57 protein-coding genes and 1 pseudogene (1 of these 58 only partly in view) are annotated in these 55,239 nt (G+C 61.8%); 25 read left to right on the forward strand and 33 right to left on the reverse strand.

The annotated features are described in order from the left end of the window. Positions 1 to 146: 146 nt before the first annotated feature. A complete protein-coding gene (locus ACR0EZ_RS19245; RefSeq protein ID WP_480616165.1) occupies positions 147 to 419 on the reverse strand; it encodes a hypothetical protein in 273 nt (90 codons plus the stop codon). Positions 420 to 585: 166 nt separating this feature from the next. Continuing rightward, on the reverse strand, positions 586 to 2,385 hold the full coding sequence (gene lepA, locus ACR0EZ_RS19250; protein ID WP_480616167.1) for a translation elongation factor 4: 1,800 nt from the start codon (positions 2,383 to 2,385) through the stop codon (positions 586 to 588). A 119-nt stretch (positions 2,386 to 2,504) separates the two neighbouring features. Between lepA and ACR0EZ_RS19255 the strand changes: the two genes are divergently transcribed. From ACR0EZ_RS19255 to ACR0EZ_RS19270, 4 genes are all read left to right on the forward strand, one after another. Next, the gene (locus ACR0EZ_RS19255; protein ID WP_480616169.1) at positions 2,505 to 3,074 is read left to right on the forward strand and encodes a hypothetical protein; all 570 of its coding nucleotides are present in this window, start codon (positions 2,505 to 2,507) and stop codon (positions 3,072 to 3,074) included. A 9-nt stretch (positions 3,075 to 3,083) separates the two neighbouring features. Beyond that, entirely contained in the window at positions 3,084 to 3,608 is a 525-nt protein-coding gene (locus tag ACR0EZ_RS19260; RefSeq protein ID WP_480616171.1) for a hypothetical protein, read from the forward strand. Positions 3,609 to 3,772: 164 nt separating this feature from the next. Further along, positions 3,773 to 4,081 (forward strand): hypothetical protein, encoded by a 309-nt coding sequence (locus tag ACR0EZ_RS19265; RefSeq protein WP_480616173.1) that lies wholly within the window; start codon positions 3,773 to 3,775, stop codon positions 4,079 to 4,081. A gap of 65 nt (positions 4,082 to 4,146) precedes the next feature. Beyond that, a complete protein-coding gene (locus ACR0EZ_RS19270; protein WP_480616175.1) occupies positions 4,147 to 5,100 on the forward strand; it encodes a LysR family transcriptional regulator in 954 nt (317 codons plus the stop codon). Here the strand turns inward: ACR0EZ_RS19270 and ACR0EZ_RS19275 are convergent. Then, on the reverse strand, positions 5,097 to 5,540 hold the full coding sequence (locus ACR0EZ_RS19275) for a low molecular weight protein-tyrosine-phosphatase (RefSeq protein WP_480616177.1): 444 nt from the start codon (positions 5,538 to 5,540) through the stop codon (positions 5,097 to 5,099). The genes ACR0EZ_RS19270 and ACR0EZ_RS19275 overlap by 4 nt on opposite strands. Before the next feature lie 28 nt (positions 5,541 to 5,568). Between ACR0EZ_RS19275 and ACR0EZ_RS19280 the strand changes: the two genes are divergently transcribed. After that, positions 5,569 to 6,270, forward strand: coding sequence for an NAD-dependent deacylase (locus ACR0EZ_RS19280; protein ID WP_480616178.1), 702 nt, complete (start codon positions 5,569 to 5,571; stop codon positions 6,268 to 6,270). A gap of 60 nt (positions 6,271 to 6,330) precedes the next feature. Then, the gene (locus tag ACR0EZ_RS19285) at positions 6,331 to 6,939 is read left to right on the forward strand and encodes an HdeD family acid-resistance protein (protein WP_480616180.1); all 609 of its coding nucleotides are present in this window, start codon (positions 6,331 to 6,333) and stop codon (positions 6,937 to 6,939) included. Positions 6,940 to 7,032: 93 nt separating this feature from the next. On the opposite strand, the gene ACR0EZ_RS19290 is transcribed toward ACR0EZ_RS19285, so the two are convergent. The 4 genes from ACR0EZ_RS19290 to meaB all read right to left on the reverse strand — a co-directional run bounded on the left by ACR0EZ_RS19290 (position 7,033) and on the right by meaB (position 9,798). Beyond that, positions 7,033 to 7,506 carry a copper chaperone PCu(A)C gene (locus ACR0EZ_RS19290; protein ID WP_480616182.1) on the reverse strand — a complete coding sequence of 158 codons (474 nt, stop codon included), beginning with the start codon at positions 7,504 to 7,506 and terminating at the stop codon, positions 7,033 to 7,035. A gap of 40 nt (positions 7,507 to 7,546) precedes the next feature. Next, entirely contained in the window at positions 7,547 to 7,828 is a 282-nt protein-coding gene (locus ACR0EZ_RS19295; protein ID WP_480616184.1) for a hypothetical protein, read from the reverse strand. Positions 7,829 to 8,305: 477 nt separating this feature from the next. Then, positions 8,306 to 8,593: a 50S ribosomal protein L28 gene (gene rpmB, locus ACR0EZ_RS19300; RefSeq protein WP_480616186.1), complete on the reverse strand. Its 288-nt coding sequence runs from the start codon at positions 8,591 to 8,593 to the stop codon at positions 8,306 to 8,308. A 233-nt stretch (positions 8,594 to 8,826) separates the two neighbouring features. Beyond that, positions 8,827 to 9,798, reverse strand: a complete 972-nt coding sequence (meaB, locus tag ACR0EZ_RS19305; protein WP_480616331.1) for a methylmalonyl Co-A mutase-associated GTPase MeaB — start codon at positions 9,796 to 9,798, stop codon at positions 8,827 to 8,829. 173 nt (positions 9,799 to 9,971) lie between these two features. Between meaB and hrpB the strand changes: the two genes are divergently transcribed. The 3 genes from hrpB to ACR0EZ_RS19320 all read left to right on the forward strand — a co-directional run bounded on the left by hrpB (position 9,972) and on the right by ACR0EZ_RS19320 (position 14,572). Further along, the gene (hrpB, locus tag ACR0EZ_RS19310; protein WP_480616188.1) at positions 9,972 to 12,425 is read left to right on the forward strand and encodes an ATP-dependent helicase HrpB; all 2,454 of its coding nucleotides are present in this window, start codon (positions 9,972 to 9,974) and stop codon (positions 12,423 to 12,425) included. Positions 12,426 to 12,543: 118 nt separating this feature from the next. After that, positions 12,544 to 13,002, forward strand: a complete 459-nt coding sequence (locus tag ACR0EZ_RS19315; RefSeq protein WP_480616190.1) for an NUDIX hydrolase — start codon at positions 12,544 to 12,546, stop codon at positions 13,000 to 13,002. A gap of 91 nt (positions 13,003 to 13,093) precedes the next feature. Next, on the forward strand, positions 13,094 to 14,572 hold the full coding sequence (locus ACR0EZ_RS19320; protein ID WP_480616192.1) for an inorganic phosphate transporter: 1,479 nt from the start codon (positions 13,094 to 13,096) through the stop codon (positions 14,570 to 14,572). 8 nt (positions 14,573 to 14,580) lie between these two features. On the opposite strand, the gene ACR0EZ_RS19325 is transcribed toward ACR0EZ_RS19320, so the two are convergent. The 3 genes from ACR0EZ_RS19325 to ACR0EZ_RS19335 all read right to left on the reverse strand — a co-directional run bounded on the left by ACR0EZ_RS19325 (position 14,581) and on the right by ACR0EZ_RS19335 (position 17,552). Continuing rightward, positions 14,581 to 15,555 (reverse strand): 2-dehydropantoate 2-reductase, encoded by a 975-nt coding sequence (locus ACR0EZ_RS19325; RefSeq protein ID WP_480616194.1) that lies wholly within the window; start codon positions 15,553 to 15,555, stop codon positions 14,581 to 14,583. Positions 15,556 to 15,613: 58 nt separating this feature from the next. After that, a complete protein-coding gene (locus tag ACR0EZ_RS19330) occupies positions 15,614 to 16,597 on the reverse strand; it encodes a pirin family protein (RefSeq protein ID WP_480616196.1) in 984 nt (327 codons plus the stop codon). A 112-nt stretch (positions 16,598 to 16,709) separates the two neighbouring features. Further along, a complete protein-coding gene (locus tag ACR0EZ_RS19335) occupies positions 16,710 to 17,552 on the reverse strand; it encodes a phytanoyl-CoA dioxygenase family protein (protein WP_480616198.1) in 843 nt (280 codons plus the stop codon). Between the two features lie 200 nt (positions 17,553 to 17,752). Here ACR0EZ_RS19335 and ACR0EZ_RS19340 point away from each other — a divergent pair, with 200 nt between their 5' ends. Next, positions 17,753 to 18,232, forward strand: coding sequence for a twin-arginine translocation pathway signal (locus ACR0EZ_RS19340; RefSeq protein WP_480616200.1), 480 nt, complete (start codon positions 17,753 to 17,755; stop codon positions 18,230 to 18,232). Between the two features lie 6 nt (positions 18,233 to 18,238). Continuing rightward, complete coding sequence (locus ACR0EZ_RS19345; protein WP_480616202.1) at positions 18,239 to 18,838, forward strand: ferric reductase-like transmembrane domain-containing protein; 600 nt, start codon at positions 18,239 to 18,241, stop codon at positions 18,836 to 18,838. 170 nt (positions 18,839 to 19,008) lie between these two features. On the opposite strand, the gene ACR0EZ_RS19350 is transcribed toward ACR0EZ_RS19345, so the two are convergent. The 3 genes from ACR0EZ_RS19350 to ACR0EZ_RS19360 all read right to left on the reverse strand — a co-directional run bounded on the left by ACR0EZ_RS19350 (position 19,009) and on the right by ACR0EZ_RS19360 (position 21,413). Continuing rightward, positions 19,009 to 19,212 carry a tautomerase family protein gene (locus ACR0EZ_RS19350; protein WP_480616204.1) on the reverse strand — a complete coding sequence of 68 codons (204 nt, stop codon included), beginning with the start codon at positions 19,210 to 19,212 and terminating at the stop codon, positions 19,009 to 19,011. Positions 19,213 to 19,224: 12 nt separating this feature from the next. Then, a complete protein-coding gene (argF, locus tag ACR0EZ_RS19355) occupies positions 19,225 to 20,151 on the reverse strand; it encodes an ornithine carbamoyltransferase (protein WP_480616206.1) in 927 nt (308 codons plus the stop codon). Between the two features lie 74 nt (positions 20,152 to 20,225). Next, positions 20,226 to 21,413, reverse strand: coding sequence for an acetylornithine transaminase (locus tag ACR0EZ_RS19360; protein ID WP_480616208.1), 1,188 nt, complete (start codon positions 21,411 to 21,413; stop codon positions 20,226 to 20,228). A 292-nt stretch (positions 21,414 to 21,705) separates the two neighbouring features. Between ACR0EZ_RS19360 and ACR0EZ_RS19365 the strand changes: the two genes are divergently transcribed. After that, positions 21,706 to 22,599 carry a DMT family transporter gene (locus ACR0EZ_RS19365; protein ID WP_480616210.1) on the forward strand — a complete coding sequence of 298 codons (894 nt, stop codon included), beginning with the start codon at positions 21,706 to 21,708 and terminating at the stop codon, positions 22,597 to 22,599. Here the strand turns inward: ACR0EZ_RS19365 and ACR0EZ_RS19370 are convergent. After that, positions 22,581 to 23,384 (reverse strand): ABC transporter permease, encoded by an 804-nt coding sequence (locus tag ACR0EZ_RS19370; RefSeq protein ID WP_480616212.1) that lies wholly within the window; start codon positions 23,382 to 23,384, stop codon positions 22,581 to 22,583. The two genes, ACR0EZ_RS19365 and ACR0EZ_RS19370, sit on opposite strands and share 19 nt — an antisense overlap. A gap of 125 nt (positions 23,385 to 23,509) precedes the next feature. Here ACR0EZ_RS19370 and ACR0EZ_RS19375 point away from each other — a divergent pair, with 125 nt between their 5' ends. Together ACR0EZ_RS19375 and ACR0EZ_RS19380 are read left to right on the forward strand one after the other, a co-directional pair. Then, a complete protein-coding gene (locus ACR0EZ_RS19375; protein WP_480616214.1) occupies positions 23,510 to 24,085 on the forward strand; it encodes a GcrA family cell cycle regulator in 576 nt (191 codons plus the stop codon). 5 nt (positions 24,086 to 24,090) lie between these two features. Continuing rightward, positions 24,091 to 24,735: an NUDIX hydrolase gene (locus ACR0EZ_RS19380; RefSeq protein ID WP_480616216.1), complete on the forward strand. Its 645-nt coding sequence runs from the start codon at positions 24,091 to 24,093 to the stop codon at positions 24,733 to 24,735. Between the two features lie 9 nt (positions 24,736 to 24,744). On the opposite strand, the gene ACR0EZ_RS19385 is transcribed toward ACR0EZ_RS19380, so the two are convergent. After that, positions 24,745 to 25,821, reverse strand: a complete 1,077-nt coding sequence (locus ACR0EZ_RS19385; RefSeq protein WP_480616218.1) for a DUF2235 domain-containing protein — start codon at positions 25,819 to 25,821, stop codon at positions 24,745 to 24,747. Beyond that, positions 25,799 to 26,527, reverse strand: a complete 729-nt coding sequence (locus ACR0EZ_RS19390; protein WP_480616220.1) for a molybdopterin cofactor-binding domain-containing protein — start codon at positions 26,525 to 26,527, stop codon at positions 25,799 to 25,801. Before ACR0EZ_RS19390 ends, ACR0EZ_RS19385 begins: the two co-directional genes overlap by 23 nt. A 54-nt stretch (positions 26,528 to 26,581) precedes the next feature. On the opposite strand from ACR0EZ_RS19390, the gene ACR0EZ_RS19395 reads away from it, so the two are divergent. The 3 genes and pseudogenes from ACR0EZ_RS19395 to ACR0EZ_RS19405 all read left to right on the forward strand — a co-directional run bounded on the left by ACR0EZ_RS19395 (position 26,582) and on the right by ACR0EZ_RS19405 (position 31,421). Continuing rightward, positions 26,582 to 29,743 (forward strand): valine--tRNA ligase, encoded by a 3,162-nt coding sequence (locus ACR0EZ_RS19395; protein ID WP_480616222.1) that lies wholly within the window; start codon positions 26,582 to 26,584, stop codon positions 29,741 to 29,743. Between the two features lie 164 nt (positions 29,744 to 29,907). Continuing rightward, positions 29,908 to 31,049 (forward strand): annotated as a pseudogene (locus ACR0EZ_RS19400) (benzoate/H(+) symporter BenE family transporter). 39 nt (positions 31,050 to 31,088) lie between these two features. Further along, a complete protein-coding gene (locus ACR0EZ_RS19405; protein WP_480616224.1) occupies positions 31,089 to 31,421 on the forward strand; it encodes a DnaJ family domain-containing protein in 333 nt (110 codons plus the stop codon). Here the strand turns inward: ACR0EZ_RS19405 and ACR0EZ_RS19410 are convergent, their stop codons facing one another. Beyond that, positions 31,422 to 32,204 (reverse strand): crotonase/enoyl-CoA hydratase family protein, encoded by a 783-nt coding sequence (locus tag ACR0EZ_RS19410; RefSeq protein ID WP_480616226.1) that lies wholly within the window; start codon positions 32,202 to 32,204, stop codon positions 31,422 to 31,424. A gap of 130 nt (positions 32,205 to 32,334) precedes the next feature. Between ACR0EZ_RS19410 and ACR0EZ_RS19415 the strand changes: the two genes are divergently transcribed. Beyond that, a complete protein-coding gene (locus ACR0EZ_RS19415) occupies positions 32,335 to 33,444 on the forward strand; it encodes a pyridoxal phosphate-dependent aminotransferase (protein WP_480616228.1) in 1,110 nt (369 codons plus the stop codon). A 59-nt stretch (positions 33,445 to 33,503) separates the two neighbouring features. On the opposite strand, the gene ACR0EZ_RS19420 is transcribed toward ACR0EZ_RS19415, so the two are convergent. The 6 genes from ACR0EZ_RS19420 to ACR0EZ_RS19445 form a co-directional block, all read right to left on the reverse strand. Continuing rightward, positions 33,504 to 34,715 (reverse strand): pyridoxal-phosphate-dependent aminotransferase family protein, encoded by a 1,212-nt coding sequence (locus ACR0EZ_RS19420; RefSeq protein WP_480616230.1) that lies wholly within the window; start codon positions 34,713 to 34,715, stop codon positions 33,504 to 33,506. A 51-nt stretch (positions 34,716 to 34,766) separates the two neighbouring features. Beyond that, a complete protein-coding gene (locus tag ACR0EZ_RS19425) occupies positions 34,767 to 35,399 on the reverse strand; it encodes a bifunctional 4-hydroxy-2-oxoglutarate aldolase/2-dehydro-3-deoxy-phosphogluconate aldolase (protein WP_480616232.1) in 633 nt (210 codons plus the stop codon). A gap of 4 nt (positions 35,400 to 35,403) precedes the next feature. Beyond that, positions 35,404 to 37,209 (reverse strand): phosphogluconate dehydratase, encoded by a 1,806-nt coding sequence (edd, locus tag ACR0EZ_RS19430; RefSeq protein WP_480616234.1) that lies wholly within the window; start codon positions 37,207 to 37,209, stop codon positions 35,404 to 35,406. A gap of 2 nt (positions 37,210 to 37,211) precedes the next feature. Further along, a complete protein-coding gene (gene zwf / locus ACR0EZ_RS19435) occupies positions 37,212 to 38,657 on the reverse strand; it encodes a glucose-6-phosphate dehydrogenase (RefSeq protein WP_480616236.1) in 1,446 nt (481 codons plus the stop codon). 224 nt (positions 38,658 to 38,881) lie between these two features. Continuing rightward, the gene (gene ptsP, locus ACR0EZ_RS19440) at positions 38,882 to 41,125 is read right to left on the reverse strand and encodes a phosphoenolpyruvate--protein phosphotransferase (protein ID WP_480616238.1); all 2,244 of its coding nucleotides are present in this window, start codon (positions 41,123 to 41,125) and stop codon (positions 38,882 to 38,884) included. Positions 41,126 to 41,172: 47 nt separating this feature from the next. Further along, positions 41,173 to 42,411 carry an aspartate kinase gene (locus ACR0EZ_RS19445; protein ID WP_480616240.1) on the reverse strand — a complete coding sequence of 413 codons (1,239 nt, stop codon included), beginning with the start codon at positions 42,409 to 42,411 and terminating at the stop codon, positions 41,173 to 41,175. Between the two features lie 163 nt (positions 42,412 to 42,574). Here ACR0EZ_RS19445 and ACR0EZ_RS19450 point away from each other — a divergent pair, with 163 nt between their 5' ends. Further along, positions 42,575 to 42,931 carry a hypothetical protein gene (locus tag ACR0EZ_RS19450; RefSeq protein ID WP_480616242.1) on the forward strand — a complete coding sequence of 119 codons (357 nt, stop codon included), beginning with the start codon at positions 42,575 to 42,577 and terminating at the stop codon, positions 42,929 to 42,931. On the opposite strand, the gene ACR0EZ_RS19455 is transcribed toward ACR0EZ_RS19450, so the two are convergent. The 5 genes from ACR0EZ_RS19455 to ACR0EZ_RS19475 form a co-directional block, all read right to left on the reverse strand. After that, positions 42,925 to 43,563 (reverse strand): SDR family NAD(P)-dependent oxidoreductase, encoded by a 639-nt coding sequence (locus tag ACR0EZ_RS19455; protein WP_480616243.1) that lies wholly within the window; start codon positions 43,561 to 43,563, stop codon positions 42,925 to 42,927. The genes ACR0EZ_RS19450 and ACR0EZ_RS19455 overlap by 7 nt on opposite strands. A gap of 3 nt (positions 43,564 to 43,566) precedes the next feature. Next, a complete protein-coding gene (locus tag ACR0EZ_RS19460) occupies positions 43,567 to 44,022 on the reverse strand; it encodes a DUF1178 family protein (protein WP_480616245.1) in 456 nt (151 codons plus the stop codon). Between the two features lie 72 nt (positions 44,023 to 44,094). Then, a complete protein-coding gene (locus tag ACR0EZ_RS19465; RefSeq protein ID WP_480616247.1) occupies positions 44,095 to 44,556 on the reverse strand; it encodes an NUDIX hydrolase in 462 nt (153 codons plus the stop codon). A gap of 140 nt (positions 44,557 to 44,696) precedes the next feature. After that, entirely contained in the window at positions 44,697 to 45,440 is a 744-nt protein-coding gene (locus ACR0EZ_RS19470) for an EcsC family protein (RefSeq protein ID WP_480616249.1), read from the reverse strand. Positions 45,441 to 45,493: 53 nt separating this feature from the next. Then, positions 45,494 to 45,988, reverse strand: a complete 495-nt coding sequence (locus ACR0EZ_RS19475; protein WP_480616251.1) for a GNAT family N-acetyltransferase — start codon at positions 45,986 to 45,988, stop codon at positions 45,494 to 45,496. 72 nt (positions 45,989 to 46,060) lie between these two features. On the opposite strand from ACR0EZ_RS19475, the gene ACR0EZ_RS19480 reads away from it, so the two are divergent. Continuing rightward, positions 46,061 to 46,666, forward strand: a complete 606-nt coding sequence (locus tag ACR0EZ_RS19480) for a flavin reductase family protein (RefSeq protein ID WP_480616253.1) — start codon at positions 46,061 to 46,063, stop codon at positions 46,664 to 46,666. A gap of 142 nt (positions 46,667 to 46,808) precedes the next feature. On the opposite strand, the gene ACR0EZ_RS19485 is transcribed toward ACR0EZ_RS19480, so the two are convergent. Further along, positions 46,809 to 48,473, reverse strand: coding sequence for a SulP family inorganic anion transporter (locus tag ACR0EZ_RS19485; RefSeq protein ID WP_480616255.1), 1,665 nt, complete (start codon positions 48,471 to 48,473; stop codon positions 46,809 to 46,811). A gap of 164 nt (positions 48,474 to 48,637) precedes the next feature. Between ACR0EZ_RS19485 and ACR0EZ_RS19490 the strand changes: the two genes are divergently transcribed. Both ACR0EZ_RS19490 and ACR0EZ_RS19495 read left to right on the forward strand, forming a co-directional pair. Then, positions 48,638 to 49,198: an invasion associated locus B family protein gene (locus ACR0EZ_RS19490; RefSeq protein ID WP_480616257.1), complete on the forward strand. Its 561-nt coding sequence runs from the start codon at positions 48,638 to 48,640 to the stop codon at positions 49,196 to 49,198. A gap of 67 nt (positions 49,199 to 49,265) precedes the next feature. Continuing rightward, positions 49,266 to 50,138, forward strand: a complete 873-nt coding sequence (locus tag ACR0EZ_RS19495; protein ID WP_480616259.1) for an S-methyl-5'-thioadenosine phosphorylase — start codon at positions 49,266 to 49,268, stop codon at positions 50,136 to 50,138. A gap of 6 nt (positions 50,139 to 50,144) precedes the next feature. Here the strand turns inward: ACR0EZ_RS19495 and ACR0EZ_RS19500 are convergent, their stop codons facing one another. Beyond that, a complete protein-coding gene (locus tag ACR0EZ_RS19500; protein WP_480616261.1) occupies positions 50,145 to 51,011 on the reverse strand; it encodes an alpha/beta hydrolase in 867 nt (288 codons plus the stop codon). Positions 51,012 to 51,180: 169 nt separating this feature from the next. Here ACR0EZ_RS19500 and ACR0EZ_RS19505 point away from each other — a divergent pair, with 169 nt between their 5' ends. Further along, positions 51,181 to 51,810 (forward strand): LysE family translocator, encoded by a 630-nt coding sequence (locus tag ACR0EZ_RS19505; RefSeq protein WP_480616263.1) that lies wholly within the window; start codon positions 51,181 to 51,183, stop codon positions 51,808 to 51,810. A 1-nt stretch (position 51,811) separates the two neighbouring features. Here the strand turns inward: ACR0EZ_RS19505 and ACR0EZ_RS19510 are convergent, their stop codons facing one another. After that, entirely contained in the window at positions 51,812 to 52,066 is a 255-nt protein-coding gene (locus ACR0EZ_RS19510; RefSeq protein ID WP_480616265.1) for a single stranded DNA-binding domain-containing protein, read from the reverse strand. A 239-nt stretch (positions 52,067 to 52,305) separates the two neighbouring features. On the opposite strand from ACR0EZ_RS19510, the gene ACR0EZ_RS19515 reads away from it, so the two are divergent. Both ACR0EZ_RS19515 and ACR0EZ_RS19520 read left to right on the forward strand, forming a co-directional pair. Further along, complete coding sequence (locus ACR0EZ_RS19515; protein ID WP_480616267.1) at positions 52,306 to 52,845, forward strand: adenine phosphoribosyltransferase; 540 nt, start codon at positions 52,306 to 52,308, stop codon at positions 52,843 to 52,845. A gap of 170 nt (positions 52,846 to 53,015) precedes the next feature. Continuing rightward, positions 53,016 to 53,498 (forward strand): fasciclin domain-containing protein, encoded by a 483-nt coding sequence (locus tag ACR0EZ_RS19520; protein ID WP_480616269.1) that lies wholly within the window; start codon positions 53,016 to 53,018, stop codon positions 53,496 to 53,498. A gap of 34 nt (positions 53,499 to 53,532) precedes the next feature. On the opposite strand, the gene ACR0EZ_RS19525 is transcribed toward ACR0EZ_RS19520, so the two are convergent. Further along, positions 53,533 to 54,948, reverse strand: a complete 1,416-nt coding sequence (locus ACR0EZ_RS19525) for an FAD-binding oxidoreductase (RefSeq protein ID WP_480616271.1) — start codon at positions 54,946 to 54,948, stop codon at positions 53,533 to 53,535. Between the two features lie 38 nt (positions 54,949 to 54,986). Then, positions 54,987 to 55,239, reverse strand: the 3' portion of a protein-coding gene (locus ACR0EZ_RS19530) for an MBL fold metallo-hydrolase (RefSeq protein ID WP_480616333.1). Its footprint extends 566 nt past the window's final position; 253 of the gene's 819 nt are visible here — the last part of the coding sequence; its start codon lies off the right edge, out of view; it ends in the stop codon at positions 54,987 to 54,989.

The raw sequence follows: 55,239 nt of genomic DNA on the forward strand, positions 1-55,239 counted from the left end.
CGCAACCCGATATGACCGCTCCCCCAAAGTCTTCCTCTCAGCAATCGCCCTCGCCGCAACTGTCATCTATTGGTTATGAGTCCTGAGCCTAGGCAGAACACCAAATTATAACTAAAATCCGACCCAGTGTTGCTGCCGAGTCCGACTTACTTCTTTTCTATCGTACCGTCGCTGGCATTATTGACGATGTTCACCTGCACAGGCTGCTGATTGACACCAAAAGCGGTTATCAGTCCCCAAATCCATGCGCCGATCATCATCGGAATGCCTATGATGGCTCCGATGCCCAGCGTTCCGATTGTGATCAAGAAACCCAATCCGTACAGAATAATCTGAGCTATTCCCTGGCCGACCTGACCTACAAAAAATGAGCCGACACCCGGAATGAAAATGTTACAAACAATTGCTAGTGCTTTCATCGTACCCTCACTTCGCACACAAAAAACTCGATCTATCGTAAGGTAACGAAGCACACATTCATATCTTTTGCAATTTCAAACAAGCGCAGTTTTCATCCGGCCTGTGCAAACACGCCCGGCTTCCGAAGCGCCCCGTGACGAACTGCGTCACGAGGAGCGTACAACCCTAACTGTCCATCTTAAGCGCCGAAATAAACGCCTCCTGCGGGATATCCACCTTCCCGAACTGGCGCATTTTTTTCTTACCGGCCTTCTGCTTGTCCAGCAGTTTGCGTTTCCGCGTGGCGTCACCTCCGTAGCATTTGGCGGTCACGTCCTTGCGCAGCGCCGAGAGGGTCTCGCGGGCGATGACCTTGCCTCCGATGGCGGCCTGGATCGGGATTTTGAACATGTGGCGCGGGATCAGGTCCTTGAGCTTTTCGCACATCGCCCGGCCCCGCATCTCGGCCCGGTCGCGGTGAACCATGGTTGACAGCGCATCCACCGGCTCGTCATTCACAAGGATCGACATCTTGACCAGCGCATCCTCGCGGTAGCCAGTCATCTGATAGTCGAAGGACGCGTAACCTTTTGTTACCGATTTCAGGCGATCATAGAAGTCGAACACAACTTCGCTGAGGGGGAGGTCATAGACAACCATCGCACGTGAGCCCGCATAGGTCAGGTCCATCTGGATGCCACGGCGGTCCTGACACAGTTTCAGCACATCGCCCAGATATTCATCCGGCACCAGAATGGTCGCCTTGATGCGCGGTTCCTCAAGGTGGTCGACCTTGGACAGGTCCGGCATGTCGGCGGGGTTGTGCAGCTCGATCATCTCGCCGTCTTTCATGAAGACGTGGTAGATCACCGACGGCGCGGTGGTGATGAGCTCGATATCGTATTCGCGTTCGATGCGGTCGCGGATGACCTCTAGGTGCAGCAGGCCGAGGAAGCCGCAGCGGAAACCGAAACCCAGCGCCGCCGAGGTTTCCATTTCGAACGAGAACGAGGCGTCGTTCAGCGCAAGTTTGTCGATCGCGTCGCGCAGGTCTTCGAATTCGGCCGAGTCCACCGGAAAGAGGCCACAGAACACCACAGGCTGCGCGGGTTTGAAGCCCGGCAGGGCGTCCTCGGTCCCGTTGCGGTCATTGGTGATGGTGTCGCCGACCCGGGTGTCGCGAACCTGTTTGATCGAGGCGGTGAGAAAGCCGATCTCACCGGGGCCCAAGGAGTCGACCATCTCCATCTCGGGCCGGAAGACACCAACGCGGTCGACATGGTGCAGTGTGCCGTTCGACATGAACTTCACCCGCATGCCCTTTTTCAGCGTGCCGTCCATGATGCGGACCAGAACGATGACGCCGAGATAGGCGTCGTACCACGAATCCACCAGCATCGCCTTGAGCGGCGCGTCCAGATTGCCCTGCGGCGCGGGCAGATGGGTGACGATGGCTTCGAGCGTGTCGTGGATGCCCTGCCCCGTCTTGGCGCTGACCTGAATGGCGTCGGTCGCGTCGATGCCGATCACATCCTCGATCTGTTCGGCCACGCGGTCGCAGTCGGACGCGGGCAGGTCGATCTTGTTCAACACCGGCACGATCTCATGATCGGCGTCGATGGCCTGATAGACATTCGCCAGCGTCTGCGCCTCGACCCCCTGGGTCGAGTCCACGACCAGCAGCGAGCCTTCGACCGCGCGCATGGAGCGGCTGACCTCATAGGCGAAATCCACGTGACCGGGGGTGTCGATCAGGTTCAGCACATATTTCTCGCCATCATCGGCGGTATAGTCGATGCGGACCGTGTTGGCCTTGATAGTGATGCCCCGCTCGCGCTCGATATCCATGCTGTCGAGCAGCTGTTCCTTCATGTCGCGATCCTTGACCGTTCCGGTCTCTTGGATGAGCCGGTCAGCAAGGGTGGATTTGCCATGGTCGATATGCGCGACGATGGAGAAATTGCGGATATGAGCGAGGTCTGTCATGGGTTGGGGATATGTAGAGGAATCGTGGGTTGGTCAATAGAAACGCGACAGAGTTTCGTTGCCTTGTGTGTTGCGCAATGTAATTGCAGATTGGAACGGTCGTATTGCAGGGTTAGAGCGTGGCCGAACTCACCGTTGAAGAATTGTATGAGAGGCTTCGAGCCCTCCCAGCTTTGTCCTTGAAAGCAGTTGCAGCTCGTGCAGCACTGCAAGAACTTCCTTACGCCTTTGAGTTGTCCCATCACAGCTGGCATATTATCGGTGGTCAGCAAATTTTGCTGGTGTACATGCGAGCAGGTATAGTTTCCGGGCTCGCGGCCACAAGGCCGACTCCTGAGATACTTGGTCTCAATGCCGATGTGATCGCCAACCTCAATGCTCCCTCTGTAATAGACAACGTGCTCAGCACTCCCAAAAATGCAGAAAGTACGTTCAGAGCGGCCCTATGTACCACTAGCGACGTCAGCGACATGCTTCAGCAGCTCGTTAACAACCTCACTACTTACTATTGGGATGGCGTCCGCGAACGCAGTACCGACGCCTCCGCCCTTACCATTGCACCTGATGACACCGAGCAAGTGTTCGCTTCCAAACTATGGTATGGCGAGGCACCTGAATATTACGCCAGCTTGTCGCAGCAATTCTTCGACAATGCTCCCGGGACGCCGTGGGAATTTTGGGCTGAGTGATATGAGGGAATGCTCAACGGCGAACCTTTGGACTGGGAACTACAGCGCGGAATTGCGTTGATTAATAACGATATTTGGATGGAAGGCCCAGAAGCAGTCGCAAAAGAAATTGAAAAGGTTCAAACGCGATGGCAGGTCGGATTCACGTTAGCTGGCCTTAAGGACAGCTTCAAAGCACAGAGTTCTGCCCGTCACGGCATAGGTGGCAATAATCCTCCCGAATACATCGAAGACGAACGTTTGTCTGGCCCAATCACTTTGATTTGGGAAGCCGCCCAGGAGCTCTCGACAGCTTTGGAAGAAAAAAGCCCCGCTCGCGAGAGTATTGAATCGATCCTAGACAAGCTGAAATCAGGGTTGGCTGACCTGCTTAAATGGAGCGCTCTAACGGTCAAGTTGGCAGTCGGCACTGTTGTTGTCATAGGCTCCAAGCAATTCACAACCGCAGTTGTTGATGCCTATATTGCGAAACACCCGGAGAAAATCGAAGCGTTGATAGTAGCCTTGGAGCGGTGGTTGCCTTTCCTCTCATGATCGATTCTGGGCGGAAGCCCAGCCTACGGTGAGGGGTGTTTCCGCTTCATGCAATCACTTTTTCGAACCACCCAATTGATCCGTTAAACACTTTGATTCATACTCCCGCGCAGACCGAGAGGGGCACAAGACCCGTCCGGGCAGGCAAAAAACGAGGCTCGAGTATGAAACAGTTCCTCTTAATCGCATTCTGTGCGGCATCGCTGACGGCGGTGGCTCCGGTTGCGGATGCGGCGCAGATCAAGCGGGCGTGTCTGGCGTCGGACCGGGCGGCGGCGACGCGGGCGCGGTGCAGTTGCATTCAGCGCGTGGCCGATCAGGCGTTGACGCGCAGTGATCAGAAGACCGTCTCGAAATGGTTCGAAGACCCGCACAAGGCGCAGGAGTTGAAGATGTCGCAGTCCGCGCGCGATGACGCGCTGTGGGATCGGTATCAGAACTTCGGCCAGATGGCGCAGGCGATCTGCAGCTGACACCTGTCCGTCCTTGACCTGACCCGCCCTGCGCCTCAGAAAAGGCGCAGCGAAAGGTGTGTCTTATGGTGATGAAAGGGCTGACCCTGCGGGGCCTTGAAGTGTTCGAGGCGCTGGCGCGGACGGGATCGGTGGCGCAGGCGGCCGAGATCACGGGGCTCAGCCAGCCGTCGGTCAGCCAGCAGTTGCGCAATCTGGAAAAGGCTCTGGGCACCGATCTGGTGGACCACGGGCGGCGGCCGATGCGGCTGACGCAGGCCGGGCGCAGCTTTCTGACCCGCGCCGAGGCGGTTCTGGCCGAGCTGCAAATGGCCCAGAGCGAGCTTACCGTCATGGACCTTGGCCACCTGACCACCTTGTCCATCGGGTTGATCGACGATTTCGACAATGACCTGACGCCCCGGCTGGCGACCCTGCTGGCCGATAACCTCACCCGCTCGAAGTTCAAGCTGATCACCCTGCCCAGCCTGGACCTGTTCGCCGAGCTTGAGGCGCAGCGCCTGCATCTGATGGTCTCGGCCCATAGCGGCGAGGTGCTTGAAGGCGTTGTTGAATACCCTTTGGTGCGGGACCCGTTCATTCTGGTGGCTCCCAAAGGCGCAGGTGGGGCAGAGGCTGTGATGCAGGAACTGCCGTTCCTGCGCTACGCGCGCGAACAGCTGATCAGCCGCCAGATCGAAAGCCATCTGGCCCGCCAGCAGGTGGTGTTCGAGGAACGGTTCGAAATCGGTTCGCACCTGGCCCTGATGGCGATGGTCGCGCGCGGGCTGGGCTGGTCGATCACCACGCCGCTGGGCTTCATGCGGGCGGCGCGGTTCCATGACGGTCTCGAGGCTTACCCCACCGGGTTCGGTGACTTCTCACGCACGATCTCGCTGTTCACCCGCACCGACTGGTCGGATCAGGTGCCGCAAGAGGTCGCGGGGATGATGCGCCGACTGATGCAAAGCCAGATCGTCGACCCTGCCATTGCAAAGCTGCCGTGGTTGAGCGGGCAGTTGAGGGTTATGGCAGACTAGCCGTCCAGATATGCCCTCAGCCCCTCGACCGCCGTTTCGATCAGGTCCAGCGCCCCGTCGAAATCCCGCGTGTAATAGGGATCGGGCACGTGATCGGCACCGGTTTCAGGCGCGAAGTCGGTCAGCAGACGCACCGGGGTGTCGTTGCCCTTGGGGCGCAGACTTTCGATATCAGCGATGTTGTTGGCGTCCATCCCGATGATCAGGTCGAACCGGTCGAAATCCGCGGCGATGAATTGCCGGGCGCGCAGATCGCTCAGATCATATCCGCGCGCGCGGGCGGCGGATTGCATCGGGCCGTATGGGGGACCGCCGACATGCCAGTCCGAGGTTCCGGCACTGTCTGTGTCAAACTGCGGCGCACGGGCGCGAAAGACGCCTTCGGCGGCTGGTGAGCGGCAGATATTGCCCAGACAGACAAAGAGGATACGGTGTGTCATGCGCCAAGGTGTAACGCGCGGAGGGCAAATGGAAAAGATCGTCATACTCACCGGGGCCGGAATATCCGCCGAAAGCGGGCTCAGCACGTTTCGCGATGAAGATGGGCTGTGGGCGAAACACCGGATCGAGGATGTCGCCACGCCCGAAGCCTTTGCCCGCAACCCGGCGCTGGTGCAGGGGATCTACAATGCCCGCCGCGTGCAGGCCGCCAAGGTGCAGCCCAACGCAGCCCATCAGGCGCTGGCCCGGCTGCAGCGGGAGTGGCCCGGCGAGGTGGTGATCGTCACCCAGAACGTGGACGGGTTGCATGAGGCCGGCGGGGCAACGGACGTGGTCCACATGCATGGCACTCTGGCCGGGGCGCTTTGCGCCAATTGCGGGCATCGCTGGTCGTCACCGCCTGAAATGGAGGTTGGTGAGTCCTGCCCCGCCTGCGCCGCCCCGATGGCGCGGCCCGACGTGGTCTGGTTCGGCGAATTGCCCTATCACATGGACGAGATCTTCGATCATCTGGCCAGCGCGTCCGTTTTCGCCGCAATCGGGACCTCGGGTCAGGTCTATCCGGCGGCCAATTTCGTGCACGAGGCGCGCGCCGCCGGAGCGCATACGGTCGAGATCAATCTGGAACCCTCTTTCGGCGCATCGGGGTTTGCCGAACGGCTTGTGGGCAAGGCCACCGAGACGGTTCCGCGCTGGGTCGATCAATTGCTGAACCAACCCACGCAATGACTGCAGACAGACCGGTTTTTTCCCGGCTATTGTGAACGCATAGCAACTTCAGGGCGACCCATGACAGATCAAGACCCCCGGACCGGCGAAATTCTCGAGGACGGCAGCATGAAAGGCCGCGACCAGTTGAGCGAACAACTGGCCAGCCTCTGGTGGACCTTTCTGTTGCGGGGGCTTGCCGCCGCCGCTGTGGGCGTCGCAGCGCTGTTCTGGCCGAAACAGGGCATCGAATTGCTGGTGCGGCTGGTCGGGGTGCTGCTGGTCCTGGACGGCGGTCTGACGCTGCTGGGCTTCGGACGGCGCGGCCTGATCGGCGGCGTGGGGATTGGTGCGGCTCTTATCGGGCTGGTATTGCTGATCTGGCCCGAAGGCACCGTCAGGATTGCCTTTTTCCTGATCGGGGTCTGGATTTTGATCATTGGGATCGGCGCATTGGCGGCAACCCAGCAGATGCATGAGAGTGATCCGCAACGCGGGTCGATGCGGGTTTCCGGGTTTGTTGCCCTTCTGTTTGGGCTGATGCTGATGGTCTGGCCAACGGTCGTCTTCGTCGCGCTGGGGTGGGTCATTGCCTTTGGCGCGCTGGCCATGGCTGTCGTGATGTTCTGGCTCGCCTCGCGCTTTCGGCAGGCGGGCGACCGGGTCGGGATGAAAAACATCAACAGGTAACGCGCAGCGTCGTCCGGAACGGCAACAGGCCGGGCAAAGCCCGGCCTGACGCGTGGATGACGGTCGTAATGCGACCCGAAGACAGGCGTGGCCTCAGTTCGAATGCGCGCCGTGGCCGCCGTGGTCCTGACGCTCAAGATCGACCGGGATATCCAACTGAACCTCGCCCGCCTGTTCGAAGATCAGCGTGACCGGCACGGTTGCACCCTGTTCGAACGGCTGGGTCAGACCCATGAACATCACGTGATCCCCGCCACGTTTCAGGCTGTGGGCTTCCCCCGCGGGAATTACAAAGCCTTCTTCGACATGCACCATCTGGGCTACGCCATCGTCATTGATCTTGTGCGTATGCAATTCGACCCGCGCCGCCGCGTCCGAGGTTACTCCGATCAGGCGATCATCGGTCTCGCCCTGATTTTCAATGATCATAAAGGCAGCACCGGCCTTGGCGGCTTTGCCGCCCGAGCGGGCATAGGCGTCATCAACCACGATTGGGCCTTCGGCAAAGGCGGGAACGGCCAGCGCGGCAGCGGCCAGGGTTGCAAGCAGAGTAGTTTTGAGGGACATCGCGCCTCTCCTGTATAACAGTTTGAAATTTTGAGTGTTTTCAAACCAGAACAGGCGGCGCGCGCGCCGGTCTTTGGGGAATTGGCAGTGCAACCAGATTTCCGGCCTTCCGCACCGGCGCAGGCAGGGCCTGCTGCGGTTTTTCAGGCAACAGAGATGGTGGCGCAGCAAGCGCCCCGAGCAAGAACAGCGCATAATCCGGACAATAGTGCGGGGCGCGCGTCGGCCGACCGTCCCGGTCCATATAGACCACGACGGGACCTGTCCCGGTGCACAGCACCATCTGGCCGACGGCATTGTCGACCCCGCGCGATGCGGCCACGCTCTGCCCTGTCGCAACCAACAGAAGCGACAGTAAAACAGGCAGAATTTTAGCTTTTCCGGCTCTCATCCTGGCCTTGGTATAGGCCCTGAAAAGGGATGGCTTCAAGCGCCAAAGGGTCGCGCTTGAAGCCTGTTTTCAATAGTCCAGTCCGCGTCGTTTCACAGACCCTTTTGTAAGGCTTGTATGCGACCGGTTCACCCAACGCTGCATCCGGTTACAGGCCGAAAAGGTTCTGCGGTACAGCGACGAAAGCAGGATAAAAATATATGAACTCTTAAATGACATTTGTTAGCCCCGTCAGTTGGATGCCCATAGTCTTGCGCACGGACGGGGGCCTTGTCTGTGAACCATGTCACCAAACGCGGGTTTTTGTTCCGATTTTAGAAACAAAGCGATGGCCGCGCCTCAACCTGAAACCAAGAAGCCCTGCGCCACTGGGGGCACAGGGCTAAAAATTCTTTAAGCGCGAAAGGCTTAGGCCGAGGCTTGTGCCTTGGCGATTTCCTTTTTCACTTTCAGTGCGTTCGCGGACAGGTCTTCGTCCTTGGCTTTAGCCAGGAACGCGTCCAGACCACCGCGGTGGTCAACCGAACGCAGCGCCGCCGCCGAGATGCGCAGCTTGACGCCACGGCCCAGGGTTTCCGACTGCAGGGTAACGTCGTTCAGGTTGGGCAGGAAACGACGACGAGTTCTGTTTTTGGCGTGGCTGACATTGTTGCCAGTCATCGGGCCTTTTCCGGTCAGTTCGCAACGGCGCGACATGGTTTCTTCCTTTGTTTCTGGAGGCCGGGCAAACCGCCCACGGCCAAATCACAAGGGGCGCAACCCGAAGTCGCGCCCGAAAACTGGTTGGATGCGTGTAGTGGGAATCGCCGGAAGGGTCAAGACGGATCGCAGGAATTCTTCGACATTGGTTCCGGGCATGGAAATGGCCCTTGCGGGCCATGCCCCCGGCGGGAGTATTTGGGAAAAGATGAAGGGGTGCCGTGTCTTTGTCAGGTGAGGCTTGCCAGCATCTTCTCCGCTGCGGCACCGGGGCTGATCTGGCCTGTTGACACCTTTGCGTTCAGCGCCGCCATATCGGCTTTGGCCTGCGCCGTTTCCAGCTTTGCCAACAGGGCATGGCGCACCTCTTGCTCAAACCAGTACTGGGCCTGCGCCGCGCGGTTTGTGGCCCAGTGCCCGGCCTCGCGCCGCCATTCCGCGAGGGTCTGCATTTCGGTCCAGGCATCGGTCAGGCCATGTTCTTCGACCGCCGAGACGGTCATGGCCTTGGGAAAGCTTTCAGGGTCCTGCGGGCGTTTGCGCAGCAGGCGCAGCGCGCCCGCGTAGTCGGCGCAGGTGCGGGTGGCTGTGGCCTTGAGGTCTCCATCGGCCTTGTTGATCAGTATCATGTCGGCCATTTCCATGATGCCGCGTTTGACACCCTGTAATTCATCCCCTCCGGCAGGGGCCAAAAGCAGCAGGAACAGGTCGGACATCTCGGACACTACAGTTTCCGATTGGCCAACACCGACCGTTTCGATCAGGACCACATCATATCCCGCCGCCTCGCACAGGGCGATCGCCTCGCGCGTCCGACGGGCGACACCGCCCAAGTGGCTTTGGCTGGGGGACGGGCGGATGAACGCGTTTTTCTCGCGACTCAAACGCTCCATCCGGGTCTTGTCGCCCAGAATCGAGCCGCCCGAGCGGGCCGAGCTGGGATCGACTGCCAGAACCGCAACGCGCAGCCCCTGCCCTGTCAGCATCATGCCGAAGCTTTCGATGAAGGTGGATTTGCCCACACCCGGTGTGCCCGACAGGCCGATGCGCAACGATTGCCGGTCGGATTGCGACAGACGGGCCAGCAACTCGGCCGCCTGCGCACGGTGATCGGCGCGGCCACTTTCGACCAGCGTGATGGCACGGGCCAGGGCGCGGCGTTCTCCGTTCAAAATCCTGTCACTCAGGCTGTCTATGTCCATGTCGACCCCGATCTGTTGCGGCACGCCTACTTGCCGCCGCCGGGGGCGATTTGTCCAGCCCACACCTGTACGGAAATCTGCCATGCGCAGACTGCGCCGGTTACTGTTGCCGCCGATCCCCATGCGAAACGGTGGCGCTAGACCTTAGGCACCACTTGGCGGATAAAGCCGGAATGACGCACCGCCTGCCCATCGACGACGCCATCCCCGAGCTTTTGGCCGCGCTGAAAGCCCATGGCCGGGCCGTGCTGCAGGCCCCTCCGGGCGCGGGGAAGACCACGCGGGTTCCGCTTGCGATGCTTGAGGCCGGCCTGTGCGACGGCAAGATCGTGATGCTGGAGCCCCGGCGTCTGGCCGCGCGGGCGGCGGCTGAACGTATGGCCGAGACCCTGGGCGAACGGGCAGGGCAAACCGTCGGCTACCGCGTGCGGGGCGACGCGAAAGTGTCCAAAGCGACGCGGATCGAGGTTGTGACCGAGGGTATCCTGACCCGGATGCTGCAATCCGAGCCTGACCTGCCAGGCATCAGCGCAGTGATATTCGATGAATTCCACGAACGCTCGCTGAACGCCGATCTGGGGTTGGCGTTATGCCTCGAGGTCACCGAGGCACTGCGCGATGATCTGATCCTTCTGGCGATGTCGGCGACGCTGGATGCCGACCCCGTAAGCCGGTTGATGCAGGCCCCGCTGGTGACGTCCGAGGGGCGCAGTTACCCGGTTGAAACACGCTGGCTGGACCGCCCGATGGGACCCAAGACGCGGCGACTGGATGCGCTTGTCGATCTGGTGGTGCAGGCCGAGCGTGAGACGCGCGGTACCGGCGGCGGCATGCTGGTGTTTCTACCCGGCGAGGGCGAAATCCGGCGGGCGGAAGCGGCTTTAACAAGCCGCCTGCCGCAGGATTGCGCCCTGCGTCCGTTGTTCGGGGCCCTGCCCTTTGCCGCCCAGCGCGCGGCGATTGCGCCGGTCGAGGCCGGGCGCAAAGTGGTTCTGGCGACGTCGATTGCCGAAACCTCGCTGACCATACCGGACATTCGGGTGGTCGTGGATATGGGACAGGCGCGGCGGGCGCGGTTCGATCCCGGTTCGGGCATGTCGCGGCTGGTGACCGAGCGGGTCACGCGGGCCGAGGCCACTCAGCGGGCCGGGCGCGCGGGACGTGTCGCCGAAGGGGTCTGTTACCGGCTGTGGTCCAAGGGGGAAGACGGGGCATTGGCCGCCTATCCACCTGCCGAGATTGAAGCGGCGGATCTGACCGGTCTGGCGCTGGAACTGGCGCTTTGGGGGGCGGATGCGGGCGATCTGGCCTTTCTGACGCCGCCGCCCGAAGGTGCACTGGCCGAGGCGCGGGCGTTGCTTGGGATGCTGGGCGCATTCGACGGCAAGGGGCGGATCACCGGGCATGGGCGGGCCTTGGCGGCACTGCCCCTGCATCCTCGTTTGGGCCATACGCTGGTAACGGCGGGCGCGCAGGCTGCGCCCCTTGCCGCGATGATGGCCGAGCGGGACCCGTTGAAGGGCGCTCCTGCCGATATGCTGCTGCGGATGGAGGCCCTGCGCGATCTTCGCGCGTTTCAGCGCAATCGGGTCTGGCAAGCCAATGCGGGCACCATCGACCGGATCAAGGCCGAGACCAAACGTTTGCGCGCGCAGTCAGGGGATGGGCCCGATGACCTAAGCATGGCGGCGATGGCAGCTTTGGCCTATCCCGACCGGATCGGGCAGCGGCGCAAGGGGGATGCGCCGCGATATGTGTTGTCGGGTGGCAAGGGCGTCGTGCTCGACCGCGGGGACACGCTTGCCGCGGCGCCTTATCTGGTGGTGATCGACACCGATGGAGATCCGCGCGAGGCTCGGGTTCGGATGGCCGCACAGATCTCGGAACATGAAATCCGGGACCTGTTTGCCGATCAGATCGAATGGGTCGAGACCTGTGAATGGTCGAAACGGGACCGGCGCGTGATCGCCCGGCGGCAGGAGCGGCTGGGCGCGATTACCTTAACGGACCGCGTCTGGAAAGACGTGCCGGAACAAGCGGTAGCGCGGGCCATGCTGGATGGCGTGCGCGATCTGGGGTTGCGGCTGAACGGGGCGGCCGCCCGGCTGGCGGCGCGGGTGGAACTGGTGCGCGCCGACGGGGTGGACCTGCCGGATTTCTCGGAAGCCGGGCTGATGGCCGATCTGGAAGACTGGCTGCTGCCGATGCTGACCGGGGTGCGCAATGCCGAGGAGTGGAAGCGGTTCGATCCGGTCCCTGCGCTGCGGGCGCGGCTGGACTGGACACAGACGCAGGAACTGAACCGCCGGGCACCGGGCGCATTCGAGACACCACTGGGCCGCAAGGTGCCGATTGACTACAGCAACGCCGCCCCCGAAATCTCGGTCAGGTTGCAAGAGATGTTCGGTGTCACCCGGCATCCGATAGTCGGTGGCGCGCCGCTGAAGATCACTCTGCTGTCACCCGCCCAGCGCCCGATCCAGATTACCCGCGACCTGCCGGGATTCTGGGCCGGGTCCTACGCGGATGTCCGCAAGGATATGCGGGCGCAATATCCCAAGCACCCCTGGCCCGAAGACCCCACTCAGGCCGATCCCACATTGCGCGCCAAACGCAGGCGCGACTGACGTATAATTGCCGAATTCCGAACGTAACTTGTTAATTAATAACGGTTTCATTGAAAAAACGCATTTCACAGTTATTTTAACCTACCTGAAACAACACACCGGCCAGAACACAAGACACATGATTTCCGTGCTTCAAAAACTCTGGGATGAGGTCGGGCGACCATTGTTCCTCCGCCCCAGACGGGTGCAGTTTGCGGCGCTTTGCACGCGGGCAAACGGGTCGGATCACGAGGTTTTGCTGATTACCAGCCGGGAAACCAAACGCTGGGTTATCCCCAAAGGCTGGCCCATCGACGGGCTGGACGGGGCGGAAACCGCCCGGCAGGAGGCATGGGAAGAAGCCGGTGTGCAAACGGCAGATGTCGAAAAAGAGCCTGTTGGCCAGTACACCTACGACAAGTTACTCAAGGACGGTTCGGCACAGCCGGTCCTGACCAGCGTCTACCGCATCCATGTCCACGAATTGTCCGACAGCTTCCCCGAGGCGCATGAGCGCGAGCGGTGCTGGGTGTCGCCGCAGGTCGCTGCTGAACGCGTGGACGAACCTGAGCTGAGCGCACTGCTGCATCAAATCTGATCATACGGGTGGCGTTTCAGCGCCATTGCGGTTGCCACCGGGCGAGGAAACCGATAGCGCCAGATGTCAATCAGAAAAACCGCAGGGAAGAATGCCGGATACCCGTTCCAAATCGCGTTGGCAGACGCTGGACGACGACCTGAACCGCATATCGCGGGTCGAGTCGGCGAACTCGCATGTCTCGCGCCCCCTGTTTGCGCCGGGGATGGTGATGGTCTTCATGGCGCTGGCCGGGCTGATGGCCGCCGTGCTGTTCGGTCAGGCGCATGGCAGCCTGATTGTTGTCGCCGCAGCGGCCTTTGGGGCCTATATGGCGATCAATATCGGTGCCAACGACGTAGCAAACAACATGGGCCCGGCGGTTGGGGCCAACGCGATGTCCATGGGGGCCGCGATCTCGATTGCCGCCGTAGCCGAAAGCGCGGGTGCGTTGCTGGCCGGCGGCGACGTGGTTGCGACCATCTCGCAGGACATTATCGATCCCGCCTCAGTGCAGAACAGCTCGGTCTTCATCTGGGCGATGATGGCGGCGCTGATATCCTCGGCCATGTGGGTCAATCTGGCGACCTGGGTCGGGGCCCCGGTTTCGACCACGCATTCGGTTGTGGGCGGCGTCATGGGCGCGGGCATCGCCGCCGCAGGATTGGGCGCGGTGAACTGGAACACGATGGGCACGATTACCGCCAGTTGGGTGATCTCGCCCCTTCTGGGCGGCGTGATTGCCGCGGGTTTTCTGGCGCTGATCAAATCCAGGATTCAGTATCAGGACGACAAAATCGCCGCCGCCCGGTTCTGGGTGCCGCTGCTTGTGGCGCTGATGGCGGCGACATTTACCACCTATCTGGCCGTCAAGGGTCTGGCGCGGATCGTCTCGGTCGAGCTTGGAACGGCGGCTCTGATCGGGCTGGTCGCGGGTCTGATCACCTGGGTTGTCACCGGCCCCTGGGTGCGGCGGAAATCCGAAGGGCTGGAGAACCGCACGCGGTCGCTGAAAACCCTGTTCGGCCTGCCGCTGGCGGTGTCAGCCACATTCCTCAGCTTCGCGCATGGGGCCAATGATGTCGCCAATGCGGTGGGACCATTGGCGGGCATCGTCTATGCGGCGAAATCCGGCGGGTTTGCGGCGCAGGTTGCCATTCCCTCATGGGTGATGATCATCGGCGCGTTCGGCATCTCTTTCGGCCTGTTCCTGTTCGGCCCCAAGCTGATCCGCATGGTGGGCAGCCAGATCACACGCCTGAACCCGATGCGCGCCTTTTGCGTGGCGCTTTCGGCGGCGATCACCGTGATCGTCGCAAGTTGGCTGGGGCTGCCGGTCAGTTCCACCCATATCGCTGTCGGGGCCGTGTTCGGCGTCGGGTTTTACCGCGAATGGCATCTGGAGCGGCGGTGGAAACTGTCCAACCTGCAGCGCCCTTCGGGCCAGAGGTTGGCGCGGGAAGAGCATCAAAGGCGCAAGCTGGTCCGGCGGTCGCATTTCATGACCATTGTGGCGGCCTGGGTTGTCACGGTTCCGGCCGCGGCAACCATGTCGGCCGTGATCTTCTGGATGCTGACCGCCTTTGCCTGACCCGGAGTTCAGGGCCTGATCTGATCCGGCGTCAGCGACGTCTCGGGCGCGTGTTTGATCAGGTCCGACACCCGCACACAGAGCGGCGTCGGTGTCCCGGTTGCCTGACCGAGACGTATGATCTCTCCCTGCAGGCAGTCGATTTCCGTGGGGCGGCCAGCCGACAGATCGTATGCCATCGATGTTCGGGCATTGGGGTCAATGGTCAGCATGCGCGCGGCAATGCGGGTGAACAACGGTGTCGGCAAACGCAGGATATGGGGCGTCATCCACGCGGGCAGCGGCGTGGTCGACGCAACGGGGTGACCGGCGGCTTTCAGAACGGTCAAAGCCTCGGACATCTGATCTGCCATCAGGTGCCGCCACGTGCGGTTCAGCAATTGCTCAACCAGTGTCAGACCCGACAGGGCATTGAGCGCATTGTTGAGGTTGATGACCAGCTTGCCCCACTGCACCGCCTCAATCTCATCGCTTTCGGTCACCGGCAGGTCGGGATTGTCGAGTTGTTCGGCCAGACCACCGGGTCCCGACTGAATGACAATCTCACCCGACGTGGCCCGGTGATAGGTCGCTGTTTCGGTCGGCACCACGTTGAAGGGCACCATCCCGGCGCGCACGTCTCGCCCCGGCAGGGCGGCGCGCAGGATGCGCGCGTTCTCCATCCCGTTTTGCCACGACAGGACCGGTGCTGCTTCCGGCGCATTGGCGGCGATCAGTTCGGCCATACCCGGCGTCGCGACGGATTTGACCGTCACGATGACCAGTTCGGCAGCGCCAAGGCTTTCGGGATTTTCATCAAGGGTCAGATTGGCGGCGGGCACGGAACGGCGCAGACCCGAGAAATCCGTCAGCGTCAGCCCATGCGCCCGGATCGGGTCCAGCACATGGGCGCGGCCCAGCAAAGTCACATCATGACCCGCATGCGCCAGCAAACCCCCGCAGTAGCAGCCAATGCTGCCTGCGCCCGCAAACACGATCTTCATGGCGACCCTCCTCACCTGATGGAAGGATCGCCGGGAATTCATTATCGCGCAAGTATGGTTAACCCTGACCCTGCCGGGCCGTTTTTGCCCGTCTAGGCTTTGTCTGCTGCAGTTCATCCGAGATGGGAATGAACTCCTGATCGTCACCGGGCGGCAGGTGGAAGGCCCCGTTGGCCCAATCTGCCGCTTTCCATTCACGCGTCGCGGTTTCGATTTTTTCTTTCGAGGATGAGACGAAATTCCACCAGATATAGCGATCCTCGTTCAGCGTCGCCCCGCCCAGCAGCATCAGCCGCGCGCCCAGAGGCCCGGCCTTGGCCGAGAGCCGATCACCCGGGCGGAACACCATCATGCGGCCCGCATCGAACATGTCCCCGGCGATTTCGACCGAGCCTTCGGTGACATAAACGCCGCGATCCTCATGATCGTCGGGCAGCGGGAAGGATGCGCCGGGGTCCAGTTGCACGTCCAGATAAAAGGTTTCCGACAGCATGGTGACCGGGCTGTTCTCGCCATAGGCCGAGCCAAGGATCAGCCGCGCGCTTACGCCTGTGTCCTGAATATGGGGCAGCGCGCCCTGTTTGTGGTGTTCGAAATCGGGGGCCATATCCTCCTGCGCTTCGGGCAGCGCAATCCAGGTCTGGATGCCGAACAGGCTGTGTTTTGTGCCTCGGGTTTCGTCGCTGGTGCGTTCGGAATGGGTCACGCCGCGTCCGGCGACCATCCAGTTCACCTCGCCGGGATAGATCATCTGATGGGTGCCCAGGCTGTCGCGATGTTCGAATTCGCCCTGATACAGATAAGTCACGGTGCCCAGCCCGATATGCGGGTGCGGGCGCACATCGATGCCGCCTTCGGTGATGAACTCGGCAGGACCCATCTGGTCGAAGAAGATGAACGGACCCACAAGCTGGCGCTGGACCGAGGGCAAGGCGCGGCGCACCTCGAACCCGCCCAGATCGCGGGCGCGCGGGATGATCAGCGTTTCCAGCGCCGGGTTTTCGGACACGCATTCTGGGGTGTGGGTGGGGTTCCAACTCATGCCTGTTCTCCAAAATCCTGTGGGGCCGCAATTGACACCTTGTTCGTGATTGCAAATGTAGAGCAGGCAATTTGAATGAAAAGTGCGCCACCGCACATATCAGGTGCAATTGCTAAGCCTGCTCGCGCGGCCAGAGCTGTGGGAAAAACGGCCCGGCAATCCGGTCGCCTTCGCGATAGCCTGCGGCCTCGAACTGGGCGCGCTCGTCTTTGGCCCAGTTGCCGCGATAGCGGATCACACCGTCCGGCGCGGTCATTCTGAGGGTGAACCGGCGCACGGTCTCGGTCGGCGTGGTCGAGGACAAACCGCCATGCAGGGTGCGCATGTCGAAGAAAATGCAATCGCCGGGCTCCATATCCCATTGCAGCAGGTCATAGGCGCCGGGATCGGCGTTGATATCCGGAGGCGGATGATAGGTCTGGCCCGCGACCTCGGTCGGTTCATAGCTGGGATGCCCGTCGGCAAACCGCACGCGCATGAACAGCTTTTCCCACAAATGAGAGCCCTTCACGAACGCGATGCCGTTTTCCTTGCTCACTGGCTCCAGCGGCAGCCAGAGCACACACATCGTGCCTTCGAAATCGAAATAGGACAGGTCCTGATGGAAGGGCGGGCGCGAGGTCGATCCGGCCTCGCGCAGGAACCAGTTATCCATGACGAGATTAACCGACGGGGCCTCCAGCAATCCAGCGGCAAGGGGCGCGCAGGGGGACTGGCGGACAAACTTCGTAAATTGCGGGATCTTGTTCCACGCCCAGTAGTCTTCGAAATAGGCCGGCGCGCGCGGGTCTTTGGTGTGGCGGGTGAAATTGTCCGTGGGGCGTGCGAGGTCGGCGTCGATGCCGTCGCGCAGCAGGTCCAGCCAGTCGGCAGAGAATTTCGACCTCAGAACAACCGCCCCGTCCCGCTGAAACGCGGCGATATCTTCGCGTGTGACCTGGTTTTGCATCGTCATTGGCTACCTTTCCGGACGATCCAAAGGATGACATCCCGGCTCGCGTGGCGTCAAAGAGTTTCGGTCTGGCCGCTTTGGTCCCGCGAGCGGTCGCGATTCTCTGCCCGATCGATCTCGGAATCCGCGGAAAGCGTGCTATCTTGGACAATGGATGCCGCAGACTGACCCGAATGGATTGCCTATTTGCAGGAGGTCGCTTGATGACTGAATTGCTTTTCTCCCGCCGTTCCGTGATTGCCGCGGGAACTGCCGCAGTGGCCACCGGCCTTTGGGTTCCAGCGCGTGCGGCGGGGCTTGAGCCCACGCGGTCGATGCGCGGCGGGTCCAACAACTATCGCCCCGGCGCGCCCATCGTCGACCGGATCGGCGGTGGCGGGTTCTGGATGACGGGCACGGTACGGCGCGCGGGCGACGGAGCGCCCCTGCCCAACCAACGCATTCAAATCTGGGCCCACACGACCGAGGGGCACGAACGCGACCAACGCAGCCATGGCGCGACACTGACCGATGCGAACGGCGCGTTCCGGCTGGAAATGCCCCAGATCGTACCCGCTTTTGGCCAGCCGCACGGGCATCTGGCGTATGATAGCGGCGAGTTCGAGACGGTCTTTCTGCGCCCGGTCATGGCCAGTTCCAAAGACAAGACCCTGGCGGCGCATTTCGTGTTGCAGCCTGCCTGAGCTTCAGTGCGTCGCAATGTTGTAATCTGGGGCGCGCTGATTGTGGCCCTCTCGGTGCCGGTCATCGCGGCGGCGTTCAGCCCTTTGCTGGCGTGGCGGCAACCGGTCTACATCGTTGCCGGGTTTGCCGGGGTTATCAGCATGTGCCTGTTGCTGATGCAACCCTTGCTGGCCGGGCGCTGGTTGCCCGGTCTGTCCGCGATGGTCAGCCGTCGCTGGCACAGGGTGTGCGGTCTGGCGCTGATAACGGCGATTGTGATCCATGTGGTCGGACTGTGGCTGACCAGCCCGCCGGATGTTGTGGACGCTTTGCTTTTCGTCTCACCCACGCCGTTTTCGGTCTGGGGTGTGACCGCGATGTGGGCGGCGTTTTCTGCGGCTTTTCTGGGCATTTACCGGCAGCGGCTGGGGGTGCGATTTCGCCTCTGGCGACTGACCCACGCGGGGCTGGCCATCGTCACCATATCGGGCAGCGTGGTGCACGCGCTGTTGATCGAGGGCACGATGGAGGTCATGACCAAGGTTGTGCTGTGTGTACTGGTTGTATTGGCAAGCGCAGCGACGGTGATCAAGCTTCGCATCTGGGAGATCGGGCGGCGCACCTGAACGCGGATGCGCCGCCGGGCGCCGGGTTATGGTCCGGCCAGCCGTTTGGCATATGAAGCACGGTCCATCTGAACGTCTTGCACCGTGATGCTTCCAACCTCGGGCATGGCCCCGGCCAGAACATCCAGAATAATCGCGTTGAGCGCCCTGCGCGTCGCCTCGTCCCGGCCCTACATCAGCAATAGTGTGGCATGAACAAAGCTCTGAGGCTCTGAGCCGATACGATAGTAGGCGACCGGCGCGGCGCGGATCTTGATCGTGTCGGCGTCGAATTCGGGATGTTCCGCCAGGACCGAGAACAGCCGGTCGCAGATGGCCTGAACATCATGGGTCTGTTCGATGCCTTTCGAGAACTCCAATGTCACATGGGGCATGGTGTCGTCCCGTTAGACGCCCAGACACCAGCGCATCACCGCTTTTTGCGCGTGCAGGCGGTTTTCGGCCTCATCGAAGATGACCGAGTTGGGGCCGTCCATGACCTCGGAAGTGGCTTCCTCCTCGCGGTGCGCGGGCAGGCAGTGCATGAACAGCGCATCCGGCTTGGCGTGGGACATGAGGTCAGCGTTCACCTGATAGGGGCGCAGCAGGTTGTGGCGGCGTTCCTTGGCGGACTGGCTGTCATGCATCGAGACCCATGTATCGGCCACCACAAGGTCTGCGCCTTCGACCGCTTTATAGGCGTCCCGTTCGACCACGATTTTCGAACCCTTCTGGCGGGCGAAACCCATGAACTCTTCCTCGGGGTCGAACTGGGCGGGGCCGGTGAAAGTGAGGTCAAAACCGAACTGGCCCGCCGCGTGCAGGAACGAGGCGCAGACATTGTTGCCGTCGCCGGTCCAGACCACCTTTTTGCCCGCGATGGGCCCGCGGTGTTCCTCGAAGGTCTGGACATCGGCCATGATCTGGCAGGGATGGGTGCGATCGGTCAGGCCGTTGATCACGGGCACGTCCGAATATTCAGCCATCTCGGTCAGGATCGTTTCGTCAAACGTCCGGATCATGATCATGTCGACATAGCGCGACAGCACGCGGGCGGTGTCGGCGATGGTTTCTCCGTGACCCAATTGCATGTCCTTGCCGGACAGCACCATGGTCTGACCGCCCATCTGACGGACACCCACATCGAAGGAAACGCGCGTACGGGTCGACGGCTTTTCAAAGATCAGCGCCACCATGCGGCCTGCCAGCGGCTGTTCGTCATCCGGGGCGGCTTTGGGCCGGCCAAGACGGGCTTGTTTCATGGCGCTGGCCTGGTCGATCATGGACCGCAACGCTGTGGCGTCGGTCTTGTGGATATCGAGGAAGTGGTTCATATCGTGTCGCTTTTGGCTGATGGCGGGTGGGGGCCAGCCCCCACACCCCCGGAGTATTTGAGAAAAGATGAAGATCAGGCAGTGGCCAGATTGGATTCAACCTGTGTGGCGGCCTTATCGAGGCGGATCAGGGCCTGGGCGATGTCATCCTCGGTCAGGGTCAGCGGCGGCAGCAGGCGGATCACGTTGTCGGCGGCGGGGACGGTGATGACCTCGTTGTCATAACCTGCATTGACCACGTCGATATTGGCGGGCTTGCATTTCAGGCCCAGCATGAGGCCCGCGCCGCGCACCTCTTCGAACACGTCTGGGTGGTCGGCGATCAGGCCTTCAAGCTTCTGCCGCAGCAGCCCCGCCTTGCGGTTAACGCCTTCGAGGAACGCGGGCGTGGCGACCTGGTCGATCACCGCGCAACCGACGGCGCAGCCCAGCGGGTTGCCCCCGTATGTCGAGCCGTGGGTGCCTGCGGTCATGCCGCTGGCCGCGTCTTCGGTGGCCAGAACCGCGCCCAGGGGGAAGCCGCCGCCGATGCCTTTGGCGACCATCATGATATCGGGGGTGATCCCGGCCCATTCATGGGCGAAGAGCTTACCGGTGCGCCCGACGCCGCATTGCACCTCGTCCAGGATCAGCAGCAGGCCATGGTCGTCGCAGATCTGGCGTAGGGCTTTCAGTTCCGCATCCGGGACGGGGCGGATGCCGCCTTCGCCCTGAATGGGTTCGATCAGGATGGCGGCGGTTTTGTCGGAGATGGCGTTGGTGACGCCATCCAGATCGCCGAAGGTCAGGTGCACGAATCCGGGCAGCAGCGGGCCGAAGCCTTTGGTCATTTTCTCGCCACCAGCGGCAGCGATCCCGGCCGAGGACCGGCCGTGGAACGAGCCGTCGAAGGTGAGGATTTCGACCCGGTCGGGCTGGCCTTTGTCATAGAAATACTTGCGGGCCATTTTCACGGCCAGTTCACAGGATTCGGTGCCCGAATTGGTGAAGAACACCGTGTCGGCAAAGGTATGTTCCACCAGCCTGTCGGCCAGCGCCTGCTGTTGCGGGATGTTGTAGAGGTTCGAGACATGCCACAGCGCATGCGCCTGTTCGGTCAGCGCGTTGACCAGCGCGGGATGCGCGTGACCCAGCGCGTTCACCGCGATCCCGGCGCCGAGGTCCAGAAAACGTCGGCCATCCGCCTCGGTCAGCCAGGCGCCTTCGCCCTTCACGAAACTCAGGGGCGCACGGTTATAGGTCGGCAGAACGGACGGGATCATCGGATCATCCTTTTCGCTAGGTTAAGCCCTGTGAGTGATACAACAGGGCCGTGTTCGTCAACTGATTTGGTGGGGATTGCGCAGATTTGGCCTGCGCACACAGATCAAACGGGCCGGTTACGCGGCAAAGCGTCGGCGTCGGAGGCGCAGGATATGTGCGTGTTTGATCATGAGGGGCCGTATAGCGGGCACAACGCAGCCTGAAAACCCTGAAAATTCCCGGCGACGCACTTTCAGATTGAGACGCCATTTCGCGCTTGCCATTTGCCCCGCCCTGCATCACCGCTGGCACATGTTCGTTGCCAAGGCCCATAATCCACCCCTTGCGGCGCTGCTGATTGTCGCCGCCAGTTCGTTCATGGCCAGCACGACCCTGCTGGCCAAGGCTTTGGGCACCGATACGCTGGGGCCGGCGCTGCATCCGATGCAGATCAGCCATGGGCGGTTCCTGTTTGCCTTTCTGACGATCATCTGCGCCGTAGGCATTCTGCGTCCGCGCCTGCGCCGCCCACATTGGGGTCTGCATATCGGGCGCACAAGTTTCGGCTGGGTCGGGATCACGCTGATGTTCGCCTCGGTCGCGTTCATCCCGATTGCCGATGCCACCGCGATATCCTTTCTGAACCCGGTCTTCGCGATGGTTCTGGCGATCCCGCTGCTGAAAGAAGGCGTCGGCCCGTGGCGTTGGCTGGCCGCTGCGGTGGCCCTGACCGGGGCGCTGATCCTGCTGCGGCCCACGGCGGCGAGTTTTCAGCCCGCCGCCCTGCTGGCCCTGACCGCTGCGGCCATGATCGGGATGGAGGTGATTTTCATCAAGAAACTCTCGGGCCGCGAGAGTCCGATCCAGATTCTGCTGATCAACAACACGATGGGGCTGACGATCGCCTCGGTCGCGGTGAGTTTCGTGTTTCAGATGCCGACACCCGCGCAATGGGCCGCGCTGGCAGGGATCGGTGTGCTGATGGCCTGCGCGCAAGCCTGTTTCGTCAATGGGATGGCGCGGGCGGATGCCTCATTCGTGGCGCCAATCAGCTATGCAACGTTGATCTTCGCGGCCTTTTTCGACTTTGTCGTGTTTGGCGTTGTGCCGGACGGGATCAGCCTGACCGGATCGGCCATCATCCTTGCGGGCGGGCTGATCCTGGTCTGGCGCGAGGCCATTCACCGTCAGGCTTTGAGCCGGTAGCCCGTCCGCAGCATCTGCCAGATCAGCGCGCAGACCAGCAAAGTCGCCACGGCGCACACGGCACCGCCCAGCAGCGGCGCGCTGTCCGACACGCCGATCATGCCGTAGCGCAGCCCGTCGATCAGATAAAACACAGGGTTCACGTGGCTGATCGCGTTCAGCACCGGCGGCAGGGCCTGAACAGAATAGAAGGTGCCTGACAGGAAGGCCAAGGGCGTCACGATGAAGTTGGTGATCGCCGCCATTTGGTCGAACTTGTTGGCAAAAATCCCCGCCAGCAGCCCCAGCGCGCCCATGAAGGCCCCGCCGAGGACCACGAAAACCAGCGCAATCAGCGGATGCTGCGGCACCAGACCCAGCACAAGCGCCAGCGCGGTTGCCACGACACAGGCGATCAGGACACCGCGCACGATGCCTCCGGCCAGATAGCCCAGCAGGATTTCCAGCGGCGACAGCGGCGGCATCAGCGTATCGACGATATTGCCCTGCACCTTGGCAATCACCATCGACGAGGACGTGTTGGCAAAGGCATTCTGGATCACCGTCATCATCATGATGCCGGGGGCCAGAAAAGTCAGGAAGGGCACGCCCATCACATCCGACCGGCTGGGGCCGATGGCGATGTTGAAGATCAGCAGGAACAGGCCCGCAGTCACCAGCGGGGCCAGCAATGTTTGCGTCCAGACCGCCAGGAAGCGCTGCGTTTCACGCTGCGCCAGCGTGTAAAGGCCCATCCAGTTCACCGCCCCAAAGCGGCGTGCATCGTGATCCATGAGATTCTGCATGATCCGCCCCATAGCTGATTCGAAGCCGCTTGTAACTCGGGCAGCAGTGATTAAAATAGGGGGCTGAGACGAATTCCCAAGGCGGCCCGAATCCGGGGCCGCTTTCCGCTTTTGAAAGGCAAATGATGTCCTGGACTGACGAGCGTGTAGAGCTGCTGAAAAAGATGTGGGGCGAGGGCCAGTCGGCCAGCCAGATCGCCAAGGAACTGGGCGGCGTGACCCGCAATGCGGTGATCGGCAAGGTGCACCGTCTGGGCCTGTCGAACCGTGCAACCGGTGCAGCCCCGGCGAAAGCCGAGCCCAAGGAAAAACCGGCCCCCGCGCCCAAGGCCGAGGCCAAGCCGAAACCGGCGCCCAAGACCGAACCGGCACGCCCTGCCCCGGCCCCGGCAGCTGAGGCAAAACCGGCCATACCGGCGCGCCGCCAGATCATCCCCGCCGGTCAGCCGCTGCCGCCGCAGCCCTCGGCCAACGAAATCAGCCCTGAGGCGCTGGCCAAGGTCAATGAGGTCGAGAAGAAAGCGAAGAAGCTGTCGCTGATGGAACTGACCGAAAAAACCTGCAAATGGCCCGTCGGCGACCCCGCGACCGAGGATTTTTGGTTCTGCGGCCTGCCGGTCGAAGCTGGCAAACCCTATTGCGAGGCGCATGTGGGCGTGGCCTTTCAGCCAATGAGCTCGCGCCGCGACCGGCGGCGGTAAGGGCAATGCGCCAGGATCCGACAGCGATGGAGGATACCTGGCTGGCCCGTGCAAAACGCCTGCTGGCGCTGGCCGAAACCGGCCAGCACTTCACCAAAGACCCCTTTGACCGCGAACGCTATGACGAGATCGCCCAGATGGCCCGCACCATGCTGGCCGATCTGGGCCGCGTACCGCTGTCGCGGATCGAAGGGCTGATCTCGGAACATGTCGGCGGTTATGCAACGCCCAGCATCGACATCCGGGGGGCTGTCATCCGCGACGGTCGCATTCTGCTGGTACGCGAACGCAGCGACGGGCGGTGGTCGTTGCCGGGTGGTTTTGCGGATATCGGCAGTTCTCCGGCGGAAAACGCAGAACGGGAAGTATGGGAAGAAGCCGGGCTGAAGGTCCGGGCGCGGCATCTGTTCGCGCTACGCCACAAGGCCCGGCACCCCTACCCGGCGGATGCACGGGATTTCTACAAACTGTTCTTTCTCTGTCACGAGTTGGGCAAAGGCGATCCTGTTCCCGGCTCGGAAACCAGCGAAGCCGCGTTCTTTGCGCCGGACGCTTTGCCCGAATTGTCTTTGGTCAGGAATCTGCGAACCGATATTCAGGGCGCGTTTCAGGCAAGTGCGTCGGGCCACATCCAGGCGTCGTTTGACTAGGCAAAACGTCTATTGCGCCGGGTGCGACGGCAAGTCCGGCATCGGCACCCACCGGGGCAACTCATCTGGTGCCACCGAAACATGCAGCCGTTCGGATTGATCCCGCCCGACCTTCCGGTGCTTGCGCAGCAGGAAAATCTTGCCCCAGCCGCGCCAGGTGCCGACCGAGGGGGCAGTGGTTGAGGTCGGGAAGCGGTCTCGCCAGCCTTCGGGCAGCGGCAGACCGTGCATCTCGGCCTTGTCCAGCATCCAAATCAGGGAAATGTTGCTCAGGGGGCGGGCCTGTTCAAACCCGTTCAATTGCCCGCCGACATCGCCGTGGGTGCCGCGGAACCAGACCTGCTCCACATGGCCTTGGAATTCGGGGGTACACTTCCACAGCACCGGCTCGAACACCTCACGCGTTTCGTCCAACGCCATGGCGTGATAGCCGTGACGGGTGGCGGGGCCAAGCTGGTGGTTGTGGAAGGCATGCCGGTCCTCGGCCCAGCGCCAGAGCAATGGCAGCCGCAGGCCCAGCGCCTTGACGGTGTCCCAGACGCCAATCATCTCAATCGCTACATCTTCGTGGCAGAAATTGCGGCGAAAATCGCGGGCCGCCATGCCGCTGGGATTGCATTCATAGTGGCGGTACGCCTGCTTGATATTGCGCTCGGTCGCGTGTTCGGCCTTGAGCAGCCCGATCATGTCGATCACACCCGCAAGACTGCGCACCCCATAGGCCCCGCGCGAATAGCCGATGAAATAGATGCGGTCGCCCGGTTTGTAGCGCGACGCCAGATAGCCATAGGCGCGGCGGATCTGGCGGTTGATGCCTCGCCCCATCATCACGTCCAGCGAGGATTTCCAGCTTTCCCACTGCACCCCGGCCTCATAGAATACCGAGACCTTGCTGCCCATTTCGCAGCACAGGCGCAGGGTCTGGCCTGCGTGGGTTTCGCGGCCTGGTTCCAGCGTCGACATGGTGCCGTCCAGAATAATGACATGGCTGATCGGTTCGCGATGGAGCGCCTCGGCAGAATGCTCGGACCGTAAGGGCCGCCCGAGCCATCCCAGTACCTTTCTACTCAGCCGCGACAGAACCATTGTTCAGCAATTCCCATACTTTGTGAGGTGTGAAAGGCATATCCGCCTGCCGCACCCCGTGATCCCAGAGCGCATCCTGCACCGCGTTTGCCACCGCGGCCAGCGCGCCTACGGTCCCGGCCTCGCCACAGCCTTTCATCCCCATCGGGTTGGCCGTTGACGGAACCGGCGCCGAGGTAAACTTAATCATGGGTATCTCAGCCGCACGGGGCAAGGCGTAATCCATCAACGAAGCCGTGAGCAGTTGCCCCTGCGCATCATGTACAACACGCTCGTTCAGCGCCTGACCGATGTCTCGGTGCATGTTGTAACGCACCTTATCATTGACTCCCATCCAATTGATAAAGTTTCCGAAATCGTCAAGCGCGGTGCAGCCGCGGCCCCGAAATTCGCCAATGTAAGAATCAATCACGACATTGCCACCCAGCCCCCTGTCCAGACAGTTGCGGGCCTGTGCCCTGAGCCGAAGCAGTTCGGCGCGCGCCATCGCGGCGACCTCGGGCCGGGTGGGCGTCAGGCTCGAACCTGGCGCAGGAAGGGTGTCATAGTCAAAGGTCACATCAATTTCCTTGCCTCTTACTCTATCGGCAAGTTGGGGCGTGAATGGGGCGATCAGGACGCCAATTATGGCCGGTGCCGCCGCACTGTGCTGCGTGATCGACGGGTATCCGCCCGGAGCCGCGCGCAGACCCTTCCCCTTTCGCAATCCTTCCGATATTGCAGGCGCTGACCCTCAATTTGTTGACGCAGGACGCATCCCATGGCGATGGAAAAGACATTCAACGCGGCCGAGGCCGAGGCCCGCATCTACAAGGCCTGGGAAGAGGCCGGAGCCTTCAAGGCAGGCGCGAACCGTTCGCGCGATGAAAGCTTTACCATCATGATCCCGCCGCCCAACGTGACGGGTGCCTTGCACGTCGGCCACGCCTTCAACAACACACTGCAGGACATTCTGACCCGCTGGCACCGGATGCGCGGCTTCGACACGCTGTGGCAGCCCGGTCAGGACCACGCGGGCATCGCCACGCAGATGCAGGTGGAAAAGATGCTGGCGGCCACCCAGCAACCCAGCCGCCGCGAGTTGGGGCGTGAGGCGTTTCTGGACAAGGTCTGGGAATGGAAAGGTGAATACGGCGGCACGATCATCGAGCAGTTGAAACGGCTGGGCTCGTCCTGCGACTGGTCGCGCAACGCCTTCACCATGGCAGGCGCGCCGCGTGACCCGCGCACCGGGCACGAAAATTCTGCGAATTTTCACGACGCGGTGATCAAGGTTTTCGTCGACATGTACGAAAAGGGTCTGATCTATCGCGGCAAGCGTTTGGTCAACTGGGACCCGCATTTCGAGACCGCGATTTCGGATCTCGAGGTCGAGAATATCGAAGTCGCCGGACATATGTGGCACTTTAAGTACCCCCTGGCCGACGGTGAGACATATGAGTATTTGGAAAAAGATGAAGATGGGAATGTGATCTTCCGCGAAGAGCGGGATTATATTTCGATTGCAACCACGCGCCCCGAGACCATGCTGGGCGACGGTGCGGTCGCGGTTCATCCGTCAGATGAACGGTATGCGCCAATTATTGGAAAACTCTGCGAAATCCCGGTTGGTCCGAAAGAGCATCGCCGTCAGATTCCGATCATCACCGATGATTATCCGGACCCCGATTTCGGCTCGGGCGCGGTGAAGATCACCGGCGCGCATGATTTCAACGACAACATGGTGGCCAAGCGTGGCGGCATTCCGATGTACCGCCTGATGGATACCAAAGGCGCGATGCGGGCCGATGGCGCGCCTTACGCCGATGAGGCTGGCAAGGCACAGGAATACGCGCGCGGTCGCGAGTTCACCGAGAACGAGATCGACGCGATCAACCTGATCCCCGATCATCTACGCGGCCTCGACAGGTTCGAGGCGCGGGCGAAAGTGGTTGAGGAAATCACGGCTGACGGTCTGGCCGTGATGACCCGCGCGGATGATCCGCGTCTGGGCTCGACCGCATTGAAGCCGGATCATGAGGGCGCGGACAAGCTGGTCCCGCTGGTCGAGAGCAAACCGATCATGCAGCCCTTTGGCGACCGCTCGAAAGTGGTCATCGAGCCGATGTTCACCGACCAATGGTTCGTTGATGCCGAAAAGGTCGTCGGCCCCGCGCTGGATGCGGTCAAGGACGGCACGGTCAAGATCATCCCGGAATCGGGCGAGAAGACCTACTACCACTGGCTGGAAAACATCGAGCCCTGGTGCATCTCGCGCCAATTGTGGTGGGGCCATCAGATTCCGGTTTGGTATGGGCTCGATCTGTCGGCTGAGAACTTCAAGGATGACGAAAACGATGGCGACCTTGATTTGGTTGAATTGGGGCGTTTGCTGAATGAAGGCGGCATGCTGCATCGTGGCAATGTCATGGAATGCGCGGCAAACCTTGAAGCCGTCACAGAGAAATTCCTCGACGACAATGCAAACATTCCCAGCCCGCTGAGCCACGCGACAGTCATCGAAGTCGCCGACAAGCAGGAAGCGATCCATCAATTCGCTGAAAGCCTGGCTCAATATGCAATTGAACAAGACCCCACCACGCTGGTCTATCCCGTTTGGCGCGACCCCGACGTCCTCGACACGTGGTTCTCCTCCGGGCTCTGGCCCATCGGCACGCTGGGCTGGCCCGAGCAGACCGAGGAGCTAAAGCGCTACTTCCCAACGGACGTGCTGATCACCGGCGCGGACATCCTGTTTTTTTGGGTCGCCCGAATGATGATGATGCAACTGGCCGTGGTGAACGAGGTTCCGTTCCACACAGTCTACCTGCACTCGCTCGTCCGTGACGAGAAGGGCAAGAAGATGTCCAAGACCACCGGCAACGTTATCGACCCGCTGGAAATCGTGGACGAATTCGGCGCCGACGCGCTGCGCTTCACCAACGCCTCGATGGCGGCCATCGGCGGTGTGCTGAAACTGTCCCGCGAACGCATCACCGGCTATCGCAATTTCGGCACCAAGCTCTGGAATGCCGTCCGCTTTGCCGAGATGAATGAGGTCTTTACCGACGCCGTCCCACAACTGGACGTGGCCGATCTGAAACCCAAAGCCGCCGTCAACCGCTGGATCATCGGCGAAACCGCCCGTGTGCGGGAAGAGGTTGATGCGGCGCTGGAAACTTACCGCTTCAACGACGCGGCCAACGGGCTTTACGCCTTTGTCTGGGGTAAAGTCTGCGACTGGTACGTCGAACTGTCCAAACCCCTGCTGCAAGGCGATGATACTGAGGCACAGGCCGAAACCCGCGCAACCATGCGTTGGGTTCTGGATCAGTGCATGGTCCTGCTGCACCCGATCATGCCCTTCATCACCGAAGAGCTCTGGGGCTTGACCGGTAACCGCGCGAAAATGGTGGTCCACGCCGACTGGCCAACCTACGCTGCCGCCGACCTGATCGACTCCGATGCGGATCGCGAGATGAACTGGGTGATCTCGGTGATCGAAAACACCCGCTCGGCCCGCGCGCAGATGCGGGTTCCGGCGGGCCTCTACGTGCCGATGCTGGTGACTGCGATCGACGCCAACGGTCAGGCCGCATGGGACCGCAACGAGGCGCTGATCAAACGCCTCGCGCGGATCGACAGCCTGACCAAGGCTGATGAGTTGCCCAAGGGCACCATCTCCATCGCTGCCCCCGGAGCCTCTTTCGGCCTGCCGCTGGCGGATATCATCGACATCGGCGCAGAAAAAGAACGGCTCGAAAAAGCCAAGGGCAAACTGGCCAAGGAACTCGGCGGGTTGCGCGGGCGCTTGAACAACCCCAAATTCGTGGCCTCGGCCCCGGAAGAGGTGGTCGAAGAAGCCAAAGCAAACCTCGCCGCCCGCGAAGAGGAAGAAGCGAAACTGAATGAGGCCCTCGCCCGTCTGGCCGAAATCGCCTGATCTTCATCTTTTCAAAAATACTCAAATCCCGAACCCCGCCGCGCGCACCCCGGCGGGGTTTTTGTCTGCCGGGTCAGCCATTTGCCCTGTTCACCGCCCCTCACGATTGTTAGCAAGTGCGGGTAGCAACCCCAAAGGGACCGATGGCGCAGACTTTCCCCCCGATGCAAACCGTCTCAACCGGGCTTGTCGTTGCGGTAGTCGGTTTTTTCAGTTCCTTTCCCATCGTGTTGCAGGGGCTGGCGGCTATGGGCGCATCGCCGTCCGAGGCAGCCTCGGGCCTGATGAGCGCCGCCATCGCCATGGGGCTGGCAGCCATCGCCCTCAGCCTGTGGTACAGGCAGCCCGTCAGCGTTGCGTGGTCCACACCGGGTGCGGCTTTGCTGGCCGTATCGGCAACCCCGGCCGAAGGGTTTTCGGGCGCGATTGGCGCGTTTCTCTGCGCCGGTGCGCTGACAGTTCTTGCCGGGCTGTGGAAACCGTTGGGGCGGTTGGCGGCGGCAATCCCGACCACGCTGGCGCAGGCCATGCTGGGCGGGGTGTTGCTGCCGCTCTGCATCGTACCTTTCAAAGCCGCCGTCGCGCTGCCCTGGCAGGCCCTGCCCGTGTTCCTGACATGGTTCATCGCAGGCCGTCTGAACCGCCTGTTCGCCGTGCCCGCCGCAGTGGTTGCCGCCGCGCTGGTTGTGATCTTCAATGCCGGAGATACCTCGGTGCGCCCAGAACACTACCTTGCGGCCCCGGTCTGGACCATGCCGAGCTTTTCGCTGGCGTCGGCCATCGGGATCGGGCTGCCGCTGTTCATCGTCACCATGGCCACACAGAACATCCCCGGCATCGCGGTCATGCGCAGCTACGGATACACGCCGCACCCGGGCAAGCTGTTCTCGTCAGTTGGTGCGGCCAGCCTGATCTCGGCACCCTTTGGCGCTCCGGCCACCTGCCTTGCGGCCATTACTGCCGCGATGTGTTCGAATCCCGACAGCCACCCTGACCCGGCGCAAAGGTACTGGTCAGCCGTCATGGCCGGGGTGTTCTACACTCTGTTCGGTGTCTTCGCCGTGGCCATCACCGGATTTGCCGCCCACGCGGACCCGCTGTTGATGGGAACGCTGACGGGGGTCGCTCTGATCGGCGTGATGGCAAATGCCACCTTCGCCGCGTTGGAATTCCAAAAGAGCGCGAGGCCGCAATCCTGACATTTGCGATCACGGCGTCCGGGATCACCGTGTTCGGTCTGGGGGCGGCGGTTTGGGGGTTGTTGGCCGGGGGCATTGCCTATCTGGTTTCACACAAGGCGCGCTAGCGACTTTCAAATTGCGCCAACACTTCTTATATTCCGCATATGCTTGGATCGCTCGGAAAACTGGTTGAACGCCAGATCAGGAAGGCACAGACCGAAGGCCAGTTCGACGGGCTGGACGGCGAAGGAAAACCCCTGCCCGACCGATCAGCTGAGGCGCAGACCGATCCGGCGATTGCAGCCGGGCACCGGATCATGGCGCAGGCGGGCGTTCTGCCAGAAGAGTTCGGCATCAAGAAAGAACTGGATGCTGCACGCACCGCCTATGCGACCCTGATGGACCCCGCCGAGCGCAAAGCCGCGATGTCGAACATCGCCGATCTTGAGATGCGTTACAACATGGCCCGCGACGCGCGGCGGGCTTTCCTGCGATAGCTATTTGAACTCGGGCTTCCGGCCCTGCATCCGGGCTGCGATCACCTCCATCTGGTCCGGCTTGCCGATCAATTCGACCTGCTCGGCGGATTCTTCCAGCAAAACCTCGGCCCGTGATTTCGACTCGGCCACCTCGATCAAACGTTTCGCGGCGCGGATGGCCGAGGGGCTTTGTGCCGCAATGGTCTCGGCCAGGGCCAAAGCCTCGGTCAGCGGATCGTCCGAAAGGCTCGTGACCAGCCCCCAATCGGCGGCCTGCGGCGCGCCGATTGGGCGGGCGGTATAGGTCAGCAGGCGCAGCACGTCCGAGCGGACAAGTTCGGGCAGCAAGATCATTCCGCCCATGTCGGGGATGATGCCCCATTTCATCTCCATCACCGCCAGTTTCGCCTCGGGATGCGCGATACGGATATCGGCCCCCAGCGCGATTTGCAGACCGCCGCCATAGGCCACGCCTTGAATGGCGCAGATCACGGGTACCGGGACGCGGCGCCAGATCAGGGCCAGTTCCTGCATCTCGTTGGCGTCCTCATGGCTGCGGGCCATCAGCCATTCGGTCGGGTCCGTTTGGGCCATCGACGCAAAGCTGGCCATATCGAGACCGGCGCAGAAGCTTTTGCCCTCACCCGACAGGACCACGGCGCGGGCGTCCGAGGCCGCGACCTCCTGCCCGGCAGACAGGATGGCTTTGATCATTGCATCGTCCAGCGCGTTCATCTTGTCGCCGCGGGTCAGCGTGACGTGGGCAATGTGATCTTTGTATTCAACGGATACGCGCGCCATGCGGGACCTCCCAAACTTCGTTTCATCAACAATGACCCGAAAGCCGGGTCAAGTTCCACTGCGACGTCAGGGCAAACCGCCATTGCGCGCGGGACTTGCCCGGATCGACACCTTGCGCTTATCTGCCCACATGACTGGCCCCCGCTACACCCCGCTTGCCCGATCCCTGCCCGCAACCGTTCCCTTCGTCGGCCCCGAAACGCAGGAGCGGCAGCGCGGCGCACCCTTCGTTGCGCGGCTGGGCGCGAATGAGAGCGTGTTCGGCCCCTCGCCCCGCGCCGTTGAGGCAATGCAGCGGGCGGCGGGTGATATCTGGATGTATGGCGACCCCGAGAACCACGATCTGCGCCATGCGCTGGCCGCCCATCATGGGGTGAGGCCAGAGAATATCGTGGTGGGCGAAGGGATTGACGGGTTGCTGGGCTATCTGGTGCGGCTGATGGTGGAACCGGGCGATGCGGTTGTGACCTCGGACGGGGCTTATCCGACGTTCAACTACCATGTGGCGGGCTATGGCGGGGTTCTGCAAAAGGTACCCTATGTGGACGACCATGAAGACCCATCCGCCCTGTTTGCCAAAGCTGCTGATGTGGGTGCCAAGCTGGTCTACCTCGCCAATCCCGACAATCCGATGGGCAGTTGGCATCGTGGCGCGGATATCGTGGTCGCGATGGACGCGCTGCCCGATGGTTGCCTGCTGGTTCTGGACGAAGCTTATTTGGAATGCGCGCCCGAGGGCACGGCGTTACCGGTTTCAGCGGATGATCCCCGGGTGATCCGGATGCGCACGTTTTCAAAAGTGTACGGCATGGCTGGCGCCCGCGTGGGATACGCGATGGGCGCGCCCGATCTGATTTCGGCCTTCAACAAGGTTCGCAATCACTTTGGAATGAACCGGGCGGCTCAGGCCGGGGCGCTTGCCGCGTTGCAGGATCAGGGCTGGCTGACACAGGTGCAGGGTAACATCCGAAAGGCCCGCGACCGCATCGCTCAGATCGCGCGTGAAATCGGGTTGCAGCCACTGCCGTCCGCCACCAACTTCGTGGCGATTGACTGCGGGAAAGACGGGGCATTTGCCAAAGCGGTACTGGATTCGCTTGTGGCACAGGGCGTGTTTGTGCGCATGCCGTTTGCAGCCCCTCAGAACCGGTGTATTCGGGTGAGTTGTGGGACCAAAACCGATTTGGACGCGTTTGCTATGGCCTTGCCCAAAGCCCTGCGCGCAGCGCGGGCTGGCTGACCGGTGCGGGGGCTGTCTGCCCCCATCGCGCCTGTGGCGCGATTCCCCCGAGGATATTTTTAGCCCGATGAAGCAGGAGATCCGCTGGCCAGGGTTGCGGCGGCGGCCTCGAGCGCGCCGGTGCCGCGAGGGATGTTCAGGGCGGCCATGGCGGTTTCCATGCCACCCAGCATCGCCATCACCATCTGGGCGTTCACGTGGCCCATATGGCCGAGGCGGAAGCAGCCGTCCCAGTCCTCCATCCCCAGACCGATGCCCAGCGTCAGGCCAAGCTGACGCTCGGTGTAGCTGCGCAGCGGGGTGCCGCGGCCTTGGGTCAGGCGCAAGGCGGTGACGGCGTGGCTGCGGTGGGCGGGATCGGTCACGTTGAGGTACAGCGCGCCGCCTTCGGACCAAATCTCGCAGGCGGTCCAGATCGCGCGGGCGAGGCGTTCGTGGCGCGCCCAGACATGCTCGATCCCTTCGGCATGAATCAGGTCGAGCGCGGCCCGCAGGCCGTAGAGGTGGTGGGTCGGCGCGGTGCCGTTGAAGTATTGGTAGAACAGCTCGGGATTGGCGCGGGGTTGCCAGTCCCAGTATTGCGAGACGCGGGGCATTGCCGCGCGTTTGGCCTGAGCTTTTTGGTTGAAGAAGACGAAACCCATGCCCGCCGGCGTCATCAGGCCCTTCTGGCAGGCGGTGACGGTGACGTCGACGCCCCAGGCATCCATCTCGAACCGGTCGCAGCCCAGTGAGGCGATGCAGTCCGCCATGAGCAGCGCCGGGTGGTTCAGGTCATCCAGCAAGGCGCGCAAGGCGGGGATGTCGTTGCGTATTGAACTGGAGGTATCGACATGAACGGCGAGGACCGCCTTGATCTTATGTTCCGTGTCAGCGCGTAACGCCTCCTCGATCTGGTTGAAATCCCATGGTGAGGACAGGCCAAAATCAATCCGTTGGGCCTGCGCTCCGATGCCTTGCGCTATGTCGGCCCAGCCATGGGTGAACCGGCCCGACGCCGGGGCCAGCACGGTTTCGCCGGGGGCGATGACGTTGGACAGCGCGGCCTCCCACGTGCCGTGGCCGTTGGCGATGTAGATGGCAACGTTGTGTTCGGTGCGGGCGACGCGGCGCAGGTCCTGCAGCAGGGCGGGCATCATCTCGATCAGCTCGCCGTCATAGATATTGGGCGACGGGCGATGCATCGCCTGCAGCACCGCATCGGGCATGATCGAAGGGCCCGGGATGGCCAGATACTCGCGCCCCTGCGCGAGGGAGATTTGATTTGTCATGAGGGCAACCTGTTTGACTTGAGGCCTACCCTAGCGCGTCGGCCTTTGGCGTCAATCCATCAGGCTGGCGGCCTCGCGCGCGAGCGTTTCGATCCCGGACCAGTCGCCGCTTTGCACCATCTGTTTGGGCGCAACCCAGCTGCCGCCAGCGCAGATCACGTTGGAGAGCGACAGGTAGTCGCGCGCGTTCGACGGAGACACGCCACCCGTCGGGCAGAAGGTGATTTGCGGCAGCGGCGCGCCGATGGCTTTCAGGGCGGGCGCGCCGCCCGAGGCCTCGGCGGGGAAGAATTTCAGCATGTCATAGCCCTTTTCCAGCAGGGCCATCGCCTCGGTGGCCGTCGCTGCACCGGGCAGCAGCGGCAGGCCTTCGGCCTCACAGGCCGCGATCAGGGCATCGGTTGCGCCGGGTGAGACCCCGAACTGTGCGCCCGCTTCCTTGGCCGCGCGGACGTCTTCGGCTGTGACCAGCGTGCCTGCACCGACAACACCGCCCGGCACATCGGCCATGGCGCGGATCACATCCAGCGCGGCGGGGGTGCGCAGGGTAACCTCGAGCGCAGGCAGGCCACCGGCAACCAAGGCTTCGGCCAGCGGGCGGGCGTGGGTTACGTCATCGACCACCAGGACCGGAACGATCGGGGCCAGCGCGCAAATCTCGCGGGTGCGTTGGGTTTTGGACATAGGGTTACACTCCGAAAATGCTGGCACCGGTGTCGGCGGAACCGACATTCTGCCGGAAGGCTCCGAATAGGTCGCGGCCGACGCCGTGCTGGTTGGCCGTCAGGTCGGCGGTGGCCGGGGCACGGTCCAGCACGCCGGGGGTCAGGATTTCCAACTCCCCCTTCACCGCATCGACGCGCAGGATGTCACCGTCTTGCAGACAGGCGATGGCACCGCCATCCAGCGCCTCGGGGCAGACATGGATGGCAGCGGGCACCTTGCCGGACGCGCCGGACATGCGGCCATCAGTGACCAGCGCCACTTTCTGGCCCCGGCCCTGCAGGATCGATAGGATGGGCGTCAGCGAGTGAAGCTCGGGCATTCCGTTTGCCTTGGGGCCCTGGAAGCGGACGACAACAATGACGTCGCCCGTGAACTCTCCGGCCTTGAAGGCGGCTTTCACATCTTCCTGATCGTGGAAGACGCGCACCGGCGCTTCGACCACCTGATGCTCGGGCGTGACAGCCGAGACTTTCATAACGCCTGTGCCCAGATTGCCGGTCAAGCGCGACAGGCCTCCGGTAGGCTGGAACGGATCTTTGGCGGGGCGAACGATCTTGTCGTTCAGGCTGTGGCCTGCGCCCTCTTCCCAGACCAGTTCGCCGTCTTTAAGCTTGGGTTCCCTGGTGTAGTTGTGCAGGCCCTGTCCCGCGACGGTGAGCGTGTCGGGGTGCAGCAGCCCGTCCTCGAGCAAGGTACCAATGGCAAAGCCCAGCCCCCCGGCCGCGTGGAAATGGTTCACATCGGCCAAACCGTTGGGATAGACCCGCGCGACCAGCGGCACCACGGCGGAGATGTCCGAGAAATCTTCCCAATCCAGCACGATACCACCGGCGCGCGCCATGGCGATCAGGTGGATCAGCAGGTTGGTGGAACCTCCGGTCGCCATCAGCCCCACGATACCGTTCACAAAGGCGCGTTCGTCGAGAATCTGGCAAACCGGCGTATAGTGGTTGCCCAGCGCGCTCAGCGACAGGGCGCGGCGGGCGCCTTCCTCGGTCAGGGCATCGCGCAGGGGTGTGTTGGGGTTGATGAAGCTGGAGCCCGGCAGGTGCAGGCCCATGAACTCCATCAGCATCTGGTTGGTGTTGGCGGTGCCGTAGAAGGTGCAGGTGCCGGGGCCGTGATAGGCGGCCATCTCGGCGGCCATGAGTTCCTCGCGGCCCACTTCACCGGCGGCGAATTTCTGGCGGACCTTGGCCTTTTCGTCATTCGGCAAACCGCTGGTCATCGGACCGGCGGGCAGGAAGACGGCGGGCAGATGACCAAAGGCCTGCGCCCCCATGATCAGGCCGGGGACGATCTTGTCACAGACGCCAAGGAACACTGCGGCGTCATAGGTGTTGTGGCTAAGCGCCACGCCTGTCGCCAGGGCAATCACGTCGCGCGAAAACAGCGACAGTTCCATGCCCGCTTCGCCTTGGGTGACCCCGTCGCACATGGCAGGCACGCCGCCCGCAACCTGCGCGGTGCCGCCCGCCGCGCGGATCGCATCGCGGATAAGGGCGGGGTAGCGTTCGAACGGCTGGTGGGCCGAGAGCATGTCGTTATAGGCCGTGACGATGCCTAGATTACCTGCTGTGCCGGTTGCCATGGACTGCTGGTCTTCGCCCGCCCCGGCATAGGCATGAGCCTGACCGCTGCAGGACAGATGCGCGCGCGCCGGGCCTTTGGATTTGGCCTGCTCCATCCGCTCAAGATGCGGGCCGCGCAAGTCCGCGCTGCGGTCAATGATACGTTGAGTGACGTCGGCGATAACGTTGTGAACCATGATTATCCTCCGATCTGACGCCAGCGGCGTCCATCCCGATGCATCAGCATCAATGCTTCTTCGGGGCCCGAGCTGCCCTGATCATATTTCGCGGGCTTGTCACCGCGTTCTTCCCAGCCGTGGATGATGGGATCGACCCAGGCCCAGGCGGCCTCGGCCTCATCCCCGCGCATGAACAGGGTCTGATCGCCGCGGATCACGTCCATGATCAGCCTTTCATAGGCGTCAGGCGATTGCGAGTCGTCGCCCAGCGCGTCGGCAAAACTCATGTCCAGCGCCACATCGGACAGGCGGAAACCGCCCTGCCCCGGTTCCTTAATCGTGGTGCGAAGGGTGATGCCCTCGTCCGGTTGCAGGCGGATCACCAGCACGTTGCCGCGCAAGGGACCAACATTGGGAAAGATCGTGTGCGGCGGGTCGCGGAAGAACACCGCAATCTCGGATTCGCGGGCCCGCAGGCGCTTGCCAGTGCGCAGGTAGAACGGCACCCCGGCCCAGCGCCAGTTGCCCAGATGGACCTTCAGTGCGATGAAACTTTCGGTGCGGCTGGCGGGGTTGTCGACATGGTCGAGATACCCGTCCCCGCCCTTGCCGGTGCGATACTGCCCGCGCGCGATATCCTTGGGCTCCACCGGTTCCAGCGCTTCGATCACCTTGACCTTTTCGTCGCGCACCGAATTGGGCGAGAATTTCGAGGGCGGCTCCATCGCCGTCAAACACAGCAGCTGCACCAGATGGTTCTGGATCATATCCCGCATTGCGCCCGACTGATCGTAATAGGCACCGCGCCCTTCGACACCAACGGTCTCGGCCACAGTGATCTGAACATGGTCGATATGGGTCGCGGTCCAGAGCGGTTCGAACAGCGAATTGGCAAAGCGCAGGGCCATCAGGTTCTGCACGGTCTCCTTGCCCAGGTAATGGTCGATCCGGTAAATCTGATGTTCTTCGAAACAGGCGCGCAACCCTTCGTTCAGGGCCTTGGCCGAAGCAAGATCGTGACCGAAAGGTTTTTCGACCACAATGCGGCTGTCGGGCGTGGCCATCCCGTGGTCATGCAGACGCTGGGCAATGCCCGAGAACAGGCTCGGCCCGACCGAAAGATAAAAGGCCCGGACCGTATCGTCGCGCAGCGTGGTTCTCAGCGTATCCCACCCCGCATCTCCGATCGCGTCGACGGGGACGTATTCGACGCAGCCTAGAAACCGGTCGAGCGTTTCTTGTTTAAAACTAGGTGCGAATTCCTTCATCGAGGTCCGCACCTGTTCGCGAAAGGCCTCGCTGTCCATGTCCGAACGCGCGGTGCCGATGATCCGGGCCGCCTCGGGCATCTGGCCCCCTTCGAACCGGTGATACAGCCCCGGCAGAATTTTCCGCTGCGCCAGATCGCCGGTCGCGCCAAACAGCACGAGGTCGAACGGATTTACCGGAATGACGCGTGAAACCATGGCGAGGCTCCTTTTCGGGGTTTGCCCTGTTTAGCAGCGGGCAGCCCGAATGTGTAAGGTTGAGGCGTTGCGTATATGTTATCGCTAACATTCATCGTGTGGATATGAAACCCGGAGGTAAAAATCAAGCCTGGATTTCGCTGCGCGATCCTTTGATCCCTGGCACTGGCGGTTTCTTGAAAAGAAACCGGGCCTGAAACTTTGAAAGTTTCAGGCATCGCAGGTCAGGTTTGCGTGCGCAGCCAGTCCATCACCGCCGGGCGCACGGATTGCTCGCCGCGATGGCGGGCATCGGCGATGATCTTGCGCACATCCTGCAGGTTCGACCGCAGCAACAGGCTTTTGACCGGCCCGATTGAGGCCGGACGCATCGACAACGTCCGAATGCCCATCGCGGCAAGGCACAACGCCTCGACCGGGCGGCCTGCGTCTTCGCCGCAGAAGCTGAGCGGCGTTTCCGAGATATCGCAGCGTTCCACGATCCGTTCGATGAAACTGAGGAAACTGACATTCAGCGTATCATACCGGCGACGTACCAGCTCGTTTTCCCGGTCGGCAGCGAAGAAGAACTGTTTCAGATCGTTGCCACCGATCGAGATAAAGCCGACCTCGTCAAAGAATTTCTGCGGCGCGAAAGCCAGCGACGGGGTTTCCAGCATCGCCCCGACCTCGAGCGTTTCGGGCAGGACGTGGCCCAGACGACGCTCGCGTTCGATAGTCTTCTTGACCTCCCACCGGGCTTCGCGGAACTCATCGGCCTGCGCAACGAAGGGAAACATCACGGTCAGCGGGCGGCCATTGGCGGCGCGGATCAGCGCCTGTAGCTGCATCCGCATGACGCCGCGCTTGTCCAGACCGACGCGGATGGCACGCCATCCCAGCGCCGGGTTCGGTTCGGCCACATGCTTCATATAGGGCAGCACCTTGTCCGAACCAATGTCGAGCGTGCGAAACACCACACGCTTGTCGCCTGCCGCGTCCAGCACGCGCTGATATTGCGTCACAAGCTCGGACCGTTTGGGCATCTGGTTGCGGATGAGGAACTGCAACTCGGTCCGGAACAGGCCGACCCCTTCGGCCCCGGAATGGCCCAGCGAGGGCAGATCGGCCATCAGACCCGCATTCATCACCAGATTGATCCGCGCCCCGTCCCGCGTCACGCAGGGCGTTTCCCGGATCGAGGCATAGCGTTCCTGCGCCTTGGCCTGCATCGCGATCTTATCGCGGAACGCGTTGACCACGGTGTCTTCGGGGCGCAGGTGGACAACACCCTGATCGCCATCGACCAGAATGTGGTCACCATTCAGCGCTTCGGTCGTGATCCGACCCACATGAACCACCAGAGGAATCGCCAGCGCTCGGGCCACGATGGTCGCGTGGCTGCCGACCGAGCCTTCCTCAAGCACGATGCCTTTCAGCGACCGGCCATATTCCAGCAAATCGCCGGGGCCGATATTGCGGGCGATCAGGATCGGGTCCGGCGGCAGATCGGCCCCATTGGTATTGCCCTGCCCGGTCAGGATGCGCAAAAGCCGGTTGCTGAGGTCATCCAGATCGGCCAGCCGCTCCCGCAGATACGGGTCCGTCACCTGCTCCATGCGGGCGCGGGCCTGGGACTGTTCCTTTTCCACCGCCGCCTCGGCGCTCAGGCCCAGCGCGATGTCCTCTTCCATCCGGCGCATCCAGCCTTTGGAGTTGGCGAACATCCGATAGGCTTCCAGAACCTGAAGCTGTTCCTTGTCGCCGCCCTGCGAGATTTCCAGCATCTTGTCCACGCCCACGCGCAACTCCTCGACCGCTTCGGTCAGGCGTTCGCGTTCGCGGTGCGGATCTTCGGCAATCGGGTTGGTGACAACGACGCGGGGTTCATGCAGCCAGACATGGCCTTCTGCCGAGCCTTCCTGCGCCGGACCGCCGCTGAACTGGACCGACTGCTGGTGAAGGGGCGACAGAGCGGCGCCTTCGCCGACAAAAGCCCCCAGTTCGGCCATTTCGGCCAGAACCATGGCGACAACCTCCAGCGCATAAATCTCATCGGCCGAGAACTGGCGCGCCTCGCGGGATTGCACCACCAGAACGCCCAGTTTTTCGCCCAGACGCTGAACCGGCACGCCAAGGAACGAGGAAAACCGCTCTTCCCCGGTTTCGGGCATATAGCGGAACCCCTTTGCCGAGGGCGCGTCGGCGGTGTTCACCACTTTACCGGATTGGGCGACGCGGCCCACCAGCCCCTCGCCCAACCGCATCCGCGTCTTGTGCACCGCCTCGGGCGACAGGCCTTCGGTTGCGCAAAGCTCCAGCGTGTCTTCGTCGCGGAACAGGTAGATCGAGCAGACCTCGGCCCGGATGCTGTCGGCAATCAGATGCGTGATCCGGTCAAGACGCTCCTGACCGGCGGCCTCGCTCGCCATCTCTTCGCGCAGCCGCCCCAGCAGCTTGCGGGATTCAGTTTCGGTGCCGTCCGCCATGGCCCACCCAAATTAGTGCGTCAGGCGAGACCTTTGGCAGAAATTGCTCAGGCCGCCTTGTCCAGTTCAAAGGCATCATGCAGCGCCTGAACCGCAAGTTCCATGTATTTCCGATCAACAAGAACGGAAATTTTTATCTCGGAGGTTGTAATGACCTTGATGTTGATCCCCTCATCCGAGAGAATCTTGAACATCTTGGCCGCCACACCGGATTGCGAGCGCATGCCGATCCCTACGACGGACACCTTGCAGACGTCTTCGTCGGCAACCAGTTCGGCATAGTTCAACTCGCCCTTGTCCTTGATCGCCAGCAGCGCCTTTTCGGCACGGGCCACCTGATTGGTCGGGCAGGAAAAGGTCATGTCGGTGCGCCCTTCGTCCGAGATGTTCTGGACGATCATGTCGACATTCACGCCTTCATCGCTGAGCGCGGTAAAGATGGTCGAGGCGATGCCGGGGCGGTCGGCCACCGATACAACAGTCATCTTGGCTTCGTCGCGGGAATAGGCCACACCGGCCACAACATTGGATTCCATGATATCCTCCTCATCGACGACCAGCGTACCGGCCTTGTCGGATTGTTCTTCGAAACTCGACAGAACGCGCAGTTTCACCTTGTACCGCATCGCCAGCTCGACCGAGCGGGTTTGCAGCACCTTGGCCCCCAGCGAGGCCAGTTCAAGCATCTCTTCAAACGAGATACGGTCCAGTTTGCGCGCCTTGCCACAGACGCGCGGATCGGTGGTATAGACCCCGTCCACGTCGGTATAGATGTCGCAGCGCTCGGCCCCGAACGCGGCGGCAAAGGCCACGGCTGTCGTATCCGACCCGCCCCGGCCCAGCGTGGTGATACGGCCCTCGGGGCTGATCCCCTGAAAGCCTGCGACCACGGCAACCTTCATGCCTTCGTCGAACTTCTGGCTTATGTTGTTGGTCGGGATTTCTTCGATCCGGGCCTGAGAATGGGCGCTGGTGGTCATCAGGGGCACCTGCCAGCCCTGCCAGCTGCGCGCCGGCACGTCCATTTCCTGCAGCGTCAGCGCCATCAGACCAGCGGTGACGTTTTCGCCCGAGGACACAACCGCATCATATTCACGCGCGTCATATAAAGGCGAGGTTTCGTCGACCCAGCCGACCAGTTCATTGGTCTTCCCCGACATTGCCGACACGATGACGATCACGTCGTATCCCTTGGCCACCTCGACACCCACGCGTTTCGCCGCGCGGCGGATGCGGTCAAGATTGGCAACCGATGTGCCACCGAATTTCATCACGAGTACGGGCATGGGGGCAAGTGTCTCCGCGCCTTGGATTTGAAGTCCTGAGCCTCTTATGCGAGGGGGGCCGCAAGAGCAAGGCGCAATGAAACCCTGCCTGAGCCAAGGCGCGGCTTTACAATGCGCGGGTGGAATGCCAGCTTATCGGCAGAATTCATCCAAGAGGTTGTTCATGCTCCGTATTGCCGCCGCTTTTGCCCTGATGTCGTCCCCCGCCCTGGCGCAGGTCGCAAGCCTGACAGCAACCGATGGCCAGAACGCGCTGGGCACCATTCCCTGCGCCGCGAATGCGGGCGATCCGCTGCAAAGCTGCCACGCCGAACTGCGCCGTCACGACGATGGAACCGCAACTCTGGCCGTGGCGATCGGCGCCGGGAATGTCCGCAATATCTATTTCAAAGATGGCGTGCCGGAATCCAGCAGTTCGACCTCGAAACTCCTCCACGAAACCCGCGGCGATCTGATTGTCATCTTCATCGAACCCGGTGAAGTGTATGAGCTGCCCAAAGCCGCGCTGAACACTCAGTAGGGGTGGGGCTGGCCATCGTAGTTTTCGAAACAGCCCGTGTTTTCCAGCGACAGGGCCGCGAACCTGTCGACCAGACCGGCAACAGCCTGATCCACATGTATATCCGCCCCTGATCCGCCCATATCGGTTTGCACCCATCCGGGGTGGTAGATGCCAACCGCAATCCGGTCAGCCCGCAAGTCAGTCGCCAGATTGCGCCCCAGATTGAGCGCCGCCGCCTTTGAGGCGCGGTACATGTAGCTGCCGCCGGGCGCGCGGGTATGCGATGCCATCAGCGACGACAGGATCGCGATCCTGCCATGCGCCGCCCGCAGATTGGGCAGCAAGGCCTGAATTGTCAGAAACACGCCGGTCACGTTGGTCGCAAAGCTTTGCGCCCACATGTCGGCGGGATAACCTTCAATGCTTTGATGTCTGTCCAGGTACACACCTGCATTGCAAATCAGCAGATCCACGGGCCGGGCCTGTAGCTGCTCGGCCATCGCGACCTGTTGGTCCGGGTCGGACACATCAAGCCTGACCTGCGCGCTGTCATCGCGGGCGGTTCCGGTGACGTCATGACCCTGCGCACGGTATTGATCCGCCAAAGCCCGCCCTATTCCGCGATTGGCACCGGTGATCACGATATGCATGGATCAGTTCGTCTTCCGGCTGGGGATGAAGGGCAATGGCGCGACAGGCACACCGTCCTCAATCAGGGCCTTGGCCTCATCAGGCTTTGCTTCGCCGTGAATCAAACGGTCCGGTGCTTCGCCCAGATGAATCCTGCGCGCTTCGCTGGCAAAGTCCTTGCCGACGTAGTCCGAGTTTTCTTCCACCTTGCGCCGCAATTCGGCCAGCACCTGTTCAACCTGGGATGACGGCGTCGCCACGCAGATATCCTGCGGCTCGGTCTGCGCCACCTCGGGCTGCGCCTTGCCTTTGCGCGCAGGACGAACGCGTGGTGTCATGATCGCCTTTTCCACCTGCGAACAGCCGCAGACCGCGCATGTCACCATGCGCGCAGCAGCCAGTTTGTCGTAGGCTTCAGCCGATTGGAACCAACTGTCGAAAGTATGGCCCTCGCTGCATTTCAACGCGTATTGAATCATGTTCCGTCCAAAATGTCGGTTGCCGAATAGATACCGACCGGGTCACTAATATCAAGCCTGTCTGGCGGCAGCCTAGTTCGTATATGGCCGAAAACCGCGCAAAATTTCAGCAAGTTCCGACGATCTGACCTTTTGCGCAGCCTTTTTAGGCGAATACCACTTGCGTTTTCGTTCGCCCCGTTCCGGAAAATTAATGACAAGAGATTGCACGTATAACGGAAATACATCCACAAGACACAGCGCCGCACCCGGATTACAGCGCTGTTTAAGATAGGCAAACTGGCCCACAGCGCCCAAGCCGCACTGACCCACGACACCCGCTTCTTCCCACGCCTCTTGCGTGGCGGTCTGGGCCGGGCTCAGCCCGTCAATCAGCCAGCCTTTGGGAATAATCCAGTGCCCCGAGCGTCGTGTGGTGACCAAAAGAACCTCGGGCCGTCCCCGTTTCAGGCGGTAACACAAAGCGCCCGATTGCGGCAAAACCGGAACACCCCCGGATTTGAGCAACTGGTTGGGCGAAAGCCTTGCGTTCATGCCGCCGTGACGCCTTTCGAATGGTAACAATGCCTGTCCACCGAACCGCTGTTTATGGAGTTATTTTGCGGTCGGCTATACAATGCATACCACATGATGCGGACTGGGCCAAGACTGACGATTGGGCGGGCAGTGCCGTTTCACATACGGGTCGCCAACTTTTTCACCAGATCGTCATGCGGAATATCGGCATCCATCGCCAAGCGCCGCAGACCGAAATGCACCCGCGCGATCTGTTGATAGTACCGCGTGTAGACGTAATTCGTGCCGCCACCGGCAAGCGCCCCTAAAACGGGCACCGACTGCGCTGCAAGTTTTTGCCCCAGAACGATCGACAGGCGCGGCGCGACGGCAGCGATCAGGCGCTGCATCGCCGGTCCGGTCAGCGTGAGGCGTACAGAATAGAACCCCAGATCGGCCCCGTCATCATAGGACAGCGGGCCAGCCGCAGACAGCACCTGAACACAGTCGAATTTCACATTTTCCTCAGCCGGATCAAAGCCTTCCCGCGCAGCGGCGCCTTGAATGGATCGCAACAGCATCGTGGTGGTCGCAGGAAGCTCCATCAATGCGGTCGAGACACCTCCAAGCCCCCCGGCCGCGCCCATGGCGGTCGTGACGGCGGTGTTCACCCACGGCTGCTGGTCGGGAACAGCCCGGCGCGAGCCCTGCGCGGCGTGAACAGCAAACCACAGCGCCTGTTCTGTCGCGCCGGTCAGGCCGTTTCGCACCGGTTCCGGCAATTGCTCCAGCAAGGATTCAGCCGATCCGCCCAGCCGGTTCAGCAGTTTTATCCCTGCCCCGCCAGCGGATCGATAGTGTTCGGCCAGACGATCCAATTCGGCGTCGGCATCCACTTTGTCGACAAGAACAATGTCCTGCATATGCGCCCTCCTGTCCTTTAGACATCGGCGCTTTGCGCGGCGGTTTCAATAGGTCAGCGGGTCCAGCGTGTGACGGGGCCCTGAATTCCGGACCAGACACCGGGCATCAGTTCCAATCCCAGAACACGGTCCGGGTTCGTCGGCGGCGGCATCTCGACCCCCCGCAGGGGCGAAAAGCCAAAGCGTTGATAATAAGGGGCATCTCCGACCAGCATGACCCGCTGCCAGCCCAGCTCGCGACCGGTTTCGACACCGGCATGGATCAGATATCCGCCAAGCCCTTCGCCCTGATGCGTGGGGTGAACCGCGACCGGACCCAGCAGAAGCGCATCATGCGCACCGACATGGACCGGCCAAAATCGGATCGCGCCCGCCAGGATGCCCTGCCCGTCACGCGCCACCAGAGAAAGATCTGCAACCGGCGGCACATCATCGCGCAGTCGGTAGGACGACAGCGCCTCGCGCCCGGGCGCAAAGCACAGGTCGTACAGGGCTTCGACCTCCCACCAATCATCCGGCTCTTCCGGCCTGATCCCGAACTGCTGCACCCTGGCCCTCTTTTCCTTGCTGGCAATCGCCCTAGCACTTCGATACGCCTTGGGCAAACGCTTGGAGATCAGATGTTCTATCGCCCCGAAGACGGTCACGGCCTGCCGCATAACCCGTTCAATGCCATCATCACACCCCGCCCGATCGGGTGGATCTCGACCCGCGACGCGGACGGGGTCAACAATCTGGCGCCCTATTCGTTTTTCAATGGGGTCGCCTACACGCCGCCCCAGGTCATGTTCGCCTCAACCGGGACGAAGCACGATCAGGATGGCGGCAAGGACAGCCTCGCCAATATCGAGGCGACGGGTGTGTTCTGCGTCAACGTCGTGGCCCACGCCCATCGCGACGCGATGAACGCCAGTTCAGAGGGCCTGCCCAAACATATCGACGAGTTCGCCCATGCCGGCCTGATCCCGGTGGAATGCGAAACCATCCCCTGCGCCCGGATCAAGGGGGCACCCGCGTCGCTGGAATGCAAACTGACCCGGATCGTGACACTGCCCGGTGAGCACAACAGGGTCGCCTTTGGCGAAGTGACAGGCATTCACCTGCACGATGACCATATGCGCGACGGGAAGTTCGACGTCACCTCATTCCGACCGTTGGCGCGGCTGGGCTATAGGGACTATTCGGTGGTGAACGATCTGTTCAGCCTCAGCCGCCCAGACGATTGAATGCGCTGCAATCGGGGGCTCTGCCCCCGCCGCGGCAAGCCGCGACTCCCCCGGGATTTTTATTGGCCAGATGAAGCAGGGGATCCGCACTTCATCTGGCTAAAAATATCCCGGAGCGCGAGGCGGAGCCTCGCAAAAAGCCTCAGTGGCCACCCAGAATGCCGGTGCGGACCGAGTAATCCACGGCGAGCTCGTAATCCGGGTCATCATCGCTGTCGACCATCAGGTGTCCGGCCTTGTTCAGCAGCTTGTGACAATCCCGGCTGAGATGGCGGAGCATCACCCGCTTGCCTGCAGCCTCGTATTTCGCGGCGATGTTTTCGATGGCCTGCAAGGCCGATTGGTCCACCACGCGGCTGTCCGCAAAGTCGACAATGACCGTTTCCGGGTCGTCGGCCACATCGAACAGCTCGACAAACCCTTCGGACGAGCCGAAGAACAGTGGTCCCTGGATTTCATACACTTTGGCGCCTTTTTCGGTCTCGGACTCGCGTGTGATCGCATGGATGCGCTTGGCGTTGTTCCAGGCATAGGCCAGCGCCGAGACGATGACGCCCACAACCACGGCGACTGCCAGGTCTTCCATCACGGTCACGACCGTCACCAGAACGATGACGAAAGCGTCGGTCAGGGGCACTTTGCGCATGATCTTGAACGAGTTCCAGGCGAAGGTTCCGATCACCACCATGAACATCACGCCGACCAGCGCGGCCAGCGGGATTTGCTCGATCAGCGCAGGAATCGACACAATTCCAAGAGGTGTGTCAAAGTCGAGAACAATGAAAACCAGCAGGAAGAGAGCCGCAGACACACCAGCAATCCGGGTACGCCCGCCGGATTTCACGTTGATCATCGACTGACCGATCATGGCGCAGCCGCCCATGCCCCCGAAGAAACCCGTGACGACATTGGCTGTGCCTTGCGCAATGCATTCCTGAGACGCCCCGCCCCGCTTGCCGGTCATTTCGCCCACAAGGTTCAGGGTCAGCAGCGATTCAATCAGACCGATGGCGGCCAGAATGACGGCGTAGGGCAGGATGATTTCGAAGGTTTCCCAGTTCAGCGGCACCATCGGGACGTGGAACGCAGGCAGACCACCTTCGATCGAGGCCAGATCACCAACGCGCGGCACGTCCAGCCCGAACCCGATCACCAGCGCTGCCACAACGACGATACCGGCCAGAGGCGCGGGCACAACGCGCGTGATGCGCGGCATGACCCAGATCACGGCCATGGTCAGGGCGACAAGACCCAGCATGGTATAAAGCTGCATGCCCGACAGCCACTCTCCGCCGCCCATGCCGTGGCCGGTGTTTTCCATTGTTCCGGGGACTTTGAACTGGCCCATCTGGGCCAGAAAGATCACGATGGCCAGACCGTTCACAAAGCCCAGCATCACCGGATGCGGCACCAGCCGGATGAACCGGCCCCAGTGCATCGCGCCTGCGATCACCTGCAGAATGCCCATCAGAACAACGGTCGCGAACAGGTATTCGACGCCGTGCTGCGCCACCAGCGCCACCATCACGACCGCCAGCGCCCCGGTTGCGCCTGAAATCATGCCCGGACGGCCCCCGATCAGCGCCGTGATCAGGCCGACCAGAAAGGCCGCATAGAGGCCAACCAGCGGATGCACACCAGCTACAAAGGCAAAGGCCACGGCCTCGGGCACCAGCGCAAGCGCGACGGTCAGCCCCGACAGAAGCTCGATCCGCAGGCGGGACAGGGTCAGCCCCTCGTCCGGCGACCAGCGCAGATCGGGAATAGCAAGACGATTGGCAAAGCTTGCCAGCAAGGCTCGGGGCATTGGACAGTCCTATAGGTCGGTATGTTCGCGCGAATGGGCTTACTTAGCGGGCAAGACTTACCTGAGCTACTGCAGCAAGCGGGATGCAGCCATGCGCATGCCGCATAGCGTAGCCTCGCAACATCGTGAATTGTCTGCCGCCGCACGGGGGGCAATTGTGGCGCATGCGCTGGATCTCCCTGCTTTTGTTAGGTGCCCTGCCTGCATTTGCGCAGGATTTACAAGGCAATGACACGCCGGGAAACTGGCGCGTGACCCATCACGAGGTTTTCGGCATCTGGACCTCGATCTGCGATGAGCGCGAAGAAGGCGGCGCATTGAGGCAGCGCTGCTACATCCGGCGGGTCGATGTTTTTTCGGGGCGGCCGAAATTTGCGGCACAGTTCATGTTCATCAAGCCCGAACCCGAGGGCACAAGGATTGAATTCGGGATGGAGCCGGGCACGCTTTTCTCACCCTCGGGCTTTCGCATTGATCGCGGTGATGAGGTCGTCTGGCGCACCCGGCGACCGGGGTGTCTGACCGGTTTGAGCTGCGTGTTCGAAGGTGACCGAGCGGAAGAAATCGTTGATGCGATGCTGACCGGTGATGCCTATCGCTTTGTGTTTCGGGATCGCCACGGGCAGCCACGAGACCTGACCTGGCCGCTGGACGGGTTTGACAAAGCCTGGGCGGACTTCAACACGCAGTCGCAGGTGCGCAATCTGCCGGGCCGGACCGAATAGACCCCTTGCCAAAGCGCGGGCCAGACCACACAAAACTGTCATCAGATATCCACGCGGAGGCGAAACAGTGACTCAGACCAAAATTGCCGTCATCGGCGGCTCGGGCGTCTACGACATCGACGGGTTGGAAAATGCGGAATGGGTTACGGTCGAAACGCCTTGGGGGGCGCCCTCGGACCAGATACTGACCGGATCGCTGGAAGGCGTTGAAATGGCGTTCCTGCCCCGTCACGGGCGCGGGCATGTGCATTCGCCGACCGAGGTGCCCTATCGTGCCAACATTGATGCGCTGAAACGGCTGGGCGTGACCGATGTGATCTCGGTTTCGGCCTGCGGATCGTTCCGCGAGCACATGGCTCCGGGGGATTTCGTGATCGTTGACCAGTTCATCGACCGGACCTTTGCGCGGGAAAAAAGCTTCTTTGGAACAGGATGCGTGGCGCATGTCAGCGTGGCGCACCCCACCTGTCCGCGCCTGAGCGATGCCTGTGAAGCCGCTGGAAAGGATGCGGGGATCACCATCCATCGCGGCGGCACTTATCTGGCGATGGAAGGGCCGCAATTCTCATCCCTGGCCGAGTCGAAGATGTACCGCGAACACTGGGGCTGCGACGTGATCGGCATGACCAATATGCCCGAGGCGAAACTCGCCCGCGAAGCCGAGCTGTGTTACGCCTCGGTCGCGATGGTCACGGATTACGACAGTTGGCACCCCGATCACGGAGAGGTGGACGTGACCACAATCATCGCCACGCTCACAGGGAATGCCGAGAAAGCCCGGGCTTTGGTCAAGGGCCTGCCCGCTCTTTTGGGCACGGACCGGGCACCCTGCCCCCATGGCTGCGACCGGGCTTTGGAATACGCAATCCTAACTGCGCCCGAAAAGCGGGACCCGGCGGTGCTGGCCAAACTGGACGCGGTGGCCGGGCGCATTCTCTGATCCGCGTCAAAGGGGCGGCAGGCTGGCCTGAACCTGCTGCCACAACCCGTGCGACCACAGGTCGTTATGGGAGCCATCCGGGATCAGAAAAAGCTGCACGTTGTCATCGGCCATCGCAGCTAAAGCCTCGCTATGGTGAACCGGGACCACGACATCCTCGGTGCCGTGGAAGATCAGCGTAGGCACCTCAATCTGGTTGATGACGTCACGCGTGGCAAACTTGTCCTGCATCAGCATGTTCACCGGCAGCCAGGGGTAGCGTTCGCCCGCAACATCGACGGTTGCGGTGAACGGAGCCTCGAGCACCAAAAGTTCCGCCGAGGCGCGCTGCGCGGCAACGGCAGCGGCCACGCCGGTTCCAAGGCTCTGGCCGTGCAGGACAACCGGCTTGCCTTGCTCGGTCAACCGGTCGAACAGTTCCAGACCGTCCGACACAAACGCCACCTCGGACGGCTGGCCCTCACTTCCAGGAAACCCGCGATAGCTCGGGGCAAGCAGCCCGTAACCGCTGTTGAGGATTTCCCGCATCCGATCTGCGCGGTCGCCCAGATTTCCGCTCTGGCCGTGAAAGAACAGAACGGTGGGCGCACCCTCGGACACGGCGGGCGCGGACCATGCGGTCAGCACCACACCATCTGACATGGGCAGAGAGATCACGTCGACATCCGACAGCCCCACTGCGCCGGGCTCGGGCAGTTCACCGGATGCTTTGAACAGCAAGTCGCGCTGGTTGATGTACATGTACCCAACGGCGGCAACGTAAGCCAACACGATCAGGGCGGTCAGGGTGTAGATGATCCGCAGAAAGCGCCGCGCACCGGACGCGCCGGGCCGCGAAAGCGCGTTTGGATAAACGTCTCGTGTCTGTGTCATCGGATCCTCCGCAGCAGGTGGGTACTATCAGTCTGGGGACCATCGGCGCAGATTCAAGGAGTGTGCAGCAAGCTTAATCTTCCCTTCAGGATTTCCGGGCTACGCGTTACGGGCTTGACGCACCGATAACTTCGGTGCTTCCTGCAGGGCGCGCAACCAAGGATGACCCATGTCTTTTGAACTCTGGCTGGCCTTTGTGGCCGCATCGACCGCATTGCTGCTGATCCCGGGACCCACAGTGTTGCTTGTTCTCAGCTATGCGCTGTCCAAGGGCCGCAGCGTCGCGGTGGCCTCGGCCACAGGTGTCGCGGTGGGCGATCTGGTGGCGATGACCGCGTCGCTGCTGGGGTTGGGCGCGCTTGTTCTGGCCTCGGCCACATTGTTTTCCGCGTTGAAATGGGTCGGTGCCGCGTATCTGGTCTGGCTGGGGATCAAACTGCTGCGCAGCGCCCCCGCGGGCGGGCTGAGCACGGTGGACACGGGCAGCGACGTGTCGGCCCGCAGCGTTTTCGGCCACGCAGCGGCGGTGACGGCGCTGAACCCGAAATCCATCGCCTTTTTCATCGCCTTCGTGCCGCAATTCCTGCGTCCGGCAGACCCTTTGGGCCCGCAATTCGCCATCCTGATCGCAACATTTGTCGGCCTGGCCTGGCTGAACGCTTTGGCCTATGCGCTGCTGGCGGACCGCCTGCGCCGCATGATCGGACGTGCAGGCGTGATCACCGCGATAACCCGTTTTGGCGGTTTGACCCTGATTGGAATGGGTGTGGCCACGGCTGTTCTGCGCCGCCCGGCCTGACTTAATCGTCCGCGTTTTCTTTCATGAAACCGCGGATAAAGCGGCGGATTTCGCGCGCGGCCGAAGTGTCCAGCTCTTTGCACAAATCGACAAACGCATCGCGTTCGTCCTTATCCAACCGCAAGACTAACTGACTGTTTTTCTTGGTAGACCCCTTGCCGACTTTCTTTGCCACGCGCTTTGACTCCGTCCAGCCCTTGATTCTTACACCTATGCTTTGTATATACATAGCATAGAGGTTGTAGTTATCGGGCAACTAACAAAAATAAAGGACTAAGGCAATGAATCTTCATGTCGCTCAGGCATTTCTTTTGCGAGACCAGCGCAATTGGCGCAAACCGCACCTGTCGTGGCTGCCCGCAGCGCTGTATCGATATTACAGCCTGCCCAACGCTGTTGCAGAACGTCGCAAGTAATCGCCGGCAATCAATCCTTGCATGACTGACCCCGATGGGCCAAACAACCCTGCGTGTTGTCACGCCAAAGGGGTCGGCCATGTCCAGAAACAAAACGGTCAAGGATTACATCCGCACCATCGTTGATTTCCCGCATGAGGGGATCATGTTCCGGGATGTCACCACCCTGTTCTCGGACCCGCGCGGGTTTCGCATCGCCATCGATCAGATGCTGCATCCTTACGCGGGCGAGCGGATCGACAAGGTGGTCGGCCTTGAGGCCCGAGGCTTCATTCTGGGCGGCGCGATTGCGCATCAACTGAGCGTGGGCTTTGTGCCGATCCGCAAGAAAGGCAAGCTGCCCGGCACCACAATCAGCCAGGATTACAAGCTGGAATATGGCGAGGCCATCGTGGAGATCCACGATGACGCCATTCTGCCGGGCGAGAAAATCCTTGTGGTCGATGATCTGCTCGCCACCGGAGGCACCGCCGCCGCAGGGATCAAGCTGATCGAACGGTTGGGGGGCCAGATCATCTCGTGCGCCTTCATCATCGATCTGCCCGAGCTTGGCGGCCGCAAAGTGCTGGAAGAAATGGGCATGGATGTCCACGTCCTGTGCGAATTCGAAGGCCTTTGACCCCACCGCGTTCACAAAACCGTGATTGGAAATCTGCCGCCCCGGCGGCTTAGCGCGGAACGGTCCGCTTTCAACCGGAATTGTCCAACACGACCAGTGATCTTTTCGCGATAACCCCCCGTACCCCAAGTGATGCTGCTTCAAGCATTTCAACTTATGGGAGATACGATATGTTCCGCAAATTCGCCGCCGCCAGTGTCGCGACCCTTCTTCTCAGCACCTCTGTCATGGCCGACGGTCACGGCAAGGACATCGTGGATACGGCCGTCGCGGCCGGAGATTTCGAAACCCTCGTCGCAGCCGTTCAGGCGGCTGAACTGGTCGATACGCTGAAGGGCGAAGGCCCGTTCACCGTGTTTGCCCCAACCGACGCAGCCTTTGCGGCGCTGCCCGAGGGCACGGTTGAAAACCTGCTGAAGCCTGAAAACAAGGACCAACTGGTTGCGATCCTGACCTATCACGTGGTTCCGGGCAAAGTGATGTCCGGCGACCTGTCGGACGATATGACTGCGGCTACGGTTCAGGGCGGTGACATCACTGTCGATCTGGATTCGGGCGTCATGATCAACGACGCCAACGTGGTGCAGGCCGATATCGAAACCAAGAACGGCGTGATCCATGTGATCGACAAGGTGATCCTGCCCGAGTCGTGATTTGCTACCGGAACACGGCCTGTCCGGGCCGTGTTCACCCCTTCAATACCGCTCCGGGATTCATGATCCCCTTGGGATCGAGCGCGGCCTTTATCGCCCGCATGGCGTTGAGCTTGGCCGGATCGCCGTAGCGGACCAGATCATCGGTTTTCAGACGCCCCACCCCATGCTCGGCGCTGACAGACCCCCTGAACTGATGCACCAGATCATAAACGGCGTGCTGGACTGCAGCGCGCTGGTCATCGAATTCCGCCCTGTCATGTCCGCGCGGCGGGAACACGTTGTAGTGCAGGTTGCCATCGCCAACATGCCCGAAGCAGTTGATCCGAAACGGACCGATTGCTTGGATGGCGTCCACCCCGCGCCGAATAAATTCAGGGATTGCCGAGATCGGGACCGAGATATCGTGGCTTGAAACTGATCCAATCAGGCGGTTCGCCTCGGGGATACGCTCGCGCACCGCCCACAGGTCGGCGCGCTGCGCCTCGCTCTGTGCAATGACACCGTCGCTGATCAGGCCCTTCGCATTGGCAGCGACATACATGGCTTCCAGAGCATCGGCAGGCGACTGACCGGATGACATGCCAAGTTCGACCAGAACACACCACTCGGGCTGCACAACGAACGGCTGCCGAACGGTCGGCAGAACCTCAGTCAGAAATTCCAGCCCCTGCCGGTGGATCAGTTCGAACGAACTGACGGTCTCGCCCGCAAGGTCACGGGCAAGAGCCAGCAGGTCGATAGCCGCCTCAGCCGAGGCCACCTGAAACATCGCCGTCCCAACTGCCGCCGGGCGCGGGTACAGTTTCAGCGCGGCTGCGGTGATGATCCCCAACGTCCCTTCGGACCCGATCAGCAGATTGCGCAGATCGTAGCCCGTGTTGTCCTTTCGCAAACGGCTCAGCCCATGCCAGATTTTGCCATTCGGCAGCACCGCTTCGAGCCCCAGACACAAATCCCGCGTGTTGCCATAGCGCAAAACGTTGACCCCGCCGGCATTGGTCGCGAGGTTGCCGCCGATCCGGCAGGACCCCTGCGCCGCCAGCGACAGGGGGAACAGACGGTTCGACGCCTCAGCCGCAACCTGAACATCGGCCAGAATCGCGCCGGCCTCGGCCACCAGAACATTCTCGGTCGGGTAAACGGCGCGAATGGCCGTCATCCGCTCCAGCGAGATCAGCAGCGGTGCAGGGCCATTGGGCATCACCTGCCCGCCCACCAGACCCGTACCACCGCCGTAAGGCACAACCGGCACCCGCGCACCCAAAGCTAACCGGACAAGCGCCGCCACCTCCTCGGCCGTGCGGGGCAAGGCCAGCACGCCCGCATGGCCCGCAAACCGGTTGCGCGGCTCGACCAGGTATCGCTCAGCCACCGGGCGCAATACATCGCCCCCCAGCGTCGATCGGATCAATTCGGCAAAGCTGTCATCTGCGGGGTTCAGGCTCATACCCCTTCATGGCCCAAGGCGACGGGCGCCGACAAGCCCTATTCCAGATCAATCAGATAGCGCGGCTCCAGCACCACCACTGTGGGTCGGTCGGGCAACGTGCGCAACGAGACGGTGATTTCCGACACGCCCTCTCGTTCCACCGGAAAATCGTCGCGGATATCGACCAGAAACCGGTCCAGCGAAAAATCGGAAAACCAGTGCATCGGGATGATAACCGAGCTTTTCAGCCGCCTGAGGACCGAGATCATCTCGGGCAAAGGCATGGTCGTACCGCCATCCACCGCCGCC

This window comes from Ruegeria sp. AK4 (assembly GCF_056541025.1).

Coding starts and splice junctions, on each gene's coding strand:
- ACR0EZ_RS19245 (WP_480616165.1), bottom strand. CDS start 419: ATGAAAGCACTAGCAATTGTTTGTAACATTTTCATTCCGGGTGTCGGC.
- lepA (WP_480616167.1), bottom strand. CDS start 2,385: ATGACAGACCTCGCTCATATCCGCAATTTCTCCATCGTCGCGCATATC.
- ACR0EZ_RS19260 (WP_480616171.1), top strand. CDS start 3,084: ATGCTCAACGGCGAACCTTTGGACTGGGAACTACAGCGCGGAATTGCG.
- ACR0EZ_RS19265 (WP_480616173.1), top strand. CDS start 3,773: ATGAAACAGTTCCTCTTAATCGCATTCTGTGCGGCATCGCTGACGGCG.
- ACR0EZ_RS19270 (WP_480616175.1), top strand. CDS start 4,147: ATGGTGATGAAAGGGCTGACCCTGCGGGGCCTTGAAGTGTTCGAGGCG.
- ACR0EZ_RS19275 (WP_480616177.1), bottom strand. CDS start 5,540: ATGACACACCGTATCCTCTTTGTCTGTCTGGGCAATATCTGCCGCTCA.
- ACR0EZ_RS19280 (WP_480616178.1), top strand. CDS start 5,569: ATGGAAAAGATCGTCATACTCACCGGGGCCGGAATATCCGCCGAAAGC.
- ACR0EZ_RS19285 (WP_480616180.1), top strand. CDS start 6,331: ATGACAGATCAAGACCCCCGGACCGGCGAAATTCTCGAGGACGGCAGC.
- ACR0EZ_RS19290 (WP_480616182.1), bottom strand. CDS start 7,506: ATGTCCCTCAAAACTACTCTGCTTGCAACCCTGGCCGCTGCCGCGCTG.
- rpmB (WP_480616186.1), bottom strand. CDS start 8,593: ATGTCGCGCCGTTGCGAACTGACCGGAAAAGGCCCGATGACTGGCAAC.
- meaB (WP_480616331.1), bottom strand. CDS start 9,798: ATGGACATAGACAGCCTGAGTGACAGGATTTTGAACGGAGAACGCCGC.
- hrpB (WP_480616188.1), top strand. CDS start 9,972: ATGACGCACCGCCTGCCCATCGACGACGCCATCCCCGAGCTTTTGGCC.
- ACR0EZ_RS19315 (WP_480616190.1), top strand. CDS start 12,544: ATGATTTCCGTGCTTCAAAAACTCTGGGATGAGGTCGGGCGACCATTG.
- ACR0EZ_RS19320 (WP_480616192.1), top strand. CDS start 13,094: ATGCCGGATACCCGTTCCAAATCGCGTTGGCAGACGCTGGACGACGAC.
- ACR0EZ_RS19325 (WP_480616194.1), bottom strand. CDS start 15,555: ATGAAGATCGTGTTTGCGGGCGCAGGCAGCATTGGCTGCTACTGCGGG.
- ACR0EZ_RS19330 (WP_480616196.1), bottom strand. CDS start 16,597: ATGAGTTGGAACCCCACCCACACCCCAGAATGCGTGTCCGAAAACCCG.
- ACR0EZ_RS19335 (WP_480616198.1), bottom strand. CDS start 17,552: ATGACGATGCAAAACCAGGTCACACGCGAAGATATCGCCGCGTTTCAG.
- ACR0EZ_RS19340 (WP_480616200.1), top strand. CDS start 17,753: ATGACTGAATTGCTTTTCTCCCGCCGTTCCGTGATTGCCGCGGGAACT.
- ACR0EZ_RS19350 (WP_480616204.1), bottom strand. CDS start 19,212: ATGCCCCATGTGACATTGGAGTTCTCGAAAGGCATCGAACAGACCCAT.
- argF (WP_480616206.1), bottom strand. CDS start 20,151: ATGAACCACTTCCTCGATATCCACAAGACCGACGCCACAGCGTTGCGG.
- ACR0EZ_RS19360 (WP_480616208.1), bottom strand. CDS start 21,413: ATGATCCCGTCCGTTCTGCCGACCTATAACCGTGCGCCCCTGAGTTTC.
- ACR0EZ_RS19365 (WP_480616210.1), top strand. CDS start 21,706: ATGTTCGTTGCCAAGGCCCATAATCCACCCCTTGCGGCGCTGCTGATT.
- ACR0EZ_RS19370 (WP_480616212.1), bottom strand. CDS start 23,384: ATGCAGAATCTCATGGATCACGATGCACGCCGCTTTGGGGCGGTGAAC.
- ACR0EZ_RS19375 (WP_480616214.1), top strand. CDS start 23,510: ATGTCCTGGACTGACGAGCGTGTAGAGCTGCTGAAAAAGATGTGGGGC.
- ACR0EZ_RS19380 (WP_480616216.1), top strand. CDS start 24,091: ATGCGCCAGGATCCGACAGCGATGGAGGATACCTGGCTGGCCCGTGCA.
- ACR0EZ_RS19385 (WP_480616218.1), bottom strand. CDS start 25,821: ATGGTTCTGTCGCGGCTGAGTAGAAAGGTACTGGGATGGCTCGGGCGG.
- ACR0EZ_RS19395 (WP_480616222.1), top strand. CDS start 26,582: ATGGCGATGGAAAAGACATTCAACGCGGCCGAGGCCGAGGCCCGCATC.
- ACR0EZ_RS19405 (WP_480616224.1), top strand. CDS start 31,089: ATGCTTGGATCGCTCGGAAAACTGGTTGAACGCCAGATCAGGAAGGCA.
- ACR0EZ_RS19410 (WP_480616226.1), bottom strand. CDS start 32,204: ATGGCGCGCGTATCCGTTGAATACAAAGATCACATTGCCCACGTCACG.
- ACR0EZ_RS19415 (WP_480616228.1), top strand. CDS start 32,335: ATGACTGGCCCCCGCTACACCCCGCTTGCCCGATCCCTGCCCGCAACC.
- ACR0EZ_RS19420 (WP_480616230.1), bottom strand. CDS start 34,715: ATGACAAATCAAATCTCCCTCGCGCAGGGGCGCGAGTATCTGGCCATC.
- ACR0EZ_RS19425 (WP_480616232.1), bottom strand. CDS start 35,399: ATGTCCAAAACCCAACGCACCCGCGAGATTTGCGCGCTGGCCCCGATC.
- edd (WP_480616234.1), bottom strand. CDS start 37,209: ATGGTTCACAACGTTATCGCCGACGTCACTCAACGTATCATTGACCGC.
- zwf (WP_480616236.1), bottom strand. CDS start 38,657: ATGGTTTCACGCGTCATTCCGGTAAATCCGTTCGACCTCGTGCTGTTT.
- ptsP (WP_480616238.1), bottom strand. CDS start 41,125: ATGGCGGACGGCACCGAAACTGAATCCCGCAAGCTGCTGGGGCGGCTG.
- ACR0EZ_RS19445 (WP_480616240.1), bottom strand. CDS start 42,411: ATGCCCGTACTCGTGATGAAATTCGGTGGCACATCGGTTGCCAATCTT.
- ACR0EZ_RS19450 (WP_480616242.1), top strand. CDS start 42,575: ATGCTCCGTATTGCCGCCGCTTTTGCCCTGATGTCGTCCCCCGCCCTG.
- ACR0EZ_RS19455 (WP_480616243.1), bottom strand. CDS start 43,563: ATGCATATCGTGATCACCGGTGCCAATCGCGGAATAGGGCGGGCTTTG.
- ACR0EZ_RS19460 (WP_480616245.1), bottom strand. CDS start 44,022: ATGATTCAATACGCGTTGAAATGCAGCGAGGGCCATACTTTCGACAGT.
- ACR0EZ_RS19465 (WP_480616247.1), bottom strand. CDS start 44,556: ATGAACGCAAGGCTTTCGCCCAACCAGTTGCTCAAATCCGGGGGTGTT.
- ACR0EZ_RS19470 (WP_480616249.1), bottom strand. CDS start 45,440: ATGCAGGACATTGTTCTTGTCGACAAAGTGGATGCCGACGCCGAATTG.
- ACR0EZ_RS19480 (WP_480616253.1), top strand. CDS start 46,061: ATGTTCTATCGCCCCGAAGACGGTCACGGCCTGCCGCATAACCCGTTC.
- ACR0EZ_RS19485 (WP_480616255.1), bottom strand. CDS start 48,473: ATGCCCCGAGCCTTGCTGGCAAGCTTTGCCAATCGTCTTGCTATTCCC.
- ACR0EZ_RS19490 (WP_480616257.1), top strand. CDS start 48,638: ATGCGCTGGATCTCCCTGCTTTTGTTAGGTGCCCTGCCTGCATTTGCG.
- ACR0EZ_RS19500 (WP_480616261.1), bottom strand. CDS start 51,011: ATGACACAGACACGAGACGTTTATCCAAACGCGCTTTCGCGGCCCGGC.
- ACR0EZ_RS19505 (WP_480616263.1), top strand. CDS start 51,181: ATGTCTTTTGAACTCTGGCTGGCCTTTGTGGCCGCATCGACCGCATTG.
- ACR0EZ_RS19515 (WP_480616267.1), top strand. CDS start 52,306: ATGTCCAGAAACAAAACGGTCAAGGATTACATCCGCACCATCGTTGAT.
- ACR0EZ_RS19520 (WP_480616269.1), top strand. CDS start 53,016: ATGTTCCGCAAATTCGCCGCCGCCAGTGTCGCGACCCTTCTTCTCAGC.
- ACR0EZ_RS19525 (WP_480616271.1), bottom strand. CDS start 54,948: ATGAGCCTGAACCCCGCAGATGACAGCTTTGCCGAATTGATCCGATCG.